The organism is Streptomyces sp. ISL-96 (genome assembly GCF_018614035.1).
Lineage (GTDB): Bacteria > Actinomycetota > Actinomycetes > Streptomycetales > Streptomycetaceae > Streptomyces.
On sequence record NZ_JAGGPA010000006.1, the window covers coordinates 1 to 57,671 of the forward strand.

Annotated in this window: 38 protein-coding genes, 1 tRNA gene and 4 pseudogenes (1 of these 43 running past the window's edge); 15 read left to right on the forward strand and 28 right to left on the reverse strand. The window is 68.7% G+C overall.

Translation table 11 applies throughout. The features are described 5' to 3' along the window. Positions 1-169: 169 nt before the first annotated feature. A complete protein-coding gene (locus tag J7E96_RS03985; RefSeq protein ID WP_215127497.1) occupies positions 170-997 on the reverse strand; it encodes a DeoR/GlpR family DNA-binding transcription regulator in 828 nt (275 codons plus the stop codon). A 132-nt stretch (positions 998-1,129) separates the two neighbouring features. Here J7E96_RS03985 and J7E96_RS03990 point away from each other — a divergent pair, with 132 nt between their 5' ends. Beyond that, positions 1,130-2,089, forward strand: coding sequence for an SIS domain-containing protein (locus J7E96_RS03990; protein ID WP_215127499.1), 960 nt, complete (start codon positions 1,130-1,132; stop codon positions 2,087-2,089). Here J7E96_RS03990 and J7E96_RS03995 read toward each other — a convergent pair. Both J7E96_RS03995 and J7E96_RS04000 read right to left on the reverse strand, forming a co-directional pair. Beyond that, on the reverse strand, positions 2,052-2,639 hold the full coding sequence (locus tag J7E96_RS03995; RefSeq protein ID WP_215127501.1) for a 2'-5' RNA ligase family protein: 588 nt from the start codon (positions 2,637-2,639) through the stop codon (positions 2,052-2,054). The two genes, J7E96_RS03990 and J7E96_RS03995, sit on opposite strands and share 38 nt — an antisense overlap. Positions 2,640-2,726: 87 nt before the next feature. Continuing rightward, a complete protein-coding gene (locus J7E96_RS04000) occupies positions 2,727-5,009 on the reverse strand; it encodes a catalase (RefSeq protein WP_215127502.1) in 2,283 nt (760 codons plus the stop codon). A gap of 769 nt (positions 5,010-5,778) precedes the next feature. On the opposite strand from J7E96_RS04000, the gene J7E96_RS04005 reads away from it, so the two are divergent. Next, positions 5,779-6,330, forward strand: coding sequence for a Uma2 family endonuclease (locus J7E96_RS04005; RefSeq protein WP_215127504.1), 552 nt, complete (start codon positions 5,779-5,781; stop codon positions 6,328-6,330). A gap of 138 nt (positions 6,331-6,468) precedes the next feature. On the opposite strand, the gene J7E96_RS04010 is transcribed toward J7E96_RS04005, so the two are convergent. The 5 genes from J7E96_RS04010 to J7E96_RS04030 all read right to left on the reverse strand — a co-directional run bounded on the left by J7E96_RS04010 (position 6,469) and on the right by J7E96_RS04030 (position 18,195). Beyond that, on the reverse strand, positions 6,469-7,755 hold the full coding sequence (locus J7E96_RS04010; protein ID WP_215127506.1) for a TIGR02679 family protein: 1,287 nt from the start codon (positions 7,753-7,755) through the stop codon (positions 6,469-6,471). Continuing rightward, complete coding sequence (locus J7E96_RS04015) at positions 7,745-11,869, reverse strand: TIGR02680 family protein (protein ID WP_215127508.1); 4,125 nt, start codon at positions 11,867-11,869, stop codon at positions 7,745-7,747. Before J7E96_RS04015 ends, J7E96_RS04010 begins: the two co-directional genes overlap by 11 nt. After that, a complete protein-coding gene (locus tag J7E96_RS04020; RefSeq protein WP_215127510.1) occupies positions 11,866-13,281 on the reverse strand; it encodes a TIGR02678 family protein in 1,416 nt (471 codons plus the stop codon). The genes J7E96_RS04015 and J7E96_RS04020 overlap by 4 nt, the downstream gene beginning before the upstream one ends. A 13-nt stretch (positions 13,282-13,294) precedes the next feature. Continuing rightward, entirely contained in the window at positions 13,295-14,842 is a 1,548-nt protein-coding gene (locus J7E96_RS04025; protein WP_215127512.1) for a TIGR02677 family protein, read from the reverse strand. 188 nt (positions 14,843-15,030) lie between these two features. Further along, positions 15,031-18,195 carry a DEAD/DEAH box helicase gene (locus J7E96_RS04030; protein ID WP_251069384.1) on the reverse strand — a complete coding sequence of 1,055 codons (3,165 nt, stop codon included), beginning with the start codon at positions 18,193-18,195 and terminating at the stop codon, positions 15,031-15,033. A gap of 1,418 nt (positions 18,196-19,613) precedes the next feature. Here J7E96_RS04030 and J7E96_RS04035 point away from each other — a divergent pair. Continuing rightward, positions 19,614-20,176, forward strand: a pseudogene (locus tag J7E96_RS04035) (transposase); the annotation flags it as partial. Positions 20,177-20,746: 570 nt separating this feature from the next. Here J7E96_RS04035 and J7E96_RS04040 read toward each other — a convergent pair. The 14 genes from J7E96_RS04040 to J7E96_RS04105 form a co-directional block, all read right to left on the reverse strand. Continuing rightward, the gene (locus J7E96_RS04040) at positions 20,747-23,203 is read right to left on the reverse strand and encodes a condensation domain-containing protein (RefSeq protein ID WP_215127513.1); all 2,457 of its coding nucleotides are present in this window, start codon (positions 23,201-23,203) and stop codon (positions 20,747-20,749) included. Positions 23,204-23,224: 21 nt separating this feature from the next. After that, positions 23,225-24,385, reverse strand: a complete 1,161-nt coding sequence (locus J7E96_RS04045; RefSeq protein ID WP_215127515.1) for a 3-deoxy-7-phosphoheptulonate synthase — start codon at positions 24,383-24,385, stop codon at positions 23,225-23,227. Further along, positions 24,382-25,611 (reverse strand): MFS transporter, encoded by a 1,230-nt coding sequence (locus J7E96_RS04050; RefSeq protein WP_215127517.1) that lies wholly within the window; start codon positions 25,609-25,611, stop codon positions 24,382-24,384. The genes J7E96_RS04045 and J7E96_RS04050 overlap by 4 nt, the downstream gene beginning before the upstream one ends. A 4-nt stretch (positions 25,612-25,615) precedes the next feature. After that, entirely contained in the window at positions 25,616-26,530 is a 915-nt protein-coding gene (locus J7E96_RS04055; RefSeq protein WP_215127519.1) for a prephenate dehydrogenase dimerization domain-containing protein, read from the reverse strand. Positions 26,531-26,603: 73 nt separating this feature from the next. Then, positions 26,604-28,679: an aminodeoxychorismate synthase component I gene (pabB, locus tag J7E96_RS04060; RefSeq protein WP_215127521.1), complete on the reverse strand. Its 2,076-nt coding sequence runs from the start codon at positions 28,677-28,679 to the stop codon at positions 26,604-26,606. Further along, positions 28,676-29,014, reverse strand: coding sequence for a chorismate mutase family protein (locus J7E96_RS04065; RefSeq protein WP_215127523.1), 339 nt, complete (start codon positions 29,012-29,014; stop codon positions 28,676-28,678). Before J7E96_RS04065 ends, pabB begins: the two co-directional genes overlap by 4 nt. A gap of 2 nt (positions 29,015-29,016) precedes the next feature. Then, positions 29,017-31,356 (reverse strand): FAD-dependent oxidoreductase, encoded by a 2,340-nt coding sequence (locus J7E96_RS04070; RefSeq protein WP_215127525.1) that lies wholly within the window; start codon positions 31,354-31,356, stop codon positions 29,017-29,019. A gap of 54 nt (positions 31,357-31,410) precedes the next feature. Continuing rightward, positions 31,411-32,955 (reverse strand): amino acid adenylation domain-containing protein, encoded by a 1,545-nt coding sequence (locus tag J7E96_RS04075; RefSeq protein ID WP_215127527.1) that lies wholly within the window; start codon positions 32,953-32,955, stop codon positions 31,411-31,413. 25 nt (positions 32,956-32,980) lie between these two features. Further along, entirely contained in the window at positions 32,981-34,141 is a 1,161-nt protein-coding gene (locus J7E96_RS04080) for a pyridoxal-phosphate dependent enzyme (RefSeq protein WP_215127529.1), read from the reverse strand. Positions 34,142-34,164: 23 nt separating this feature from the next. After that, entirely contained in the window at positions 34,165-34,857 is a 693-nt protein-coding gene (locus J7E96_RS04085) for a hypothetical protein (RefSeq protein WP_215127531.1), read from the reverse strand. Then, positions 34,848-39,743 (reverse strand): non-ribosomal peptide synthetase, encoded by a 4,896-nt coding sequence (locus tag J7E96_RS04090; protein WP_215127533.1) that lies wholly within the window; start codon positions 39,741-39,743, stop codon positions 34,848-34,850. The genes J7E96_RS04085 and J7E96_RS04090 overlap by 10 nt, the downstream gene beginning before the upstream one ends. 152 nt (positions 39,744-39,895) lie before the next feature. Further along, positions 39,896-40,129 (reverse strand): MbtH family NRPS accessory protein, encoded by a 234-nt coding sequence (locus J7E96_RS04095; RefSeq protein WP_215127535.1) that lies wholly within the window; start codon positions 40,127-40,129, stop codon positions 39,896-39,898. Between the two features lie 11 nt (positions 40,130-40,140). Then, positions 40,141-41,271 (reverse strand): saccharopine dehydrogenase NADP-binding domain-containing protein, encoded by a 1,131-nt coding sequence (locus tag J7E96_RS04100; protein ID WP_215127537.1) that lies wholly within the window; start codon positions 41,269-41,271, stop codon positions 40,141-40,143. A gap of 3 nt (positions 41,272-41,274) precedes the next feature. Next, positions 41,275-42,096 (reverse strand): HAD-IIA family hydrolase, encoded by an 822-nt coding sequence (locus J7E96_RS04105; RefSeq protein WP_215127539.1) that lies wholly within the window; start codon positions 42,094-42,096, stop codon positions 41,275-41,277. Positions 42,097-42,856: 760 nt separating this feature from the next. Between J7E96_RS04105 and J7E96_RS04110 the strand changes: the two genes are divergently transcribed. From J7E96_RS04110 to J7E96_RS04120, 3 genes and pseudogenes are all read left to right on the forward strand, one after another. Beyond that, positions 42,857-42,930 (forward strand) — tRNA-Phe (locus J7E96_RS04110). 72 nt (positions 42,931-43,002) lie between these two features. Next, positions 43,003-43,377 (forward strand): hypothetical protein, encoded by a 375-nt coding sequence (locus tag J7E96_RS04115; RefSeq protein WP_215127541.1) that lies wholly within the window; start codon positions 43,003-43,005, stop codon positions 43,375-43,377. 221 nt (positions 43,378-43,598) lie between these two features. Continuing rightward, positions 43,599-44,132: pseudogene (locus J7E96_RS04120) on the forward strand (IS110 family transposase); the annotation flags it as partial. An 84-nt stretch (positions 44,133-44,216) separates the two neighbouring features. Here J7E96_RS04120 and ltrA read toward each other — a convergent pair. Next, positions 44,217-45,383, reverse strand: a complete 1,167-nt coding sequence (gene ltrA / locus J7E96_RS04125) for a group II intron reverse transcriptase/maturase (RefSeq protein WP_215127543.1) — start codon at positions 45,381-45,383, stop codon at positions 44,217-44,219. Between the two features lie 679 nt (positions 45,384-46,062). Here ltrA and J7E96_RS04130 point away from each other — a divergent pair. From J7E96_RS04130 to J7E96_RS04140, 3 genes and pseudogenes are all read left to right on the forward strand, one after another. Next, a pseudogene (locus J7E96_RS04130) lies at positions 46,063-46,719 on the forward strand (transposase); the annotation flags it as partial. Between the two features lie 825 nt (positions 46,720-47,544). Beyond that, positions 47,545-47,799, forward strand: a complete 255-nt coding sequence (locus J7E96_RS04135) for a type II toxin-antitoxin system VapB family antitoxin (RefSeq protein ID WP_215127545.1) — start codon at positions 47,545-47,547, stop codon at positions 47,797-47,799. Continuing rightward, positions 47,799-48,218 carry a PIN domain nuclease gene (locus J7E96_RS04140; protein ID WP_215127547.1) on the forward strand — a complete coding sequence of 140 codons (420 nt, stop codon included), beginning with the start codon at positions 47,799-47,801 and terminating at the stop codon, positions 48,216-48,218. Before J7E96_RS04135 ends, J7E96_RS04140 begins: the two co-directional genes overlap by 1 nt. Before the next feature lie 186 nt (positions 48,219-48,404). Here the strand turns inward: J7E96_RS04140 and J7E96_RS04145 are convergent. Together J7E96_RS04145 and J7E96_RS04150 are read right to left on the reverse strand one after the other, a co-directional pair. Beyond that, a pseudogene (locus tag J7E96_RS04145) lies at positions 48,405-48,752 on the reverse strand (DNA-binding response regulator); the annotation flags it as partial. A 65-nt stretch (positions 48,753-48,817) separates the two neighbouring features. Further along, a complete protein-coding gene (locus J7E96_RS04150; protein WP_308295831.1) occupies positions 48,818-51,094 on the reverse strand; it encodes a 2OG-Fe(II) oxygenase in 2,277 nt (758 codons plus the stop codon). 160 nt (positions 51,095-51,254) lie between these two features. On the opposite strand from J7E96_RS04150, the gene J7E96_RS04155 reads away from it, so the two are divergent. Then, entirely contained in the window at positions 51,255-51,815 is a 561-nt protein-coding gene (locus tag J7E96_RS04155; protein WP_215127551.1) for a hypothetical protein, read from the forward strand. A gap of 3 nt (positions 51,816-51,818) precedes the next feature. Beyond that, positions 51,819-52,424 carry a hypothetical protein gene (locus J7E96_RS04160; protein WP_215127553.1) on the forward strand — a complete coding sequence of 202 codons (606 nt, stop codon included), beginning with the start codon at positions 51,819-51,821 and terminating at the stop codon, positions 52,422-52,424. Positions 52,425-52,431: 7 nt separating this feature from the next. Here the strand turns inward: J7E96_RS04160 and J7E96_RS04165 are convergent, their stop codons facing one another. The 3 genes from J7E96_RS04165 to J7E96_RS04175 all read right to left on the reverse strand — a co-directional run bounded on the left by J7E96_RS04165 (position 52,432) and on the right by J7E96_RS04175 (position 55,582). Next, entirely contained in the window at positions 52,432-53,718 is a 1,287-nt protein-coding gene (locus J7E96_RS04165) for a hypothetical protein (RefSeq protein WP_215127555.1), read from the reverse strand. Positions 53,719-54,380: 662 nt separating this feature from the next. Continuing rightward, entirely contained in the window at positions 54,381-55,301 is a 921-nt protein-coding gene (locus J7E96_RS04170) for a ubiquitin-like protein Pup (protein ID WP_215127556.1), read from the reverse strand. Then, complete coding sequence (locus J7E96_RS04175) at positions 55,301-55,582, reverse strand: hypothetical protein (RefSeq protein WP_215127558.1); 282 nt, start codon at positions 55,580-55,582, stop codon at positions 55,301-55,303. The genes J7E96_RS04170 and J7E96_RS04175 overlap by 1 nt, the downstream gene beginning before the upstream one ends. A gap of 334 nt (positions 55,583-55,916) precedes the next feature. Here J7E96_RS04175 and J7E96_RS04180 point away from each other — a divergent pair, with 334 nt between their 5' ends. From J7E96_RS04180 to J7E96_RS04195, 4 genes are all read left to right on the forward strand, one after another. After that, a complete protein-coding gene (locus J7E96_RS04180; RefSeq protein ID WP_215127559.1) occupies positions 55,917-56,357 on the forward strand; it encodes a GntR family transcriptional regulator in 441 nt (146 codons plus the stop codon). Positions 56,358-56,609: 252 nt separating this feature from the next. Further along, positions 56,610-56,789 carry a Sec23/Sec24 zinc finger-containing protein gene (locus J7E96_RS04185; protein WP_215127561.1) on the forward strand — a complete coding sequence of 60 codons (180 nt, stop codon included), beginning with the start codon at positions 56,610-56,612 and terminating at the stop codon, positions 56,787-56,789. 43 nt (positions 56,790-56,832) lie between these two features. Beyond that, positions 56,833-57,177 (forward strand): hypothetical protein, encoded by a 345-nt coding sequence (locus J7E96_RS04190; protein ID WP_215127563.1) that lies wholly within the window; start codon positions 56,833-56,835, stop codon positions 57,175-57,177. 409 nt (positions 57,178-57,586) lie between these two features. After that, positions 57,587-57,671: the beginning of an ATP-dependent endonuclease gene (locus J7E96_RS04195; protein WP_251069386.1), read on the forward strand. It continues 1,748 nt past the right edge of the window; the window shows 85 of its 1,833 coding nt (coding positions 1-85); its start codon is at positions 57,587-57,589; its stop codon lies off the right edge, out of view.

Sequence of the window (57,671 nt, forward strand, 5' to 3'; positions counted from 1 at the left end):
CCTAGACCCGTACTTCGCAGGTCACCCGATCGTGAAGATCAACTGGTCACGACCGATCGCCGCTCAGTCCGGTCCGCAACGGCGATCGCAATGCCGGTCCGATCCGGTCGGGTTCGGACGCCGAAGAGCCGCTGCGGCGAACCTTTTCAGCGACCCGCGAAGTCCGGGCCTAGACGGTGATCACCTTGATCCCGGCGTCGCGGAGCCGACCGGCCGCCTCCCCCGAGATCGCCGAGTCCGTCACCACCACATCGATACGGTCCAGCCCACAGATCCGCGCAAACGCCCGCTTCCCCATCTTCGACGAATCAGTCACAACGATCACCCGGTGCGCCCTCTCCGCAAACAGCCGGCTGACACTCGCCTCGTCCTCCTGATGCGCCATGATCCCCAGGTCCGGATCCACCCCGTCGACGCCGAGTATGACGACGTCCAGCACGACCTCGTGGAGTACGCCCGTGGTCAGCGGCCCGACCAGCTCGTACGTCTGCGGCCGCGCCACCCCACCCGTAACCACGATCTTGATCTGCGGCCGCACCGCCAACTCACCCGCGATGTTTAGCGCATTGGTGACCACGGTCAAAACGGGCCCGGCAGCGAAACCCGCACCGGAATCACGCCGACCGCCACCACCGCCGCCGCCACCACCACCACCGGCCCGCAGCGCCAGCGCCCGCGCCACCTCAGTCGTGGTCGTGCCCCCGTTGAGCCCCACCACGTCCCCGTCGGCGACCAGTTCGGCCACCGCCGCCGCGATCCGCTGCTTCTCGGACGCGTGGCGCGAGGACTTGTACCGCAGCGGCAGCTCGTACGACACCCCGTGCGCGATCGCCCCGCCCCTGGTCCGCACGAGCATCTGCTGCTCCGCGAGTTCGTCGAGATCGCGCCGGATCGTCGCGGCGGAGACCTCCAACGTACCGGCGGCCTCCTCGACCTCCAGTCTCCCCTCGGCGGCCAGCAGCTCCAGCAACGCGCTCCACCGCTCATGTTTCGACATGCGGTCGGACTCCTTCACAACGTGGACTGCGAGTTCAGCATCGTGGATACTTCGCCACACGCCGGGCTGACGCTCGAAGCTGCTCGGAACAGCGGTATTTCAAGCACGTTCAATCATATGGGGGTACGTCCAATGTCCACCGCAGATTCTTCCGCCTCCCACACCTCGGCCGAGATCGCCACTCAGCCTGCCACATGGGCCCGGGCGGCCAAGTCGCTCCCGCTCCACACGGACGCCCTGCCCCGCCGCGGCGAGCGCGTCGCCGTGATCGGCTGCGGCACCTCCTGGTTCATGGCCCAGGCGTACGCCGTACTGCGCGAGAGCGGCGGCCACGGCGAGACCGACGCCTTCGCCGCCTCGGAGTTCCCGTACCGCGACGGCTACGACCGCGTCCTGGCGATCACTCGTTCCGGCACCACCACGGAGGTCCTGGACGTACTCCGCCGCGTGAAGGGAACCATCCCCACCGGCGCGATCACAGCCGACCCCGAAACGCCCGTAATGGACGCGGCGGACGCCATCGCCGTACTGGACTTCGCCGACGAGGAGTCGGTGGTGCAGACCCGCTTCGCCACCACCGTCCTCGCCCTGCTGCGCGCCCACCTGGAAGCGGAGGACGCGCTTCCGACCGGCGTACGCCCGCTCGCGGAGGCGATCCAGGACGCCGAGCGCGCCGTCACCGTGCCGTTGGCCGCCGAGGTGCTCGGCGCCGAGCAGTTCACCTTCCTCGGCACCGGCTGGACGTACGGTCTCGCACTGGAGGCGGGGCTCAAGATGCGCGAGGCGGCGGGCGCCTGGACCGAGGCGTACCCCGCCATGGAGTACCGGCACGGGCCGATCAGCATCACCGGCCCCGGCCGCGTGGCCTGGATCTTCGGCGCGCTGCCGGACGGCCTGGCGGAGGACATCCGCAGCGTCGGCGGCACGATGACCGCCGAATCCGGGGGCAGCTCCGACGGCGGCCTGGACCCGCTGGCCGACCTGATCCGCGCTCAGCGCCTGGCGGTCGCGCTCGCCGAGTCCCGCGGCTACGACCCGGACAAGCCCCGCAACCTCACCCGGTCCGTGGTCCTGGAGAACAGCCCGGCGTAACACCGTCGTTCCCTCCCAGCGGGTACGCCGTACGGTCGCGCCAGCCGTCACCGTCCCGGACGATCAGGTGGACCGCCCCCACCCGGGCGGTCACCGGCAGGGCGGGCGCGCACTCCGCCTCCAGGGCGTCGTACGCGCGCTCCCAGGTCTCCGGGCCCTCATGGTTGGCGATCGTCAGATGGGGGTCGAGCCCCTCACCGAACAGGCCCCGGTACGGCACCGCTTCGGGCCAGCGCCCGGTCAGCTCCTTCGTGAGCGCCCGCACCGGATCGGCCGGCTGAGGATCGAGGAACAGAACACCGGGGTACCGCCCGAACTCGGCGAACGTCAGCTCGAAGGCGTCGTACGAGCCGAAAAGGTCGAGCAGTTCACCGTGAACCCGCCCGTCTATCCGGCTCTCGTGCAAGAAGGGGTAGAGCACGGTGACATGAGCGGGAAAGCCGGCCTTCACCAGCGGATCGGCCTCGGGAACCTTGATGGTCAGCGCCGTGTCCCCGGCAACATCCGCCCACCCCACTGCCCCGCCCCCCACTCTCCCCGTGAGACCCATGAGCCCCAAGAGAACCACGTCACCGGGGCGACCGCCGTCGGTCGCCCCGGTGACGCGTCTCACGAAACGGGATGTCCGCCCGGCCGGTCAGACGCCGATGGGGAAGCGATCCCACACCCGGTGCCGCCCCAGAAGCTGCGTGATCTGCTCCAGCGTCCCGGTGCCGCTGTCGCCGGTCACCACACCCGGCGCCCCGACGGGAACGCCCGCGGATTCCAGGACCCGTTCGGCGCCCGCCCAGCCACCGATGGCCTTGCCGTGCCGGAACGCCTCCAGCAGCATCAGCTGCACGCGCGGATCGGTAGCCGCGCCGGCCGGCGCCACCGCCTCGGCGGCCTTGGCGTCCCGTACGCCGGACGCGTCACTGCCGATCCCGGGCACTCCCACCACCAGAAGGGCGTCGTACTCGACGGACCGGGCCGTGACATAGCTGCGCTGGACCGCGACCGGCTCGCCGCCGCCACCCTCCAGCTTGCCGCCCGCCGGGGCGATCACCAGCGGGACCATCCCGGCGTCCAGCACCGCCTGCCGCACCGACCGCACTCCGTCCAGGTCGCCGTCGGCGTCGGCGATGATGCCGATGATGCGTCCGTCGAGCGGCCAGGTCTGCCCGAGCTGGGACAGGGCCGGGCTCGGCTCGGGGCTCGTCAGCGTCACAGTGGCGGCCGGCGCGGGCAGACCGAGTCCCATCGCCACCTGCTCACACAGCTCAGGGTCGATGTTGGCGAGCACCTTCAGCCCGCGCTCCTTGATGGCCGGTTCGTAACACTTGCCCAGCTCGAAGGTGTAAGCCGCGATGATGTGCTCGCGCTCGACGGGCGTCATGCTGAGCCAGAACAGCCGGGGCTGGCTGAAATGGTCCGCGAAGGACGCGGGCGCCTCGCGGACCTTCTTCGCCGCCGGCACCTCGCGGGGCACCTCGATGTACGCCCCGGTGTCCGCGCCCGCGAGGAACGGACAGCCGCCGTCGAGCGAATTGGGCCGGTAGGGAGCGGCGCCGGTGTGTACGGCCGTCTGGTGCATGCCGTCGCGCAGCATGTCGTTGACGGGCGCGTGGGTGCGATTGATGGGAATCTGGGCGAAGTTGGGTCCGCCGAGACGGGTGATCTGCGTATCCAGGTACGAGAAGAGCCGGCCGCTGAGCAGCGGGTCGTCGGTGATGTCGATGCCGGGCACGAGATGCCCGGGATGGAAGGCGACCTGCTCGGTCTCGGCGAAGAAGTTCGACGGGTTGGCGTTGAGCGTCAGCAGACCGATCGGCTGTACGGGCGCCAGCTCCTCCGGGACGATGTTCGTCGGGTCGAGCAGGTCGATGCCCTGGAACATCTGCTCCGGGGTGTCGGGGAAGGCTTGGACGGCGAGCTCCCACTGCGGATGGGCGCCGGCCTCGATCGCGTCGGCGAGGTCCCGGCGGTGGAAGTCGGGATCCATACCGTTGATGAGCTGCGCTTCCTCCCACACCAGCGAATGCACGCCCAGTTTCGGCTTCCAATGGAACTTCACCAGCGTCGTCGCGCCTTCGGCGTTGACGAGCCGGAAGGTATGAACACCGAAGCCCTCCATCATGCGGAAGGAACGCGGGATGCCACGGTCCGACATGTTCCACAGGGTGTGGTGGGTCGCCTCGGTGTGCAGGGTGACGAAGTCCCAGAACGTGTCGTGCGCGCTCTGCGCCTGCGGAATCTCCCGGTCCGGATGGGGCTTCCCGGCGTGGATGATGTCGGGGAACTTGATCGCGTCCTGAATGAAGAAGACGGGAATGTTGTTGGCGACGAGGTCGAACGTTCCCTCGTCCGTATAGAACTTCGTCGCGAAACCACGCGTGTCCCGCACGGTGTCCGAAGAACCACGCGACCCGAGGACGGTCGAGAACCGCGTGAACACCGGCGTCTCGACACCCTTCCCGAGGAAGGCCGCCTTGGTGATCTGCGCGGCGGTCCCATACCCCTGGAAGACACCGTGCGCAGCGGCGCCGCGCGCGTGCACGACCCGCTCCGGGATGCGCTCGTGATCAAAATGGGTGATCTTCTCGCGCAGGTGATGGTCCTGAAGCAGCACAGGCCCACGGTTGCCGGCCTTCAGGGAGTGATCGGTGTCGTACAGGCGAGCGCCCTGAGCCGTGGTCAGGTACGCGTCACCCTGGGCCATGTCGGCTTGAGCGGCTCCCGTGGGCCTGCCCGTCGGGCTGACCGTCTCCGGGCCACTCTGGTCGGGCTTGGGCGGCAGCGGAGCCCGCGGATCGGTCGGTTCGTCGACAGGCGGCGGCTCGGCACCGGGCCAACCGGGAATCCCGTCCCGCGGCCCACCACCCCCGCGCAGCACCTCGGCGGCCTTCACCGCGGCCGATTTCAGCGGATTCTTCTCGCTCATCTGGTCTCCAACCGTGTGGGGGCAACGTCACACCTATGACCCGAACCACAAAGGAGGAAACGACACCGCGACCCCGCGTGACGGCACGCACCCACACCTTGGCCGAAAGCTGGCGTGTGCGGAATTCGCGGCAGAAAAAGCAAAAGCCCCAGGTCACGGCGAGTGAGTCCTGAGGCTTCTACAGAGCCGCCTTCGGGATTCGAACCCGAGACCTACGCATTACGAGACCGTGAGCGTTCATGTTGCCGGATACCGCTTGATGCCGCCGAGTGATGTCGTGCCTGATCAGAGTACTTACGACAGGTTGCCCCCTGCTACCTCATGGTGCCCCGTCCAAAGGCGTCCGGCCACCGAGCGGCCACCGGATCGGGCACTCCCGAAGCAACAGGTCTCGAATCGTTGAGTTGTCGGACTCGGACAAAGCCCCCCGCCCATTGAACATCCAGGCCACCGCCACTTACTACTCCAGCCGTAGATCGTGATCTTCATGTCCGGGATGCGGCTTGCCGCCGGTAGTGACTGGTGCGTGATCGCGCCTGGTGGCGGCCGCCCCGTGGCCACCCCGGAAGGTGCTCGCCGCCCCTGGCAGTCACCCAACGCCGCCTGTTGGGTCCGAACACTTACGGGACGGGCCCGGCTCACGCCCATCGTCACAGCGCCCGCTCGTGCGGACGGTTCCCCCCTGTGGTGCGCGCACGCCACGCGAGTCCGCGGGCCTGGGGACAGTACTGTCCGCCGTATCATGACGGCACACGGGAAGGAGCCCTCCATGAGTGTGGACTCGATCATGCACACCGAGTTCCCCAAGGGGTACACGGTCCTGTTCGGGGCCGACGGAAAGGTGATCATGACCCCGCAGAGCGAAGAGCACTCCAGCACCATCAGGTCGATGCAGATCGACTCTCTCGCTCTCGGCCGTCACGCGAAGGTCACCTCCGACGTCTACATCGACTTCCCCGCCGACGAGAACTCCGCCCCCGACCTGGCCATCCTGCGCGAGGACGCGCGCAAGGAGGGCAAGCGCTACAGCTTCGAGGACGTCCTGCTGATCTCCGAGGTCGTCTCGACCTCCTCCGCGCGCAAGGACTACGACGACTGCACCGCCAAGTACGGGCGCTACGGCATCCCGATCTACCTGATCGTGGACCCGTACGCCCAGGAAGTCGTCCTGCACACCCAGCCCACCGGGTCCGGCTACATCGCGGCACACACCCACGCATACGGCTCCGGCAAACTCCCCATCCCCCTGGCCGACGGCCGCACCTTCACTCTCGACCTCGACGAGCTCCCCCGACCGGAGCCGGAAACCGGCACTCACTGAGAAGACGCACGCGATCACGAAGAGACGCGGGCGAGGTCGCCCAGGAACCAGAATCCGCGGTCCTCACGGCTGGTCCTGCTCGCGACGCCGGCAGCGGCTCTACGGAATCGTCGTTGACGACGGCCACCGGACTCCGGGTCAGGCACGGTTGAGGTCGGACAGGAGGGCGGGCAGGAGGCGTTCCTCCATGACCGTGCTGCCCGACGCCTCCATCGCGAGGGCCAGTCCGGGGTCCCAGGGGCTGGCCGCGGGCGGTCCCGCGAGCGGTGTGGACTCGCCCTCGTCGAGTGCCGCCGTGTAGTCGGCGGCCGTCATCCGCCAGAGGCGGGCGCCGTGGCGGGCCACGGCGTCCGCGGTGATGCGCAGGCCGGCCCAGTCGAAGTCGGCGCGCCAGTGCAGCCGGGCTCCCGCGCGTACGGCGTCGCCGAGCAGTTTGTGGCAGGCGGCGGACGGGACGCCCTCGGTGCACACGAGGGCCGCGCCGGCGTCCTGGAGTTCGCCGGCGGCGGCGCGCAGTACGGCCGGGTTCTCGCAGACGTAGATGGTGCGGGCTGCGGGGACGACGGGGTCGGTGGCCAGCTGCTGGAGGGTGAGCCGAAAGGGGATGCCGAAGTCGGCGGCGTCGCGCAGCCAGTCGCAGACGACGGTGTCGCCCTCGGCGCCGATGTTGAGGACGAGTACCTGGCTGGCGAGGTCGTCCGCGATGGCGCCGGCGCTCTCCCACAGGGCGCGCCGCCCGGCCCGGTCACGCGGTACGACGAAACCGCCGCCGGTGCGCTGGGCGAGGGCACGCAGGACGAGCTGTTCGAGCGGCGTGCCGGGAACAAGAGCCTTGGTGTCGCCGGTGGCCCACTCCGCGAGAACCGGAAGCGGCAGGCCAGCGGGGGATCGTTCCGGGGAGCCTGCAACGCGGTCCCCGTCACCGGGGAGCCTCTCCAGGACGCGCACCGCCGCGTCGAGAAGCGGCGCGTTGCCCCGGCGTACGAGACGGGTGAGGGTGCCGTCGGCGGCGATCCGGTCCAGCCATGCGGCGAACCACCCCTGCCCGGCGAGCCGACTGGAATGGGCGGACTCCAGGGCCTGTTCGCGGCGTGCTTCCTCGTCGGCCCGTTCGGCCGGACGGTCACGCAGGGGGCCGTGGAGCCGGCCGAGGGTCCGGAGGAGACCGGTGCCGTAACGGTCATACAGATACCCGTCCAGGTCACGCAGGGGTACGGCGAGGCGCTTGGCGGTCTCGGGCCGGTAGCGGCCGGTGATGCCGATGACGATACGGCGCTCGGCCTCGCCGGGCCCCGTGAGCCCGATGTCGCCGTCGAGCGCGCCCCCCGTGCGCTCCAGTCTGCGGCGGGCGGCGGCGAGCAGCCGGGCCCATCCCTCGCCGCGCAACTCGTCGTACCCGTGATCTTCACGCCGCTCAGTCGGCAACCGGGGCCTCCTCGGGGGTCGGGACGCGGCGGGTGCCGGGCGAGCCGAGGGCGGCGGTGAGGTCGCCGGTGTCGTCGGCGAGGAGCCGGGCGCCGTCCCAGACGAGCAGCAGCGCGGAGACGGTGTGGTCGACGGCGGTGTGCGCGAGGTCGTAGTGGGCGGCGGCGGACACGGAGGCGTGGGCGGCCCACAGGTCGTAGCCGGTCATGAACAGGTCGAGGTCGAACTGCGCGGCCAGTGACATGAGTTCGCCGCGCCCGGTGTCGTCCACCCCGGCGAAGGCCTCATCCAGGGCGAGCAGACGCGGGGCGTGCGGATCGGCGGAGTTGAGCATGGCGTGCGCGGCGGCGAACAGCGGCAGGTGCAGCGACACGGACTGCTCACCGCCGGACAGGCGGCTGTGCCGGGCGCGGGTGAGTCGCTCTTCGCTCTTGTCCGGGCGTACGAGCTGGAACGCGAACTGCCGCCAGCGCCGGTAGTCGAGGGTCTCGGCGAGCAGCTCGCGGTAGGGCTGGTCACGGTGACGGGCGCGGGCGGTCTTGATCTGCGCGGCGAAGTGGACGCGCACCCGGGCCAGCCCCTCCGGGCCGAGGCGGGCGGCGTCTGCGTCGAGGAGGGCGCAGACGGCGCGCTGTTCGTCGTCGAGGTGGTCGGCGAGCAGCCAGCTCACCCCGACCGTCGTCCCCGAGGACATCGTGCGCCGTCGCATGTCGGTGTTCATCCGCCGGATCAGGTCGCGGGCGTCGACCGTGCGGTCGTGGATCTGCTGGGCAAGCCGGGTGAGCAGGGCGTCCTCCAGGATGCGCTGCTCGGACTCGGAGAGCAGTTCGGCCTGGTCACGGCGGTGGGAGGAGATCTTCTGGGCGAAGGCGGCGACCGGCAGCGGGCCCTCCTCGTCGGCCACGCGGACGAGGATGACGCCGTCGGAGCCGTCCCATTCGGGCCGGTAGTCCTGTCCGGCCGCGGCAAGCTGCGCCTGGAGGTCGTCCAGGGCCTTGGTGAGCCGGGTGACGGACTGCTTGAGGCTGGTCTCGGTGGGGGCGAGGTCGCGGGTCGCGGAGAGGATCGCCTCGTGTACGGCGGCCACGGCCGGCGGGAGTGCCTCACCGGTCCAGTCGGCCTCCTGGGCGGGCCAGGCGAGGCCGGGCGGGCAGCGCAGGATGTCGAGGAGTTCGCGGGCGGCGTACGGGCGCAGGGAGCGGGCGGTGTCCTTCTCCTCCGCCGCGGCGACCGACCGGGCCTCGGCGGCGGCCGTACGGCGGGCCTCGGCCGCGGCGGTGCCCGCGATCGCGCCGTGCTGAGCGGTGCGGGCCGCCTCGGCCTCCCCCACCAGGGCGTCGATGCCGTCCTCGGTCTCCTGGACCTGGCGCATCACCTCCTGCGCCTCGGCCCCGACGGCTTCCTGGAGGGCCTCAAGTCCCGCGGCCTCCTCGGCGTGCCGGCGGCGCGCGGCGCGCTCGGTGTCCAGCGCCGCCTCCTCGTCCTCGGCGGCGGCGGTGAGCCGTTCGGCGGCTGCCTGTGAGGCCTCGGTCTGGCGGGCGTGTTCGCGGCGGCGGGCGGCCAGTTCGCGGACCGCCGTCTCGAAGGCGCGGGTGGCGGTCTCGACGGCGTCGACGCGGTCGGTCTCGATGGCGTGCTCGGCGGCGGTACGACGCAGGGCGCGCTCGGCGACCGAGCAGGCGGCCACCGACTCGTCGTACGCGGCCCGGGCGGCGTCGGCGGCGTCGCGGGTGGCGCGCAGCCTCGCCGCGGCCCGGTCGAGCCCGCGCAGCGCCTGTGTGATGCCGGTGGTGCGGGGCAGGGCGGCGCGGGCGGCGGCATACGCGTCGAGGGCGGCGTCAGTACGGGCCTGCGCGCGCGCCAACTCGTCGAGCTGGGCGGAGAGTTCGGCCAGCAGCGTCTCGCAGGCGGCGATCCGGGCAGCGCGCCGACGGGCGCGGGCGGTGGCGCCGACGTACTCGGCGTGCTCCTTGGTGTGGGCACCGACCAGGACCCCGGCCGCGTACCGGCCGTCGGGGCTGATCTGCGGGATGCCCGAGTCGAGGTCTCCGGTGACGGCGACGGAGCGCAGTACGGCGGTGATCCGGGCGGCGGTCGGGATCGCGTCGCCGGTGTCGGGGGCCTCGGGGGCCTCGGGGCGCAGGAGGTCGGCGAGACTCGGTCCGCTCACCGGGGCGCCGGCACGGAGGTAGCCCTCGCTGTGCCCGGCCGTCACGGGGGTGTCCTCGGCGGTAACAAGGGCGTCGAGGAGGCCCGATGCCTCCAGGGCCGCTTCCAGGTCGGCTCGTTGACGGTCCGTCAGGTCATCGTCGAAGTCGACGAGCCGCCACAGCGGAACGCCCTCGCCGGGCGCCCGGTCGGCGGTGCGGCCGCGGGCCGGGGGCGGGGCGTCGTCGTGTTCGGCGGCGATCCGGTCGCGTTCGGCCTCCGTATCGGCGCGGCGGCGCTCCGCGTCGGTGCGCTGGGCGCGCAGGGCGGCGAGGGTGTCGCGCACTTCCTGCACGGCGGGCGCGGTGGCCTCGGCGAAGGCGTCGACGAGCGTGAACGCCTCAGCCTCGCCGGTGAGTTCGAGGGCTTCGGCGAGTCGGCCGGTCCCCTCCTCGGTCAGGAGTTCGCCATGTGTGCCCATCCACTGGCCGAGGGCCGTACGGGCCTGTTCGCGGGCGGCGTGAAGGACCGACTCGGCGGCGGTCTCCGCGGTTTCGGCCGCGGTGACGGCCTCCTCGGCGCGGTCGAGGGAGACCCGGGCGAGGCCGCGGGTCTGCTCGGCGCCGCGTGCCGTCTGCTGAGCGGCGCGCACGGCCCGTACGCCCTCGTGGCGGGCGGCGGCGAGGGCGGCGGAGCGTTCGGCGAGGCGGGCGGGTTCGGCGTCGGCCGGTGTCCAGAGCAGGCCGGCGGTGTGCGCGTCGTCGCCGACGTCGGCGGCGGCCCGGGAGACTGCGGCGTCGAGTTCGGCGGCGAGCCGCGCGGCGTGTTCGGCCTCGGCGCGGGCGCGGCCGGTGGCGGCGCTGCGGCGTTCGCGTTCGGCGCTCGCCTGCCGGGCGGTCTGCTCGCAGGTGCGCACCAGGCGTTCCAGGTCGGCCAGTTGCTCGACGGCCTGGTAGGCGGCGGAGGAGCGCAGTTGTTCGAGGCGGGCGCGCTGGGCGGCGAGCGAGGCGTCGGCCGACTCGGCGCGCGCCTCGGCGGCGGCCTGCTGCTCGCGGGCCGCCGCCAGGTCCGCGACAGCGGTGCGCAGCGCGGCGGCGCGCTCGGCGGTCTCGGTGCGGCGGGCAGTGAGCCGGTCCGCGGCGGCACGGGCGTGCACCCGCAGATAGGTGGAGTAGCTCGCGAGGAAGGCACGGGTGGCGTCGTCGGCGGCGGCCAGCCCCTCCAGCGTGCGCTGCACGGACTCCATGTCGTCGAAGGAGCGGGCCGCCTCGGCGATCAGGTCGTCGTCGAGGGGGCGCAGACCGGCGGTGAGGGTGTCGGAGAGCTTGGCCGGGTCGAGGTTCTTGGCCAGCTGCGGGCGGCGCAACGTGAGGATCAGGGTGAGCAGTTGCTCGTACCGCTCCGGGCCGAGGCCGAACAGGCGCTGGTCGACGGCGGCGCGGTAGTCGGCGGTGGAGGCGATCAGTTCGCGGCCGAGTTCGGCGGCGAGCTGTTTCCTCGTCATCGGCCGGTCGTCGTGGGTGAGGAGGGAGAAGTCCTCGCCGACCCGGCCCTCGGCGACGAAGTGCCAGCGAGCGGGCGTGTCGCGGTGCCGCTGGGCGTGCAGCCCGATGCCGCAGGTGACGGCCTGGCCGGTCTCCCGGTGGGTGAACTCGATCCAGACGTAGCCCAGCGCGCTGTCCTGCCCGCGGAAGAGCAGGTTGGACTTCATCGTGCGGTCCTCGGCGGCGAACGGGTTGAGCCGCTTGGGGTCGATACGGCCGTCGAGGACGAACGGGAAGAGGACTTCCAGGGCCTTGGTCTTGCCCGATCCGTTGGGTCCGCGCAACACCAGCCAGCCACCGGCGAAGGAGAACTCCTCGTCCCGGTAGTCCCACAGATTGATGATCCCGGCACGGGTGGGGACGAACCGGGCGGCGGAGGCCGTGAGTGAGGGGGCAACCGGAGTGGGAGCGGGGGTGCTCACGGAGTCGGGTCCTTGGTGGTGTCGTCGACGGACAGGGCGGTCTGGGAGGGCGGCCCGGCCGCTGTACGGGTTCTCACGCGGGCCGTGACCCCCCGGTAGCGGGCGAGCAGCGGAAGCGCGAGGGCTCCGCCGTCGACCCGGACGATCAGCGACATGGCGGCCAGCAGGTCGAGGGCCTGGCCGAGCAGCCGGTCCGGGTCGCCGCGCAGATCGGCGGCGAAGCCCGCTCCGTACTCGGCGGTGATCTCCCTGAGCCTGCCCCGGAGCCAGGAATCCGTGACGAAGGGATAACGGGCCTCCGTCGGCCCCTGACCCTCGCCGCCGGGTGCCTCGTACGCCGACTCCTCGTCCGGTTCGGCGAGTTCGGTGATCAGCCCGCGCGACGGCAGGGCCGCGTCGATACGCCGGGCGCGGGCCGCGAGGCGTTCGGCGGCGGTGGGCGCGGGCAGCAGTTCGAGGGCGTGCCGTCCGGACCGCTGCACGGCGGCGCTGATCCGGGCGGCGAGCAGCAGCGCGGCCTGCGCGACCGTACCGCCGCCGGGGAAGCGGAGGTCGGACAGCCTGCCGGAGGTGTCGATGAGCGCCACGCCCTCGGCCCGTCGCTCCACCGTCAGCCCGGTCAGCCGCTCCAGGTCCTCGGCGAGGGCGGGGGCCCGCAACTGGCCCAGAAGTTCGGTGTCGGCGTCGGCGTAGTACGCGACCGGGTTCTCCAGTACCAGGCGGCGGGCGCGGCGCGCCTGGTCGCGACGCTGGGCGGCGCGGCCGACGGACAGGCCCATCGCGCCGGAGGAGTCCAGCAGCGCGGTGACCGAGGCCAGATGCTGCAGGACGCGGGTCGGGTGGTGGACGGCGAGGAGAATCTCGCGGTCGATGTCGTACAGGGCCTCGGCGCGTTCGGGGTCGCCGGCCCAGGCGGTGGCGGAGCCGTCGGCGAGGGTCAGCGCACCGCGCTCGGTGAGCCAGGTGACGGCGTCGACGAAGGCGTCCCGGTCGGGTTTGCGCGCGGTGTCCAGGCCGAGTCCGTCGATGCGTACGGCGTCGGCGGCGACCGCGTCGGCCAGTTCCCCCAGCGCCACCTGCGCGCCGTGGCGGCCCAGCGCCGCGAGGGTGAGGACGAGGTAGGCGTAGCGGCGCCGGTCGAAGGGCCGTCCCGCGCGGGTGAGGGCCGGGCGGGTGGCGTCCAGGCCGTCCTGGGCGCGCTGGAGCCGGGCGGTGTCGGCGGTGGTCACGAGCCGGTACCCGAGCACGTCCATCAGATCGGTGCGCAGATGGTCGGCCCAGCGGCGCACGGTCGCCAGCGCCGCCCTGTCCGGGTACCCGGGCGTGACCAGCGGATGCCGCAGGACGAGCCGTACCGCTTTCTGGTAGTCGGCGAGTTCGAGCGGGGAGACGCCCTCGGCGACACGGCTCATGCGGTGACCTCGCTCATGCGGTGACCTCCAGGCGCAGCCCGTCGAGATGGAGGCGGCCACGCACGGTGTCCACGGTGGTGGAGCCCTCGGCGGGGGTGAGGGTGAGCCGTACCCCGTGGGCGGCGCCGGAGGCCGCGGTGACCCGGCGGCTGGCGGGGACTCGGGCGGCGAGGGCCACGTCCAGGAGGGCGAGCAGCGCCCGCGTCTCGGGCTCGTCGAGCGTCCGGCCGTACACCCCGTCCGACGCGAGGGAGTTCGCGGCACTGCGCCGCTCGGCCTGTTCCTTGAGCTGCTCGGCGCGGAGCAGCGCCCGCCGGTCGTCGTCGCGGTCGATGCGGCCGGGGCCGTACAGGGCGGGGGTGCGGCCGGACTGGACCAGGGTGCGGGCGAGTTCGACCGGTTCGGCCTCCCACCAGGACGTACGCCCCGGGATCCGCTCGGGGTCGGCGTACGGGACGGCGATGTGGCGGGGCGCGCCGAGCCCGAAGACCGCCTGGAACAAGGCGTGCGCGTCCTCGTCACTCTCGCAGGAGGTGAACCACTGGGCGAGATGGCGCAGTTGGCTCTCCCGGCTCACCCCGCCCCGGCGCGCCTCGGTGACCCGGCGCAGCAGGGCGAGGACGGAGCGGATCGCGGTGACGGTGGCGTCCTGCAGCCGCTCGGTCTCGCTGTGCTCGCGCTCGGCGAACCAGTGGACGATGCCGTCCCACCGGTGCCGCCAGTCGGCCAGCCGCTCGGCGGGGCTGCGGAAGAGCCGTTCGTCGGCTTCGGCCGCGTACTCGATCATGCGGTCCACACCGGTGGCCGCGGCCTTCTCGACCGCTTCGGCGAGCAGCGGGGCGTAGCGGCCGAGCTCGGCGGTGAACTCCCGCATGTGCGCGAGGAGCGTGTCCTTGTGGGCGAGGAACACCTCGGGCCGGGTGTCGTTGGTGCGCGCCAGGTCGCCCAGCATGAGGTAGAAGCGGGCGGCGCGCTGCGCCATCTCGTTCAGCACGGAGTCGAGGCGGCCGAGCTTGCGGTACACCTCCTCGCCGTCGCCCGCGGTGTTGGCCTCGGCCAGCGCGCGCAGGTCGCCGAGGATGTCGGGGAAGACGAGGCGGGAGAGCTGGGCGTCCTCCAGGCTCGCGCCGAGCACGTCCTCCACGGCCCGGTACGCCCGGTACCCGGCCTGGGTGAACTGGTACACGTAGTGGCGGTTGCGGTACTCGGCGAGGTTCGCGGCGCGCGTCCCGTCGTACGACCGGTCCAGCACCTGCCACTCCGCGAGCGCGTCGAGCAACGGCTGAACGCCGGCCGAGCCACCCACGGCGCCCGCGGCGGGATGGTCGACGGCGAGCCGCTCCAGCAGCCCCACCGCGTCCGAAGCGTGCAGCAGCACCTGGTAGTTGGCACGTCCGCGGTCGAAGGCCCGCAGCAGCCACAGGTACTCGTGACGCTTCTCGGCGGCGGCGAAGTGGAACAGCCGCAGCCGGTCGTCGAGGGAGAACGCGTCGATACCGAACGCGCCCTCGTCGACGGGGTCCGGAGCGTGCGGCTCCGGAGCTTCGGATTCGTCACTCACGGATCTTTCGGCTTCCCTTGCTTCCGCTGGTACTCGTCCGACTGGAGACCATCGGATCCGCACCAGTGTGCCGTACCCCGACCGGTGCGTGTAAGCCGCTCCCCGGCCCGTGCCACCTGTGCTACCTTGCGCCCGCTTCACGCCGCTACCGGGCGGTGGCCGCCGTGGAGACCCGCCCTGCGGCCGGCTCAGAGGCGGATCGCCGCGTACGCCCCGAGCCATCCCGTCCCCAGCCGGTCCCCGCGTGTGAAGACGGCCGCTCCGGTGCGCCCCGCCGACAGATCGGACGGGTCGTCGGGCGGCAGAAGCAGAGTGTTCTCCTCACCGTCGCCGCTGTGCAGGGTGGTGGTCGTACCGTTCCACAGCCGGATCACGGAACCGGGCGGAGCCGTCACCCGGACACGGTCCTCCCGAAGGTCCAGGCGGACGCCGGTGGCGCGCTCCGCGAGCAGTTCGCGGTAACGGTCCGGGGGCAGGGCGCAGTCGTTCGGCGGTGTCGTACCGTTCCAGTCGGGGGCTTCGACGCCGCGGGCGCGGGCCGCGCGCCACATCCGGGGCACGAGATCGGCTGCGAGCGGGGCGGTGGCCATCCGCTCGCACATCCACAGCAGCCGTCCCGCCCCTCGGCCGGTCCCCAGTGTCCGCCACCGGATGCGCTGGGCCAGGTCACCGGCGACGACGGCCGCCCAGGGGTGCACAGTGCCGAGGGGGCCCTGCGCGCCGAGCCAGGCCAGGTAGCGCTGGGCCTCGTCCAGGATGCCGGTCATCGAGTCGACGGGGATGCCGAGGACGTAGCCGGGCCGACCGCGGAAGAGGCGCGGTCGGTCGGCGACGAGGTGGAGGACCGCGCGGGCGAGGTCGCCGGCCACAGCCTTCGGCTCGTCCTCCGCCGGCTCGCCTCTCTCCTCCGGCTCCTCGTGCTGCTGCTCCGCCTCGCGCAGTACGCGGCGCAGCGCAGTACGGGCCCGGTCGGTGAACGGTGCCTGTTCCAGCACCGGGAGGCGGGTGCTGAGAAGGGCCGCCAGCAACCGCTCGGCGGTGAAGGCGCCCTCGGGCACGGGGGCCTCCCGCACCGCGGTGGCCAGTTCGTCGGCGAGGGCGGCGTCCACCATGAAGCGGCTGGTCAGCCTGCCCAGCGGGCTCGTCTCCCAATGGTCCTCGTCGGCGACGGTGCGCAGACAGCCCGCCGTAGTGAGGAACCTCTCCGCCTCGCGCAGGGGTTCGACGCCGGCGTTTCCCTGGTGCGCGGCCAGCGTCCCCGCCCACCACCGCTGCGCCTCCTCGACGCCGCACACCCGTTCCTGGACGGCCTCGGCCAGGAGGTGGTCGGGCAGGTGGTCGCCCAGCCGGGACCGCACCGTGTATCCGGCGGCCAACCGGGCCTGCCAGTGCACCCGTTCCGCCGGGTCGGCGAGCAGGAACGCCCAGCCCTCCCGCTCCCCGGCACCGATCCGGCCCGCCCGCCCGAACATCTGCTGGACCATGGACACCTCGACGCGGTCCAGGCCGATGGTGGTGTCGGCGACGATCACGGCCCGGGCGGGGAGGTTGACGCCCGCGGCGACGGTGGAGGTGGCGACCAGGATGTCCGCCTCACGAGTACGGAAGGCCTGCTCGGCCTCCCGCTTGTAGGGCCAGTCCCGGTAGTGCAGCCGCACCCCGGCCTTGGTGCACAGCCGCTGGACGACTTCGGCGTCGTCCGCGTCCACACCGCCGGTCGGCACACCCCGGTCGGCGGCGAGCGCCAGCGCGGTGGCCCGCACCCGGCGCTTGCTGCCGCAGAAGACCAGCACACTGCCGCCGTCCGCACCGACCCCGCGGGCGATCCGTACGGCGGCCTCGGTGCGGACGGCGGCCCGCGCCGCCCAGTCCGCCTCGTCCACCGACGGCAGGACGGGCAGCTGCCAGGTCAGCCGGGTCGGCCGCCAGGCGGTGCGGACCAGGCGGGCACCCAGCCACTCGGCGACCTCGTCCGCGTTGGCGACCGTCGCCGACAGCCCGACGATCCGCGCGCCCGTACCGTCCTCCCGTACCCGCGCGAGCAGCGCTTCCAGGACGGCCCCACGCGCCGGATCACCGAGCAGGTGGATCTCGTCGACGACCAGGCAGCCGACCTCGGCGAGCGCGTCGCGCAGCGATCCCGCGCGGCAGATCGCCTCGAACTTTTCCGTGGTCGCCACCCACACATCGGCCGCCCGGATCAGCTCGGTGTCCACGGCGGCCTCACCGGTCAGCCGCACCACGCGCAGGCCCCGGCGCCGCCACAGCTGAAGCTCCCGGTCGAGTTCGTCGGTGAGCGAGCGCTGCGGCACCAGCCAGGCGGCCTTCTTGCCCCGGGCATGCGCGTCCAGCGCCGCCACCATGCCGATCGGGGTCTTGCCCGCGCCGGTGGGCGCCACCACGACCAGGTGCCCGGTGCCCTCCCGTACGACGGGAACGGCAGCCGCCTGGGCCGGGTTGAACGCCGGATGCGGCAGCAGCGCGGCCCACTCGGCGGGCACCAGCTTCTCCACCGGTACGTAGGTTGCCCCGTCGTCCTCCGGCAACTCCTCCAACGCGTCCCACTGCGCTGCGAAGGCGTCCCGGGCCGCCACCGCCCAGGGACCCGCGGCCGGGACAGCGCCACGCGGACCGACCACGACCAGATCCGTACGGCCGCCCAACTCATTGACCGTGCCGACCTGTTCGGCCTCTTCCCAGTAGCGGCTGACCCGGTACGGGACGCCGCGCCCGGCGAGCAGGCTCCGCAGCACGTCGTAGCCCGGGCCCTCCGGCAGGATCACCCGCACGTCCTCGGCCGCCGCGACCGCCTCCTCGGTGGGGCACCAGTCCGGATCGGTCACCTTGCACCACAACAGGGCCCGCTTCTCGGCCTGCTCCGGCACGGCCAGGTCCTCCGGCCACGCCGGACGGTGTCCCCCGCGCACTGCCCCAGGGAACTGCCCGGGAACACGGATCGCGGTCACGGCGACCCCGAGACCACTCGGGCAGGGCCCCAACGTCACAGGCGCGGACCCCGAAGGTGCCGCCGTGAGCTGGTCGTACGTCTTCACTCCCAGGTCCGCGAGGCTGAACGCGGTGGGGCAGGCAGGGCAGACGAGAGCGGCGTACCGGTACACGCGCCCCTGCGACTCGTACGGCCTGCGGAGCGCATGCAACTCCCCCTCACAGACGGGACAACGTCGCCCCACCCGTTCCTCGTAGGCCCAGCCGGGCTCGACGAACCGCGCCGGGAGCACCCCGCCCAGGGCGACACCCCACCGCCGCCACACCACCTCGGCGACGGACCCCTCCGCGCCCGCCCCCGACTGTGCCGGGACGCCCCCGTCCATCACTCCGTCCGCGCTGCGCATACCGCGACTGTGGCATGTCGTGATCTACACCCGCAGGCGGTTCATCCGTCTTCCACCACTACGGGTTCCACCACTATGAGCGAGGCTTGTGCTCAACCGGCCAAGGGAGTCACGGTCTCGCCGCGCGACGCCTACGGATGGCGCGTTGTCGAGCGGCCACAACAGCACGGCACCCTGACCAGTATCCGCCGAGCCCACGTCATCCCGCACCGTGCACCAACGCCGCACAGACGGGCCCCGGCTGGATCGGCCGTCACGGCTGTTGTCGTAGGTCGCGAGGTCCAGGGCCGACGCAGCCAAGGCCGAGGCCGCCAAGGCGGTCGCCGACGCGGCCGATCACGCATACACGACCGCGCAGGCGGCCAAGGGCGTCGGCGCCTCCACGCAGCAGATCACCGCGCCGGCCGACGACGCGATGCAGCTCGGCTCGCCCTACTGGGACGGCCGATAGTGAAGCAGCGCGTCGTCGCCCGCGCCTCAGGAAAACCCGGCCGACCGCGCGATTGTCCGGATGGCACAACTCCCATGCGAAATCCGCGAGGCTGACCGAGGAACCATCTGCACGCCCTCTGCACGCCTGGCCACCAAATGGCCACCAGCTCGAACCGGACGGGGCCGGGGAGATCGACAGCCATGAACAAATGCCGAGGTCACAGCCCCGCAATCCGCAACCGCCACTGGCCGTCAACTCCACACCTACGCATTGCGATGCACAGACTGCACGTGCCCGATTGGCCCGAATTCCAAAGTCAACCAAAACAAGAAACCCCAGGTCAGAGGCCTAACCTGGGGTTCACTATGGAGCCGCCTTCGGGATTCGAACCCGAGACCTACGCATTACGAGACCGTGAGCAATTGTGCTGCGTGGTGCCTGGCCGTGCTGCTGAGTAACGTTCTGCCTGATCAGAGCACGTGCGGCTGGTTGGTCTGTGCCCGCTGACATTACGTCGTCCAAAGGCGTCCGGCCACCGGCTGGCCACCGGAGGGAACGCCGATGACTACAGCAGGAGGTGCCACGCGGGTTGTAGATCTTCCACAGTGCTACCCGCGGCCGATCCCACTCCCTGGGGAAGCACTCCCAGGGGCCTTCAACCGTAGGCCGTACGGCCCGCCGCGCCGGGAAGTGGCCACCTCCCGCAGGTTCTCGTCCGTCAGCTGATCGCTCCACCGCCGGGTTCCGGCGACGCCTGCCTGAGAGGGCGTTTACATAGGTACGTTCCGGAAAGCGGCTTTGGCCGCCGTCCTTCTTTGCCCAGGTTCGGGAAGTACACGAACTTCGTCGCCTCCTGCCGCGCAGACCCTGCGGTCCGTTTCACACGCTTCTGCCACAGGGATTCCGTCTGGTTTGATGATGCATCAGAACCTCCCGATGAACAGCGGAACGGTACCTTCCGGCCTTCCCGTGGCAACGCTACGGCGTGAGCCAGCGCAAGCCGTACCCGAGCGACCTGTCCGACGCCCGATGGGCCCTGATCGAGCTGACCCTGACGGCGTGGCGGAAAAGCCCGGCTCGACCGTCGCCCCACCGGACAGCCGGCGAAAGTCGAACTCCGCGACGTGTTCAACGCGATCCTCTACGTAAACCGCACCGGAATTCCCTGGAAATACGTCCCGCTCGGCTTCCCGAGCCACGGCACCGTGTACGCCTACTATTTATACGCCGCGTGGCGCGACGAGGGAATCTTCACCCAGCTCAATTACGACCTCACCGCGCTGGCTCGCGTGAAGGAAGGCCGCAAGGCCGAACCCACAGGATCCGTCATCGGTACCCAGAGCATCAAAACCTCCACCAACGTGCCCGTGACCAGTCAGGGGACGGACGCCGCCAAGAAAACCGTCGGCCGGAAGCGAGGCATCCTCACCGATACGATCGGCCTGATCCTCACCGTTGCCGTCACCGCCGCCAGCCTCTCCGAAAACGCCCTGGGGATACCAGGCCAAAAGCACCTACCCGACCATCGCCAAGAGCTGGGTCGACACCGTGCCGCCGGCGCACGCACGGCCGTCGTCACCACCACCTGGGCGGCCGACAGTCACCGGGTACACGAGCTCACCGAGGCCCTGGGCATCCGCGGCGCGGGCACCCCACAACTGCTCGGCTACGCGGATGCCCCCAACCCTGCCTCGGCCCCGGGCGCGCAGCGGCTCGTCGACGCGTCCATCGACGAGGCGGTCGGCCGCCTCGTCGGCCACCCCCGCCGGCCAGCGGCCCGGCAACGCCGAGGGACGGCTGACGCACAGGAGGGATCGGCCACCCTTCAGTGATGATGCCCACCCATGAGACGCCACGCGGTGCTGGTGTCCGGGCAGCATTGGGTGCCACACGGTTGCATCCCGGCCACGCCCCGTCACGTAGATGGGGCGTCCTCAACGGCATGGCCTGTCCGCTTCGAACGATCATGCCGTGCAGGGTTCTCGGACGGAGGTGTGGACGGTCCAGTATGCGGGTGGCCAGCGGGTTTCAGCCCCCTGGAGAGAATGATGACGCACTCGGGACAGCACACGTCGGCCACCAGAGCGGTGCGCCACCTCTGCAGCAGATCACATAGCTTCATGGTCTCGGCCGCCCTTCCGTAGCCGGGGTATGCGCATCAACTCTGCCTTTCAGCAACGCCACGACCGCCTCAGCAATCCGCGCCGCGGAGGGATCCTTGACCGCCGCGAAGTGGTCGGCATCCACCTCGACCAGCACCATGCCGGGGCCGAGTAGGGATTTCCAGTGGGCGACAGCCTCTTCGGGCAGCTCGGCGGCCACCAAGACCGACGGAACGTCGACCGGTTCGTCGGAGGCGTACTCACCCACAGCCGTCCAGTGCCTGCGGATCGCGTCGAAGCGCTCCCGCAGAACGTCGATCGACATCGCGGAACCCGAGGCATTCACCAGTGCCTCCAGCACGCTCAGGCCGTGCTCGGTGTCGCCGGGCGACAGCAGCAACTCGGTCGGGATCAGCGCTGGCGCGTCCACGGCACGCAGGATGGTGTAAATGAACGCGTCCAGCTCGGTGTGCGCTTCGTTCGCCGCACTGCCGTCCGGGGCGGGCGGGTCGATCAGCAACAGCGGGGGCGGCGTGACGCCGTCCGCGCGCATCCGTACGGCCATGACGTAGCTGATCAGGCCACCAAGCGACCAACCGCCCAGCACGTCCGGCATCCGGCCGGCGTCCACATTCTCCCGGTGGTGGTCCGCCAGTTCCTCAAGGGTTTCCTGATCCCCGTCAGGAGACACGGTCACCCGCCATCCCTCCGGCAGCGCACTCGTCAGATCCTTGTAGGTGGTCTGGTCGGCACCGCCTGCCGGATGAATGAGGTGCAGGTGCGGCCCGCTCCGCTCGCCCTGTCTCAGCAGCACGCTGTGCTCAATCGGCTGCTCGGTGGCGACTGACCGCTCTGTGAGTTGGATCAGCTTGCCCAGAGTGGGGGTGTCGAGCCAGTCCATCATGTCTATCTGGCTGCCTGCGGCCTCCTGGACCTTCGCGAAGAGGACGAACACTCGCAGGGAATGCCCGCCGTCCGCGAAGAAGTCACTCTCCGGCTGCGCCTGAGTCAGCCCCAACGTCTCGCACCAGATGTCGCGTACCGTCTCTCGCAGACCTTCGCCGCCCCCCGCCTCTGCCTCTGCGATCGAAGAACTCCGCACCGTGTCCACGGCATCGGCTCGCGTGGCCAACTGGGCCGTAGTGGAGCGCGTTCGGACGTGCAGGGTACTGATCGGCACCTCGGCTCGTACTCCCGCCTCCAGTACCTGTTCGAGATCCGAAAGCAGGGCGCGCACAGTGGGTTCATCGAAACGGCTGGTGTCGTACCCCGCCTCGATCACCGTCGCTTCGGGTTCTTCGAAGATGCCCAGCGTGATGTGGTTGACAGCACTTGAATTGGGGCTCGCCTTCAGTTCGGTCTCCCGCTCGCCGAGCAGGACACCGGCACCGATTTTCCCGTGATACGTCAGCAGCACACTCGGAGTCGCACCCAGGCGGTTCCTGTCCTCGACGGACAGCGCATTGTGCACCAACGAGAACGGGACCTGCTGATGGGGCAGGCTGTCCCAGAAATCGTCGCGCGCCCTTGCGACCACATCATCCAGAGTGTCGCCCTCGAACAACTCCCCCATGGCGACAACGACATTGGTCAGATATCCGACACAAGCGGCGTCGCGCTCAGTGAGTCGATTGGCCACCCCGACCCCTACGGCCAACCGCCCGTGGACGCCGCCGAGTCCGAGCACGGTGTACAAGGCGGCCAGATAGGAGGCGAACGGGGTCATGCCGCCGCGGTCGGTCAACGCGGCCACGCCCTCGGACGCCTTGGAGCTGAGCGAGTGACGCACCACGGCGCCCGGCGTGCCGGGAACCTGCTGCGGCCGCACACGGTCAGGTTTCACCGTGGCGCTCTCGACACCGGACAGAGTGCGCACCCAGTAGTCGGTACCCTCCTGCCAACTACCGTCGGATTCGGCCTTTCTGGCCCTCACCGCATAGTCGGTGAACTGCACCGAAGGTTCGGCGATATGCGCGCTTCCGGGGTGAGCCAGTTCGGCGTGATAAACCTCGGCCAGTTCACGCACCACTCGCTGCATCGACCAGCCGTCCAGCACCGAGTGGTGCGCGGTCAACAACAACTCGTCGCACTGCCCTACGGTGACCAGAGAGAGGCGGGCGAGCGGGGGTACGCTCAATTCAAACGGCGTTTTGTGCAGGTGTTTAGCTAATTCTTCCAGCAGATCACGCCCGGGCGACACCGCATCCTGGACTTCTTGTGGCCATTTCAGCACGTTGAGGGCGGTCGGCACCTGTGCGTGAATGTCCTGCCAGACCGCACCATCCTCATGAACAAGCGCTGTTCGAAGGACCTCGTACCGGTCCACCATGGCCTGCCAGGCTCGTTCGAGTGCCGGCACGTCCAGACGGCCGACGGACATCCGCCACGTCAGGTTGTAAAGATCCTTGTGAGATGACCGCTGCTGGATCCACCACAGCGCTTCCTGCTGCGGTGCTGAGACCTGGCGGATCATGACATTCCTCCGTTGATGGTGCTATTGATGCCGCTGGCTGACCGCACACCTTGCCCACTCGGATACCACCAACAGCGCTTGGCCGGGATTCAGCCGAGGGTCGCAGTATGTCGTGTACCGCTCTCCCACCAGATCAAATTGCTCCGAATCGTAGACGCACTCGGTGATCTGATCCGGAGTGGTTTCTATATGCAGACCACCGACCACTCCACCGGCGTCGCGGATGGCCTCCGTGGCCTGCCACACTTCCGAAATGACATGTTGTATCAACCGGGTCTTCAAGGCGCCGGGGGTATTCACCGTGTTTCCGTGCAGAGGGTCTATCAACCAAATCACCGGGTGCTCGGCGACACGAACCGACTTGGCCAGGCCCGTCAGCTTCTCCGTGGCTCTGCCTGCGCCCATACGCGCGATGAGGGTCAGTCGGCCGGGCACGCGATCAGGATCCAGACGCTCGCACAGGGACAGCAGTTCGTTCTCGGCGATCCCAGGGCCGATCTTGCATGCCACCGGATTGACAACCTGCGCGAGCAGCGCGACATGAGGGCCCTCAAGGCTGCGGGTCCGGTTGCCGATCCACGGCCAGCGGGTCGAGCTAAGGAACTGATGGCCCAGCTCATCGCGCCGTACCAGCGGTAGTTCGTAATCGAGCAACAACGCTTCATGGCTCGTCCACACCTGAGTGTCCCGGTTCAGATGGGTCATGATTTCGCGCGCTGCGTGGTAACCCTCCAGCATGCGTCGCGGCTGCGGTCGTCGAAGCAGCGGATCCGGTACGGGACTGTTCACCATGTGCCCGCGGAACGCGGGCAGTTCCCGGCCATCGATCACCTCGGTCGGCCGGGATCGCGGCTTGGCGAACTGTCCGGCTATGCGCCCCACACGGGTGACGGGAAGTCCCGTGATGTCCGTGGCTCGATCGGCGAGTTGAGTGAGCAGCTCCACCTTGCTGCGCACATGTGCGACTGTCCGCTCCGCCGGGTCCTCGGCGCAGTCGCCGGCCTGTATCACCAGGGCGTTGCCCAAGGCTACGTTCGCGAGGGAAGCCCGTAATTCTCGTACGTCTTTCGCCTGCACCAGAGGAGGACTGACCGCCAGCCGGGCGGTCACCTGGGCCAGGGCCGCCCGATCGGACCACTTCGGCTGCTGAGAGTCGGCTCCATGGCTCACTCCATGGCTCACTGAGCTTCTCCTGCCGCAACCTTCGCGGCATCCATCCGGAGCACTCCCCACCGCACGGCCGGAACCATGAGAAGACTGGCCGCGACGAAGAGTGCGCCGAGCAGAATCCAGCCGAACGATCCCCAGTAGACGAGCAGGCCGGTCAGCGCCAGCGGGCCGATGAGCTCCGCCACGGTGTGGCCGGATCCGAAGAACGCCTGATACTGACCGTGCCGGCCCTCGGGCGTGAGACCGAAGCTGATCTCCCACGTAGCGGGCGACTGCATCATCTCACCGAGGGTCTGAATCGCGGTGGCGGTCAGGAGCAGAGCCACCGCCGACCATGTCGAGCCGCCGCTCCCGGAATAGGCGAAGACCACACAGCTCGCGCCGAGCAGCAGGCCGCCCCTCACCACGTACCGCCCCGCACTCGCCATGTCGGTGACCTTGCGCGCGACGCGTACCTGGAAGAAGACGACCGCCAAGGTATTGAGGACGAACATGGCCGCCACAATCCACTTGGGAGACTCGGTGTGCATGACGATCCACAAGGGCAGGGCCACGTCGATCAGCGGGCCGTGCAGTACCAGGATCGCGTTCAGCAGGCTGATGACGACGTAAGGGCGGTCCTTCAGCACCGTTTGAGATTTCTCGCCCTTTTCCTTGGCCGGAGTCTGGGCGACGCGCGGCACTTTCAGCAGCACCAGTGATGCTGCCAGGAATCCACACGCGTCAAGGGCGAACGCGATGAGGTACGCCTCTCGCGTGTCGAAGAACAGCACCATTCCGCCCAGCGCGGCCCCGATCGCCAGCCCGGCGTTGAACCCGGCCTGAAGAAAGGCGCGGACCGTGGTGATCTGGTCCTTGGGCACGACCCCGGCCAGCAGCGCCTGTTGAGCCGCGGAACCGCTGCGCTGCCCGACGGCGTAGAGCGTGGCCGCCAACAGGAACAGCGGGAAGGAGCGAATGAAGACGTAGGAGCCTACGGCAAGGCCGGCGCAGGCGTAGAAGAAGATCGCGGTTTCCCGCGCGCCGAGGCGGTCCGTGACGTGTCCGAGCGGTATGCCGAACGCCAGCGCCACGGACCAGGCGATGGTCAGGCCGAGACCGAGCTGGGCCGGTGACAGCCCGACGATTTGCGTGAAGAACAGTGCCGACGTCACGTAGTACGCGCCGTCACCGGTTCTGCTGATCAGCTGAACCACGGCGAGGGTGCGGGCCGGACCACGCAGGTCGGTCGCTTTCATTGTTCTACTCCCCTGATTTTGCATTGCCTTCTCGTCCGTCACTGAACGGCGCCAGGCTTATGGGTGGACTCGCGCTCTGCTCGGCGAAGACGAACGAGACGCTTGCGAACAGTTGGGCGCACATGTCTTCCAAGGGCCGGCGTCGCTCGCCGAGAACACCGGCGACATCACTCAACAGCCCTTCGAAATCGGCGGCGTGGCCGCTTTTCACGACGCCTCGCAGGTGCTCCACCCCGCGGGCGAGCGCCTCATGAACGTCCGCTGTCAGCGGGTTTCCGGACTGGACGTCCCAGTACACCTCGGGGGCACCGGAGCTGATACGGGCCAGCAGGGCCAGCAGGGTGGCATGAGGTGGTGGCGCGACGGCGATCAGCTCCTCGACGTTCGCGTCGAGGGTATGCAGTGCGTGCCCGAAGGCCAGTACCGTCGCGTGCGTCAGCGCCTGCGAAACAGCAGCCAGCCGGTCGTGCCGCGCTGCGTCCATGCGCACGACCCGTCCGCCGTACGCCTCGACCAGGGCCAACAACTCATCGACCAGAGGCCCGTCATGGAACGCCACGGAGGCCACCGGCCGCCCCCGCATCCCCAGTGCCGGAGCGAACATCGGGTTGAGCGACACGGCTTGACGACCGTGATAGCCGCGTACCGCGGTTGCCATTCGCTCCTTCACGGAAAGGGTGTCGGCCAGCAACGCTCGTGCGGGGAGCACGTCCATCAAGGCCGACACCGCCGCGACAGCCACCGGCTCCGGCACCGCGAGGAGCAGCAGATCCACGCGTGATATCTCAGCGCCCACGTCGTCGCCGGGTGCGCGGATGTCCCCGGCGATCCAGCGCACACCCGGCTGCGTCGACGCCGGAGGCTGGGGATCCACCACGCACACCGAGACGCCGGATCGGACGAGCAGCGCGGTGAACATCTGGCCGATCGCGCCGGACCCGCCGGCCACGACAGCGCGCCGGATGCCTCCCGGGGGCGTCGCGGTTTCGGCATTACTCATGCTGGCCCTCGCCTTCTTCGGCCGGTCGCACCGAGCCGGTGAGCGCCAGCACCATCGCGCGGGACTTCACCAAGGTCTCCTCGAACTCCGCGACAGGGTCGGAAAGGCTGATCACCGCGCCGCCGACTCCGAAGGAGGCTCGCTCAGGCGTCGCCACGATCGTACGGATGACGATGCTGAGATCCGCGGCGTTGCTCAACGAGAACCAGCCGAGCGAACCCGAGTACACCCCGCGCGGCCCCCCTTCCAACCGATCGATGATCTCCATGGTGCGGAGTTTCGGCGCACCGGTCATGGAGCCGCCGGGAAAACAGGCCCGGACACATTCCACTGCCGACACCCCTGGACGCAGACGGCCACGGACGGTGCTCACCAGTTGGTGCACCGGAGCGTACGTCTCGACGTCGAACAGCTTCGGCACATGAACGGAACCCACGGTGCAGACGGTGTTCAGGTCATTGCGAAGCAGGTCGACGATCATGAGGTTCTCGGCGCGGTCCTTCTCGCTGTTCAGCAGGTCCTCGCGCAGGGCCAGATCCTCTGCGGGTGTCGCCCCACGCGGCCGCGTGCCTTTGATCGGCTTGCTTTCCGCCACTCCGTTCGCGTCGATGGCGAGGAAGCGTTCCGGGGACGCGCTGAGCACGGCGACATCCGGAAACTCGAACAGGGCGCCGTACGGGACGGGGCTGATGTCCCGGAACAGCCTGTAGGTAGACGATGGGTCAGGAATCGCGTCGGTGCTGAACATGTTGGTGAGGCATATCTCGTACGACTCTCCGTTCTTGATCTCCTCAAGGCATTCGTGTATCCGCGCCAGGTACTGTGCGCGGTCGTGGCGCGGAACGAAGGCGTCCCCGAGCGTCGCGGAGGTGACCGGTGGACGCCGCGGGTGGGTGTCGGGCGAGGGCAGCAATTCGAGGCGGGTCGCGGTTCTGTCGAGCCACTTCACGGCGTCGGGGTCGTGGGCAGTCGTGCCCAGAGCCAGCAGGTACGTGCAGTGATCGGCGTGGTCTACGATGACCGCCCGGTCGGTGAACAGCAGTGCGGCGTCGGGCGTGGGCGAGGTGTGTGCGGCGTGCGCCCCGATCTCGGCCTTGAGTTCGTATCCCAGATAGCCCACGTAGCCGAGGTTGAAGTCGAAGGGGAGATCACCCGAAGCGGGTGAACGTCGGGAGCGGAGTTGCGCGTCCAGGTACTCGAAGATGTTCTGATCGTGGTGCTCGATCAGCCCGTCGGCCTTTTCCACCCGTACCGTGCGCGTGGCCACCCGGTAGGTCACGTACTCGGCAAGCGGGCCCGTTCCGTCGCCCAGTATCGAGAAGCGGGAGTTTCCGTCGGCGTGCGAGCTGCTGTCCAGCCAGAAGCCGCACCGCTTCCCGGCGAAGAGTTCGGCGTGCACGGTGGCGGTGTCGGGGTAGCAGGCCAGGCGGCGAACGTGCAGCGGCGGGGGGGAGGACGGTCGGGTGACGCGGGCACGGTCGCGCTGGCGCAGGGTAAGTGCCCGGAAGTTCCCGAGCAGTTCGCGGCCGTACTCACTGGAGATGGACTCCGGATGGAACTGCACTCCCCAGACCGGCTTGCTGCGGTGTCGCAGCCCCATCAGGACTCCGTCCTGCGTCCATGCGGTGCGGCTCAGCTCGTCGGGAAGTTCGGTGACCGCGAGCGAGTGGTAGCGAACCGCGGAGAACGGTGACGGCAGTCCGGCGAAGAGTTCTTCGCCGGTGTGGTGTATGTGCGAGATTCTTCCGTGCATCGGCTCGGGCGCGTGCTGGACAGAGCCGCCGAACAGTTCCGCCATGCCCTGGTGTCCCAGACAGATGCCGAGCACCGGTAGGCGCGAGTCCAGGATCGCGGCGGCGCTGACGCCGAAGTCCCGCTGCCGGCCGGGGCGCCCGGGCCCCGGCGAGATCACTATGTTGTCGTAGTCCCGAGGGCTGAGCGCGGACCAGTCGACGTCGTTGCGCACCACCGTAGGCGGTTGCCCGTTCACCTCGCCGAGCAGCTGGTAGAGGTTGTACGTGAAGGAGTCGTAGTTGTCGATGAGGAGTGTGCGGACCGGTTCGTTCACCGCGGGCCCTCCGCGACGGTCTCCGCGCCCCGGCGCCCCTCGTCGATCACTAAGGTCTCGACCCGGCAGGTCTCCCCGATGATCAAATCGTAGAGCTGGGACAGGAAGGCTTGGCTGACCCCGTTCTCGGCGCCGTAGTTCGCGGCACGCTGCTGGACCGCGTCTATGCGGTGCGGCTGCATCATCGGCACCGCGTGCTCCCGCTTGTGGTGTGCGATCCGCACGCAGACCTCGATACGGTCGCGCACGGCGTCCAGCAACCGGTTGTCGATAAGGTCGAGTTCGGCACGCATGTGGGTCAGGCCGTTCTGGTCGTCGTTTTCCGTTGCAGCCATGGTCACTTCCTGAAGGAGGTGGTGTAGCGGGGACGGTCCTCCTGATCGCGGTGGCCCTCACCATCGCCGAAGAGGCCGGACGCCGCCAGCAGGCCCGGCACGACCTCGATCTGCGGGTCGTCATGCTCGATCGCCAGTGCGCCACCCGGCCGCAGCAGCCGCCCGGCGCGGGAGATCACATGGCGAATCACGTCGAGCCCGTCGGTGCCGGCGAAGATGGCTCGTTCCGGGTGGTACTTCCCGAACTCCGGCGAGATCTCGGTGCCGACAGGAACATAGGGAGGGTTGGCCAGCACCAGATCGACCTTGCCGTCAAGGAACGTCAGCAGCTCCCCGTCGGCGACATCACCCGCGTGCACGGTGATCGTCGTGTCACCCGCCGCCGCCCGCGCAGCCGCGTTTCCGCGTGCGCACTCCAGCGCCGCCTCGTCCAGGTCGACCGCGTGAACCTGGGCATCCGGGCGGGCGTGGGCCACGGCCAGCGCCACCGCAGCGGAGCCCGTGCAGAGGTCGACCACCACGGGATTCTGGATGTCGGAGATGGCCGACAGACCCCATTCCAGGAGTCGTTCGGTCGGGAACAGAGGCGCGAACACGCTCTCGGTGACCGCTACCTCCACACCACCCAACCGAGCGCGCCCAAGGATGTGGCCAAGGGGTATCAGTTCGGCTCGCCTGGCCGCGAGCGCACGCACCTCGTGTGCGGCCTCCTCGGACACCTGGTCCTTGGGCCCGGGCGAGCCCAGGACGTGGGCCAGTAGCGCGTCGGCGTCCTGTCGCGGGCGCGGCACGCCGCCGCTCGTCAGCGTGCGAACAATTTCCCCAGCGAGATCGTCGACCGTCAGCTGCCCGCGGCTCGGGCTCTGGGCCGCCGGGGAGGAGCCGCCGGCCTGCGGCACGCCGCCTCGGCTGGCCGCGTAGTAGTCGAGCAGGGATTGCGTGAGTACCGGGTTCAGGCGCGAGGCCGCGAGCAGCTCCGGCGGCGGCGTGAACGTCGGATCCAGCTGCTGCGCCCGCTGCGTGTAGGCGACGTGCAGGTAGTGCTCCATGGTGGCGGGCCAGTAGATGGGGACGGTCCAGTCGGACTCGTAGCCGGTCGCCAGCATGTGGGTGACGGTGGCGTCCACCACCTCCTCGCGGCTTGCGGGCTGGATGGGGGAACGGACCGGCCTGAAGGGTTCCAGGTCGATGGAGGACGCCTCTTCGAGCAGGAGCGCAGTCATCTCCCGGGCCAGCAGTGGCGACAGGGTCAGACCGTCCCTGTAGGTACCGGTCATCATCCACAGGCCGCTGAGCCCCGTCTCACCCAACAGCGGCATCCCGTCGAGCGACACGGGCCGGTTTCCGACCTGGATCCTGCGCAGTCCGCTGTCGGCCAGGTCCTTGCGGACCTGGCGATGGGCGCAGTTGAGCAGAAAGAGGACATCCGAGATGAGCGCGGTCTCGCGCGGCTCGACCGAGACGATGTTCGTCGCCCCCACATAGACCTGGCCGCCGGGGCGCGGGACGACGTGCAGACCGCAGGCGAAGGCGCGATTGGGCGTGCGTATCACGCTGGGCGGGCAGGTGCCGTCCGCGGTGTCCACCACGGCGGAGACGCCGTAGCCGCTGATGAGCCGGGGGATCTGGACGGCCTGTTCGGGCACGCTGTCCAGGACGACTTGGGAGTAGGCCCCGGCGGCCAGCACGGTCTTGCCGGTCCGCAGTATCGTGCCCGACTCCAGCGCGATGCCGCGCACTCGTCCATGGGCATGGTCGACGCGCGTCGCGCGCTCCGCGATCAGCATTCCACCGGCGGCCAGGAACGCCTTCTCCAGGCGCATCAACAACTCGGTGGCGTTCACCGCGTGTTCGTTCGGCAGGAACATCGCCTGGAGCGGACGTGCCGTGGGCTCGGCGTCCAGCCAGTCGATGTCCTCGGGATCCACGTCCTCGAACTTCTCGCCGTACGTGATGAGCGATTCACGGATGGCTTTGTAGTTCCGGGTGTCGATCCCGGGCACGCCGACGGTGTTCAGCATGACGACGGTTCCCTTGGCCGTCAGCAGATCCGTGTCGGTGGAGTCGAGGCGAAGCCGGCTCAGCCACTCGGGCCACAGTTTGCTCGCCTGGTGGGCCCAGTCGAGCTTGATCCGACCGTGTTCGCTGGTCAGATGGTCGGCTGTCACCTCCCCGAAGGCACCGAGCATCGCTCCCGCGGCCGCGGACGCGGCGCCCGGTCGGTGCGGTTGACCCAGCACGGCCACCCGGACCTTGCGCCGGGCGAGTTCCAGGCCGAGCGAGAGTCCCAACGCGCCATTGCCGACCACCACGACGTCGTACGAGTGATTTCCCTCAGACATCCCTATGTTCCCTTTCCGAGCCGGATCTTCCAACTGGCTTCCAACTGGGGTGAATCAACTCGACAGTTCCTCGGCCAACCGTCGCCGGTCGACCTTTCCGTTGGCATTGAGCGGAAAAGCTTCGAACGCTGTCAGCGAGGCGGGAACCATGTAGGAGGGGAGCCTTTCCCGGAGCGTTTGGAGCACGACTTCGGTGCTGCCGATCCGGCCCGTGTACGCAGCGGCCAGTACGGCGTCGCCGCCGGGTGCCGATCGGGCGACCACGATGGCGTCCCGTACCCCGGGCTGTTCCCGCAGTGCTGCTTCGACCTCGCCCAGTTCGATGCGGTATCCGCGCACCTTGACCTGATGGTCCAGACGCTCGCAGTAGATGTAGCCGTCGGCACTGACGCGAACCCGGTCACCGGTTCGGTACCAATGCCGGTCGGTCAACGGGGTCCCCGGGTCGTACGGCGTTGCTCTGTCTCCTTCGTAGGTCAGGAATCGGTTCTCGTTGTTCGCCGGGTCGAGGTATCCGGCGAAGCGCTGCGAACCCCTGACGCACAGCTCACCCTCCTCGGCCTCCCTTCCGTCGGCGTCCAGGACAACGCATTCCAGTGAGCTGAGGCCGTGTCCGATGGGTACGGTTCCGTTGGCTGTACGCGGCCATCGCGCCACCTCCTTGGGCAACACGTACTCCGTGCTGATGATGGTGAGTTCGGTCGGCCCGTAGGCGTTCTCCACCACCCCGTTCGGTGCTGCCGCGTGCCAGGCCTCGGCCTGTTGGAGGGTGAGCGGCTCGCCGGCGAACACGCTGTGCCGCAGCGTGGGCATCGACCCCGGCCGCAGGGGTTCCACCCGCTGCGTCAAGGAGATCACCGAGGGGACCGAGAACCAGTGCGTCAGCTCGCGGCGCCGCACGAACCGGGCCGCCGCCAGCAGATCGTTGCGACCGGGGACCACCACCGTGGCGCCGGAGCCGAATGCCGCGAACATCGCCAGTACCGACAGATCGAAGGTCAGGTCGAACGGTTGAAGCACGCGGCACCCGGGGGCAAGCTCGTAATGCGCGATGCAGTGGCTCAGATACGCCGAAATATTGCGGTGCGCGATAGGCACCCCTTTGGGCTCACCGGTGGAGCCCGAGGTGAACAATATATAGGCCAGGTCTTCCGGCCGGACGACGGTTTCAGGAAGGTCACCCGCACCCGCATGCTCGCCGCAGTCCACGGCGAGCATGCGGGCGGGCAGGCCGGCGCCGGCCCCTCCCTGGTCGACTTCCGGGTCGACCAGCACCAGGTCAAGCCCGGCGGCTCGACCGATGACCGCGTTACGAGCGGCGGGGGACGACGGGTTGAGCGGCACGACCGCGCCGCCGAGCCGCTGGACGGCGAGGTAACCGGCGTACGCGGAAAGCGTGTCCGCTGCCGCCAGCAGGCCGACACGCCTGGGCACGACGTGGTCATGTGCTTCGAGCAGCCGGACGGCAATGTTCTGCGCCATGCCTTCAAGTTCCGCGTAGCTGACGACCTGACCGGCTGTCTGCAGCGCGGGCTGATGCGGGCAGCGCTTCGCCGAGGCGGCGAACCACTCATACAGAGGTGTGGTTTTCGAGTTCATTCCAGTCTGGCCCGCTCCGTCGCGACTACGGCAGGTGGTCGAGCGGCGTCGATCCGCTGACCACCATGACGATCCGGTCGTCGGGTGCCAGCCGGCCGGCCTGCGCGGCCTGCCGCAGCCCGCCCCAGCAGATGAAGGCGGACTTCTCCGTCTCGTACGCCAGCGGAATGTCCAGCTCGGCGCAGGCGTCGATCAGCAGCGGGGCCTCCGCCTCCACCCTTGACGGCTCCACGGGGTCGACGTGCGCGCCGGTTTCCGCCACCAGCTGACGGACCAACGGCAGCGTGCGGTTCGGGTTCGTCGACTGGAGCGTGGGTTCGAAGGCCTTCTCCGGCGCCACCATGTCACCCAGGTCGATCTCGTCACGGCCGTCCCGCAGCGCCTCGCCCAGCACTCCGGCGTCCGATGCCTGGAACAGGCGGTAGGTGTGCTCGCCCACTGTCGGCAGTCCCGCCGCCCCGGCGCGGCGGATGCCGCGCTCGATGCCGAGCGGGCCGTAGCCGCTGGCGATCGTCACCGCGATGATCGTGGCGTCGGCGCACCGCTCCGCGATCGCCAGCCCCAGCGGTACCTTGCCCTCGATCTTCCACTGGCTCGGTGTCAGCCGCAGTGCGCCGTGTTCCTTGCTGAACGCGATGGCCGCCTCGGCCGCGTCGGCCATGTTGCCCGGCACGGCCACCACGCGCGACTTGCCCATCGACCTGGTCGGGCACTTGTAGGCGGAGGCCTGCGGCACGAACGCCGTGCACGTAACGCCCAGCCTGTCCGTGTAGTACTGGTAGGACCGCGCGGTGTTGCCGGAGCTGTGCATCGACACCGACGACAGCCCCCACTCAAGGCACTTGGCCGCTATGAGCACTCCCTCGTTGTCCTTGAACGTGCCGGTGTCGTTCCAGGTCTGCGGCAGCAGGCGCACGGACGCGACACCGAGCGCCTCGGCCAGCCGCGGGCTCTCCACGGGGACCAGAGCCTTCTCGTTGCTGCGCAGGTTGTCCGGCTCGGACACCGGGAGGAGCGCGGCGTAGCGGCCGACCCCCGGGACGTCGGTGACCGCGTCCGCCCAGCTCCCGACGTCGGGGAGGGACGGCGTCAGTGCTTCGCCGCAGCGGGTGCACAGCCATTCGTTGGGACCGTCCACCGTGCCGACACCGGGCACGCTGGAGCATGTGTTGCAGATCAGCTTCATTCTCTCGCTCCCTCGGAGGAAATTCAGGACGCGTCGGGCGACGCTTGCCGGGAAAGCCGCATGATCTCGGAGACGCGCTGGGTCACCGAGGCCGGATCGTCGTGCCTCTGCGCGAGCGCGGCGCCGCCCATGGTGAAGCCCCAGGCGCCCGCGGCGGCGATGTCGGTGATCTGCGCCGCGTCGCGCACGCCTCCCGCGATCAGCAAGGGCACGTTCGCCGCGGACGCGGTGCGCTTCATCAGCAGCACAGGGTCGTAGGAGGTCTGCCGGTACGGCATGAGGACCACGCCCGCCACGCCGTCCGTCGCGCTCAGCCGCTGCGCCTGAGTGGCCAGCTCATCGGGCGAGCTGTCCAGCACCAGCGGGCTTCCGGACATGGCTCCGGCGAACGGCCAGTACTCGATCGAGTCGTTGCCCGCGAAGGCCGCTGCCGCGCTCGGCCGCCACGTTCCGACCACCCGGTCGACGCCGAGGTCCAGCGCCAGTTGGCATCCGGCCTCCTGGCCGGCGTCGCTCGTGTCGGCCAGCTCCAGCAGGACCGACCGGCCGTCCGTGTGCGCGGCCTCGGTCAGGTCTTTGGCCATGTGCGGATCGGTGCCTACGTCCTTGAAGGCTATGAGCCGGAGTTCATCGACCGACAGCTTTTCGTACACGTCGATCGCGTCCGGAATGGTCCGGTCCTGTTCGGTCAGCATGAGGACGAAGTTCAACGCCACGTGCGCAGCTCCTTTGCCATGTCGTGGGGTGTCGGGTTGCGGAACAGCACCTGCAGGGGCAGGTCGACCGCGCATGCCTTGTTGATCCGCGCGATCAGCTGTATGGCCAGCAGTGAGTGGCCGCCGCTCTTGAAGAAGTGGCTGTGGACGCCCAGGCTGCGGTCGTCCAGCAGTTCCGACCACAGGCCGGTCAGCAGGGTTTCCGTTTCGTCGCCCGGGGGTGTGGCATCCCCTTCGCCGGCGGCGACGGACGTCGCCTCTGGCATCGCGGACCGGTCGACCTTCCCGTTCCTGGTCATCGGGAAGCTGTCGAGCCGCAGGAGTGCCGACGGGATCATGTACTCCGGCAGCCGGGTCTCCAGGGCCCGCAGGATGTGCGCCTCCGTCGTCGTCGACGGGGCCACGAAGTACGCGATGATGCGCGTGTCCCCGGCGGGCCCGTCCCGCAGCATCACCGCGCTGGCGGTGACGCCCGGCTCGCGCAGGATCGCCGCCTCGATCTCACCGAGCTCGATCCGGTAGCCCCGGACCTTGACCTGGTTGTCGCGTCGGCCGATGAACTCCAGGTCCCCGGTCGAGGTCAACCGCACGATGTCGCCGGTCCGGTACAGCCGGCGCCCGGCGCGACCGGTGAACGAGTCGGGCACGAAACGCTCGGCGGTGAGGGCCGGCCGGTTGTGGTAGCCGCGCGCCATGCGACCGCCGCCGACGAGCAGTTCCCCGGCCACACCCTGGGGCACGAGCTCGCCGGACGCGTCGACGACGAAGGCGTCGTACCCCGGGAGCGGGACACCGATGCTCAGCGGCTCGTCCGGTTCGATGACCGTCATCGTGGCGGCATGGGTCTCGGTCGGGCCGTACAGGTTGTACGCCTGCCAGGGGCCCGCACCCAGCGTGCGCCAGAGCTTCTCGCTGACCGCCTCTCCGATGACGAGCATCTTCGTCGTGCCCGGGATGTCGCCCAGCACGCCGAAGCTCGTCGCCATGTCCAGTTGGGACGGCGTGCAGTCCATGAGCTCGATCTCGTGGCGGATCAGGAGATCCACCAGCCGATGAGGATCGCGCCTGACGTCCTCGGGGACGATCACCATCGTCGATCCGCCGGCCATCCAGGAGAACTGGATGACGTGGCCGTCGAAGAAGACCGGGGAGTTGAGCGCCACCGCCTTCGGATGCGGTCCGTCGCCGAGGATCTCGCCCGCCAGGGATACGGCCAGCCAGTGGATGCCCCGATGGCTCATCGTCACGGCCTTGGGCAGACCGGTGGAACCGGAGGTGTAGATGAGGTAGGCGAGATGGTCGTGGTGCACGCTGACAGCCGGACGGTCCGTCGGGTACGGGGTCCAGGTGTCCTCGTCGTCGAGGAGGAGCACCTCCCCCCGGTCTTCGAGGCGCGGGAGTGTGTCGTGGTCGGTCAGTACCGTGGTGCTGGCGGCGTCGTCGAGCATGTAGTGGATGCGAGCGGGCGGAAGCGCGGGGTCGATGGGCAGGTAGGCGGCGCCCGCCTTGAGGATGCCGAGTACCCCGGCGACCATGTGCGGGGACCGCTGGGTGCACAGCGCCACCACGTCCTCGCAGCCGATGCCCTGGCTGCGCAGTCGCCAGGCGATGCGGTTGGCCCGTTCGTCCAGTTGACGGTATGTCCACGCCTGCTCGGCGCAGCGGACCGCGATGGCGTCCGGGGTCCGGTCCGCCTGCCGGGCGAACTCTTCGTGCAGGCCGACGTGGTCCGGCCACGTGATCCGGGGTGCGGTGCCGGCCGCGATGAGCTCGGCTCGCTCGGCGGCCGGCAACAGCTCCACCCGTGACGTCCGCAGCGAAGCCGGATCGTGTCGCGTCATCGAGTCGAGGACGGTGAGGTAGTGGCCGGCCATGCGGCGGACGGTCGTGGCGTCGAAGAGGTCCGTCGCGTAGGTGAAGCCACCGGTCACTCCGTGGGGTCCGTCCACGAGGTCGAGGATCACGTCGCAGACGGCGAAGCCGTTCTCGAGCCTGGTGAAGTCCAGGCTCAGGCCGTCCCGCAGCGAGTCCTGCCGCGCTGCCGCGACGTCGAATCCGAACATGACCTGGACCACCGGCGACCTGCTCAGGTCCCGCGCGGGCCGCAGGGCTTCCACAACCTGCTCGAAGGGCACGTCCTGATGGGCGTACGCGTCGAGGCACGTCTCCCGGACACGGCCCAGCAGCTCGGAGAGGGTGGGATCGCCGCTCAGGTCGGTGCGCAACGGCAGGGTGTTGACGAGGAACCCGATCAGCTGCTCCAGCTCGATCCTGTTGCGGTTCGCGATGGGGGTGCCCACGACGATGTCCGTGCCGGCGGTGTGGCGAGCGAGAAGGATCTTGAACCCGGCCAGCAGGGTCATGAAGAGGGTGACGCCTTCGCGCTTGCCGAGGTCCCGGAGCCGCTCCACCAGCTCCGGCGGGATCAGCACCGGCTCGAACGCACCTCGGTGCGACTGGACGGCCGGGCGAGGCCGGTCCGTCGGCAGGTTCAGCGCGGTCGGCGCGTCCGCCAGGTGGTCCCGCCAGTACTCGAGCTGTTCGGCGGCCGGTCCGCCGGCCAGCCATTCCCGTTGCCAGTTGGCGAAGTCGATGTACTGCAGCGACATCTGCGGCAGGTCCGGGGCGGTCCGGTCCACCCGGGCCCGGTAGCAGTGCGCGAGTTCGCGGGTCAGAACGTTGAAGGACCAGCCGTCGAAGGTGATGTGGTGGACGGTCAGCACCAACAGGTGCTCCTGCGCGCCGATGCCCAGGAGGTGGGCCCGGAGCAGCGGGCCCACGGTCAGGTCGAACGGTTCGCGCACGATGCCGTTCACGCGTGCCCGTACGGCGTCCGCGTCCCGCCCTCGAAGGTCGTGGAATTCCCACGGCAGGTCGATCTGCTCCAGGACGACCTGTTCCGGCCGCTCGGCGCCGGAGGGGAAGACGGTCCGCAGGGCATCGTGGCGGTCGACCACGTCCGACAGGGCCGCCCGCAGTGCCGCCGCGTCCAGCACGCCGAGGAGGCGGTACTCCACGGCGGCCGTGTACGTGGTGGTTCCCGGTTGCAGCTGCTCCAGGAACCACAGCCGTTCCTGAGCCGGTGACAGGGGTGCGCGGCCGTCGCGTCCGGCGGGGCGGATCGGTTGGACCTCTGCTGTGCTCCGGGCCCCGCGCAGTCGCCCGGCCAGCTTCGTGACGGTCCGGTCCTGGAAGACGTCCCGCGCTGACAGCGAGACGGCGAAGACGGACCCGACCCGCGCGATCAGCCGGGTGACCAGGAGCGAGTGCCCGCCCAGCTCGAAGAAGTCGTCGTGGACGCCGACGCGGGCCGGGTCGATGCCCAGGACTTCGGCGACGAGGTCCGTGAGGAGCTGTTCCACGGGGTCCCGCGGGCTGACGTGATCCTCACCGGAGCCGACGGGGTCCGGCTCGGGAAGGGCGGCTCGGTCGAGCTTGCCGCTGGACGTCAGGGGGAGCGCGTCCAGGCGGGTGAGCGTGGACGGCACCATGTAGTCCGGCAGCCGGGCACTCAGCTCGGCGCGCAGCTCCCTGGTGTCCGCGCTCCCGGTGACGTAGCCGGCCAGCCGGGTCCCGTGCGCCGGGTGGTGGATCGCGGTCACCACGGCGTCCTTGACACCTTCGAGCCCCGCCAGGGTCGCTTCGATCTCGCCCAGTTCGATGCGGAAGCCGCGCAGCTTGACCTGCTGGTCGATCCGGCCGAGGAACTCCAGTTGTCCCGTCGTTCCCCAGCGGACGAGGTCGCCCGTGCGGTAGAGGCGGGCGCCCGGGGGGCCGAAGGGGTCCGGGATGAAACGTTCCGCGGTCAGGCTCGGGCGGCCGTGGTAGCCGCGCGTGACTCCGGCGCCGCCGATCAGCAGCTCTCCGGCCTCGCCGTCCGGGACCGGGCTCAATATCTCGTCCACGACGTACACGCTGGTGTCGCGGATCGGCGAACCGATGGGCAACGGCCCCGGGCCCTGGTGCAGGCGGGCGGGCAGGTAGGTCGAGTTGACGCAGGTTTCGGTCGGCCCGTAGAAGTTGACCACCTCGATGCCGGGGACCTGCGCCGCGCACTCGGCGACCAGCTCGGGCTCCAGCGCCTCTCCGCCGCACATCAGCCAGCGCAGGCCCGTCCCGGCCAGGGCACGCACGGCGAGGGCTTCGCGCAGCACGGGCGGCGTCACCCCGAGTACGTCGATGCGCCCGCCGGTGACCAGCTCCCGCAGTTCGTCCATGTCGATCCCCGTCTGGCTCGGGGTGAGCACGACCGTGCCGCCGGAGGTCAGCGGACCGTATATCTCCAGGTTCGAGGCGTCGAAGCTGAGGGACATGCGGTGCAGGAATCGCAGCGGCTTGCCGCGCCAGAGGTCCGAGACGACCCAGACGGTGTGGTTGACGATGGCGCTGTGCGGGACCATGACGGCCTTGGGCCGGCCCGTGGAGCCCGAGGTGTAGATGAGGTAGGCGAGATCGCCGGGGCCAACCGTGACGTTCGGGCGGCTGCGGGAGTGCCGCGTCCAGGTCTCCGCGTCGTCCAGGACGAGGGTGTCCAGGTGGCTGCCCGTCCGGGCGGTGGCACGGTCGGCGAGCAGGAGCGTGGCGCCGGAGTCCTCGAGCATGTAGGCGATGCGGGCGGCGGGAAGCGCCGGGTCGACGGGCAGGTAGCCGGCACCGGCCTTCAGAACACCGAGCAGACCGGCGATCGTCGAGAAGGAACGGCGGGTGTGCAGGGCGACGATGTGCCCCGGTCCGACACCCTGTGCGAGCAGGCCCCAGGCGATCTGGTTGGCTCGCTCGTCGAGCTGTCGGTAGGTCCACTCCTGGTCCTCGAAGACCAGGGCGGTGCCTTCGGGGGTGCGGCCCACCTGGGCTTCGAACAGTTCGTGGAGAGAAGTCTGATCCACTGGAGTCTGGATTAACTCATGGTGGGTGGAATCCTCAATGCTGCTCAAGTCTGCTCCTGCCGGATAACGGTACTAGACGTCTGAACGGCTGACTTTTGACGGTCTGGCAGAGTGGACATCAAGGCGGCAGATCCCTGCACGCCGAATATCGATCAGCGTGCGCCAGGTGCGGGCTCCGACGGGGCCGCTCTGCGGCGCAGACTCGACGGGCGCATATCAGTCCAGACTTCTTCTATGTACGCGAGGCAGTCGGCTTTGGGGGCGGCTTCCCGTACTACTCGCCAGCCCGCGGGGACCTCCCTGCCCGCGGGCCATATGCTGTATTGGTCCTCGTCATTGACGACCACGCGGTAGGGCATGGTCAGGTCGGCGTCCTCATCCGCCATGGCGATTCCTTTCACGCGAGTAATGCGTCGAGGTGCCTGGCCCGTTGCTCCAGATCGGCGACCGGAAGCGGATCGGCAAGGCTGGGGGCGAAATCGGCGACCGCGTTGCGAGCCTCCGAGGTGAAATGAACGGTGCCTTCGTTGTCGATGTGCTCCACGCCGTCGCCGCGCGCCTGCTTTTCGTTGAACGCGATCGATTCCGCTCGATCGACCCCGGGCGGCAGGTCAAGGCTGACGGCGCCACCGTCGATCCGTACGGGATAGCCGCCCGGAAGTCCGCCGGGTGCGGCAGCCGAACAGCGCAGGGGCGCCGCGCCGGGCAGGAGAGCGTGCAGCGCGGGGATCGTCGCTGCTGCCGTGACCTCGTTGTAGCGCTGGGTCCGCATGATCGATGGCGCCTGGTAGGCGAGCTTGTCGTCGCGTCGTCCGTCCTCGCCCAGGAAGACCCTGCAACGGTCGGCGGGATCGGCTGGTTCACGGGACAGCATGGTGCCGAGCAGCTGAGAGTGGTGACCGATGACGCGGATGCGCGGCACCCCGGCATCCGGCCGGGCGGCGCGCAGCGCGGCGCGACAGCGCAGCTGGATCATCGCGGCGTTGCCGAGTCCGAGGGTGGGGGCCAGTCCGAGCTGGGCGAGGATCGGTCCGGTCACGTCAGGAAACGAGAGATTCGCGACCGGCCCGGTGTAACCGGCGTCCCGGGTTGCTCGCATGACGGCCAGCAACACCGGGAGCTGGTACGGAAGTTGCAATGCCAGACCGGCGCCGAGCAGGGCCGAAGCCGCCGCGTCCTCGCGCCCCGCCAGCGACCAGGGCCCCCGCACAGCCGCGCATTGCACCACCAAGTCGGGACGCGTACGGGTGAGCAGGTCGGCGACTTCGTCCTGCCGGGTCGCGTTCACCGTAACCGGTTCGACCACGCCGTCAGAGATGCTTGCGGCGGTGCCGGCGATAGCCTCGACGGTCTCGGTGGACCGTCCGGCCAGCACCAGGCGCCGCACGCGCCCGCCCTCCGCCAAGCGGTAGGCGAGCCGCTCTCCCATGTCGCCCATGCCGATGACCAGCACGGTGCTCGTACGCGTAGGGCTCGGGAGTCCCGACGATGCCGTGGGGTACTCATCGTTCTCCGCACGGGGATGCATGCCTCACCTCCTCACTGCGTCGGTGGAAGCCGCGGGACCGGCGAGAAGGTGGGTGATGCTCTCACCGATGTAGGTGGGACGGACGTCGGAGTCGGCCAGCATGTCGGGGGTCGTCACGCCGGTCAGAACCAGCAGTGTGTCGAACCCGGCCCGGCGCCCGCCTTCGATGTCGGTGTCGAGCCGGTCACCTGCCACCAGCGGACGTCGGGCGTCGAGGGCCTTGGCCTGCTGCTGGAACAGGGTGGGCTCGGGTTTGCCGACGGAGAGGTCCGGCTCACGGCCCGTGGCGGCGGTGAGGGCTGCGATGAGGGCCCCGTTGCCGGGGACTGGACCGCGCTCGGAGGGCCAGGTCTCGTCCAAGTTCGTCGCCAACCACACTGTTTCTGGACGCTGCAGGGTGAGGGCGGCTTCCGCGAGGATGGGCCAGCTGGTGGTGGGGTCGAAGCCCTGCACCACGGCTTGTGGCCTGTCGTCGGCGGAGCTGACGGGCTTGAGCCCGACGGCCGCCACCTCGTCACGCAACGCGTTGGGGCCGACGACAAGGACTGCCGCGCCGGATGGAAGGCGCTGAGCCAGGGCAGCGGCGGCGATGCTGGTAGGCGTAACCACTTCGTCGGCAGTGGCGCCGATGCCGGCCTTGCGTAACATCTCCGCCGCCTCGCCCGGGCGGCGGCGGGGGCTGTTGGTGACGAAGCGCACCGGCACGCCCTTGGCACGGATGGCCGCGACTGTCTCCGCCGCGCCCGGGATGGGCTGTTGGCCGAGTACGAGGACGCCGTCGACGTCCAGCAGAATCAGATCGTAATGGTCGATGAGGGGGCTCAATTCGGCCAACCTAACGTACGTCGACAGCTTCCCACCAGAGAAAGTGAAATCCTTGGAACGCGCTTCATGTCACCCTCTTCAGGTTCGCAGCCTCGAACGCGTTGACCCGGACGGGCCGAGCGCATTCATCAGCCTGCTGTCGGTTGTTCACGTAGTGTCGGACTAGACCTGCGAATTATCCATACTGTACGAGTGATGCATCGAATTACCGAAAGACGGGAGAAGCTCTTATCGAAGTTCACTGAACCGGTCACACGACCCGGACCCACCGGAGCAGAAATCAACGAACGCGTCGATTCAAACTACCGCTCAATTAAACCATCGGCCATTCATGTGACAACGACTGGGCCGGCAAATAATACGGACCCTATTTCTCCTTGCTTTTGGGGCGATCCGTACGTCCCGCTGTGTACCGCCGGAAGGCTAACACTAGGTTTGGTGAGCATGTCAAGATCCGGTTGGAGCGCAAGCGCCGGGCGTGCGTTGACCGTTCGACCCGGCGCCGCCCCGCCCCGGTCCGGTGCGGCCGCATCCGCGAACAGGGGTTTCTTCGTGTGCGGGGCATGATTGCGACGGGGCGGGGGTAGGAAGCGGTGCCTGTCGTTGATCGAGAAGGGCGCGCTGCCGTCGGTGCTGAGGAGGAGGGTCCGGTGACCAGCGGTTACCTCAGTCTCCCGGTGTCATCGCGGGTCAGCGGGGGAGTCATGTCGGGTTCAAATCCCGTCAGGACCGCGGCGTTTCCCCGCGAAGCGAACCGCGTGGCTGGGTAGCTCAGTTGGTACGAGCGATCGCCTGAAAAGCGATAGGTCGCCGGTTCGATCCCGGCCCCAGCCACACAATGAGAGTACGGAACGTGAGGCAATGCCCCGTTTCAGGCTTGGAGTTGGGTGAGGGGCCCTGGTCGGCATGGTGGCCCGACGGTTGGGCGTGGAGCTGAGCGAACAGGCCGGGTTCGGGTTCGGCGAGGACACTCCTGGTGGCCAGGCGTTTCAGCTTGGACCGGATGCCTTCCGTGTTCTTCGGCAGGATCGGCAGGGCGAGGGCCGCGCGCAGGTCGCGGGCCCGCATCGGGCGGCCGGTGTCGGCGAGGGCGGCGAGGATCTGCTGGTAGGCCGGATGGTCGGGCACGTCGGGGTGGGCCGGCTCGTCGGCGGGTCCGGGGCCGGGATGGCGAGGAGGGTCTTGCAGGTGATCTGCAGATTCTCGCTCTCGGCGTCGAGTTCGTCCGAGACCCAGCTCCAGACGGCCGCCGACCGCATTCAGTCGGTCCTACGTTGTTGATGGGTCGGATGGGCCAGTCGTAAGGTCCGGAGATCCAGAGACACCGGGTATGGCTTTCAGTCGGTTGCCCTCGATGGTTGCCCTCACCTGGCCGCCCGGTGTCTCACGGCGACTCGACCGCTGATTAGGAGTGCGGGCCCCTTGCGGGTGCATCGCTGAGTAGGACCACGCTGGCGAGGTCGTCCGGACGAACAGCACGTATCGAGCGGCTGGAGGAACAGGTGGCCCAGATCTGGGCGGGCACGGACATCGGCAAGACCCACCACCACTGCGTGGTCCTGGACGCCGAGGGCAAGAAGCGGCTCTCGCGCCGCGTGCTGAATGACGAACCGGAACTGCTGGTATTGCTCGCCGACGTTCTGGCCCTGGACGAGGACGTGGTCTGGGCGGTCGACGTCGCTGACGGCATGGCCACCCTGCTGATCAACCTGCTGCTCAATCACGGGCAGCAGCTGGTCTACATACCCGGGCTGGCGGTCAACCGTGCCTCGGCCGGCTACCGGGGCATGGGCAAGACCGACGCGAAGGACGCGACCGTGATCGCGGACCAGGCCCGGATGCGCCGGGACCTGACCGTCCTGCGGCCGGACGACGAACACGCCGTCGAGCTGAGGATCCTCACCAACCGCCGGGCCGACCTGAACGCGGACCGCACCCGCCGGATCAACCGCCTGCGCGGCCAACTCGCCAGCATCTTCCCCGCGTTGGAGAGGGTCCTGGACCTGGGTAACGTTGGCCCGCTGATCCTGCTGAGTCGGGTCGCCCGGGGGAATCTCACCCCCGGGCTCCCACAGAACGGAGCGTGACAATCTCTCGTCACTCCGCTCTTGTCATCCTGATCACCAGGCCAATGCGGCAAGTGTCGTGTCCGGCCAGTGCGCGAACATCCGCGGGTACCGCTTAGCGATCTCCTGGAGCTTCGCGATGGCCTTCCGCAACGGCGCCAACCGCCGATACTTCCTGCGGATCCAGCGCACCAGGTAGGCGTTGATGCGCTGAAGGAACGGGATCAGTACCCAACGGCCGTAGCGACCGTAGTAGTTGATCCACCCTGCAACGACGGGATTGATCCGCCGTGCGAGGTCGGTGAGGGTCGAACCGGTGCGGTGTGGCAGCCGCCATGAGCGGACTTCCGCACTGATCCTCTTCAGGGCGTCCTTGCTGATCGCCGGGGAGAAGGACAGGAATGTCTGTCCGCTCTGAGTTGTCCGGCTTGCTCTGGCGCGGAAGGTGTAGCCGAGGAACGTGAACTCCATGTGCTCGTAGGAGCCTCGGCGTTTCGCGTCCCGGCAGTACACGATCCGGGTCTTGGCCGGGTGAAGTTCCAGCCCGACCTCTTCCATCCTGTTCTGGAGCGCGGCCAGCACCTGGCGGGCCTGACGCTCGGTGACGCAGTGCAGCACCGCATCGTCCGCATAGCGTTCGAAGAGGACGGTCGGGAACTCCCGACTCATCCACATGTCGAACGCGTAGTGGAGGAACAGGTTCGCCAGCACGGGAGACACCGGGGCGCCCTGGGGCGTCCCGCGTTCCCGCTCCAGCAGGCTGCCGTCAGGCCGTTGCGAAGGTGCGGCGAGCCATCGCCGCACATACAAATTCACCCAGACGGCGTCGGTGTGCGCTCCCATCGCCTTGACCAACAGGTCCCACCGGACGCTGTCGAAGAACTTCCGGATGTCGAACTCGACCACCCAGTCGCGCTTCCAGCAGCGTTCCCGGCAGGCTCCGACCGCGTCCAGCGCGGACCGTCCGGGCCGGTATCCGTAGCTGTCCGGGTGGAAGATGGGATCCACTCGTCGCATCAGATGCCGTGCTACTACGGTCTGCGCCACCCGGTCGGCGACACAGGGAATGCCGAGCATCCTCGTGCCACCACCGTGGGGCTTGGGAATTTCCACCGCGCGCACCGGAGAGGGAAAGTACGAGCCCGACGACATCCGGTTCCAGATTTTATAGAGGTTGTTCCTCAAATCCTTCTCGAACTCGTCGATGGACTCACCATCCACGCCCGCCCTTGTTCGCCCTGACTTCCTCCCACGCCTCCTTCATTTCCCACTTCGAGATTTCGAACGGCTTGGCCTGTGATTTCAACCGGCCCATCGAATTCCTCCCAGATAATCCTGGTTGATACGACACACTCGGTCACGGACGACCCGGCCCCTTCGCTCCACCCCCATTACAGAGGCTTCACCACTACTACGAGCCGGTCCGCCGGCGCACCCCGCATCGGTACTCAACCCCTTGCGGTTTCTGCCGCTTGGGGCACTCCCTCTCGCCACCCGCAGTGGGTGGACAGTGTCGGAGCACGCCTTCTCCTGTTCCGTGCGAGAGCAGCAGACCGGGATCACGTCGCCTTCATGCCGGACACCGCCTGGCCAATAGGTGGGTTCCCGCCAGGCTCATCCCGAGACAAACCGGAGCGCCTCGGTTTCGATGTCTTCTGTTCTGTTTTCGACACGTCAGCAGCGATTCGCTTGCGCTCGTCTTCCCAGTCCCTACCTGACACCTCTTGGATGCCTTTTCCTCATCGCTCACCACGACAGTCTTCAGCTAACGCGGCATGAGGTGGTTTGAAGCCTTCCCCCACAGGACGACTCCGAAGGGCCGCAATCCTTCATCTCTCGCACAGCATCATTTCCAGAAGCTGCCCTACTACCAACTCCTATCTATGTTCAGGACACACCCGGCTACCAGACTCCCGCCGCCCTGCGCCGAACCGGTCGCGGCCGGTTGGAGACCTGACTGCGCAACCGCAAGGTCCGCAGCCCCCAGGCTCTGGCCGAGGCAGCCCTCGAAGCGGCTGAGCGGCAGCACACGACTGTCACCGGGGAGAAGGCCACCGCGCAGGTGATCCACACCCTGGCGAAGGAGGTGATGGGCCTCAACGAGCAGATCGCCGAGATCGACAAGCTCATTGCGGCCCGGTTTCGCGACCACGAGCTCGCCGAAGTGATCGCCAGCATGCCCGGCATTGGCCCGCTTCTGGGGGCGGAGTTCCTGGCCGCCACCGTCGGCGACATGAGCCGATACGGCAGTTCCGACCGCCTGGCCAGCTTCGCCGGAGTGGCCCCGGTGCCCCGGGACTCCGGCAACGTCAGCGGCAACCTGCACCGGCCCCGGCGCTACCACCGCGGGCTGCAACGCGTCTTCTACACCTCCGCACTCATCAGCATCCGCAACTGCGACGAGTCCCGCCGCTACTACGAACGCAAGCGCGCCGAAGGCAAGCGACACACCCAGGCCGTCCTCGCCCTGGCCCGCCGACGCGTCAACGTCCTGTGGGCCCTCATCCGCGACGGAAAGTGCTTCCAACGTGAACTCCCTGTCACTGCCGCTGCTTGACAACAGCATTAGGAGGTGACGGGACACCGTCCCCCTTCCGACACTCACCAGCCGGCGCCTCGCCGATTCTGCGTCCGCCAGAGAGACCCGACCCGCGCAGGGCCTGATTGTTCGGATCGCGCAACTCTCACATCCGTCGCGCCCCTCAGGCCGCAGGGCTCACGGGGAGGCCTCTGCACGCTTGGCCACCACATGGCCACCACACCGAACCGGACAGATAGGGACGGACCGCCGAATGATGCAAAAGAGCAGGTCAAAGTCACGTAGGCCATTTCGGCCACTCCCGGTTAAGTTCCGACCTACGCATTGCGATGCGTAGACGGCACGTGCCCGATTAGCCCGAATTCCAAGGTCGCCAGAAACAAGAAACCCCAGGTCACGGCGAGTGAGTCCTGGGGTTCCTCAGAGCCGCCTTCGGGATTCGAACCCGAGACCTACGCATTACGAGACCAACAGCGATCAGGTTGCGTAGTGCCGCCCCATGCCACCGAGTGACGTTTTGCCTGATCAGAGCACGTGCAACAGGTTGAGCAGTGCCACCCCGTGATGCACCGTCCAAAGGCGTCTGTCCACCGGCTGTCCACCGGCAGGGCCGCCCGTTCGGCTGCCCATCGCCCGCCCCATCACTTCTGGCGAGACCCCGACACAGGCAGAGCCTGCCATGAGGACGACTGTCCGCCTCCCACAAGGGGCAACAGCGCGACACCGCGCAACCGGGTGCCGAAGTCCCCATCCACAACGACAGCCTCAGTCAAAACGATATCTACTGCCGTCGGTCGATGCTATCGTTTTCATGGCAGGAGCATTCGCGAAGGGACCATCCGCATGGCCAGAACCGTCATCGACCTCGACGAAGACATGGTCACCGAGGCCATGCGCATCTTCGGCACCAAGACCAAGGCCAAAGCTGTCCGCCTCGCCATAGAGGACGCCGTCAAGAGACACCTTCGACAGGAGGGCTTCGACGCCATCGAGGCCGGTGAACTCGACTTCAGCGAGATCGTAGAGAACACCGGCCCCCGCAACGCCGACGGCTCCCTCAAGCACACCGGCGACTGCGACGGAGGCCGGGCTGCCTGATGCAGGACCGCTACCTGATCGACAAGTCCGCCCTGGCCCGCTGGGCGAAACCGAACGTCAAGGAGGTACTCAGGCCCCTGCACGAGCGCTACCTCCTCGCCGTGTGCCAGCCCACCGAGTACGAGATGATCCACTCCGCACGGGACAGCTCAGAGGCGACCCGGATCAGCACCTGGCTCCACGCCTTCGACTACCTCCACGCCGACGACCACACCTTCGCCCGCGCCCTGGAAGTCCAGCGCCACGCTCTCAACGCAGGCTTCCACCGCGCACTGTCCCTCCCCGACCTGCTGATCGCCGCCACGGCAGAACTGCACCGGCGGACAGTCCTCCACTACGACGGCGACTTCGACATGATCGCCTCCCTCACCGGCCAACCCACCGAATGGGTCGTACCGCCCGGCAGCGCCGACCGTTGAGCAGGTCGAGGTCTTCCGCCTCCCAGCCGCTCTCGCGGGGCGGGTACATCCATTGCGGCAGCGCGGTACTCACAGTGACGCTGCCTCCTCGGTGCCAAACGCGTCCGGTTCACCGTCAAGGCTGCCATGTGCTCCTGCCCCGGGCGGGACGTCCTGAGGCTGTGCCCCGCCCGGCCCGGTCCCCGATCATGGTCTGGCTCTGACCAGCCCGGCGTCGTAGGCAATGATCACCGCCTGAATGCGGTCGCTGAGCGTCTGCAGCCTGGGGCCTTCGGGCGCGGGGGTACCGGACGGGGCGAGGACCTGGTGGGCGTAGGCGTCCAGCAGGCGGCGGGTCAGGCTCGGGGCGACGACGGCCTCGCCGATGGCGACTGCCTGGATGCCGGCCACCAGTTCCTCGAGGCGTGCGCCCTTGAGCAGGAAACCGCTGGCACCGGCGCGCAGGCCCTCGTAGGCCTACTCGTCCAGGTCGAAGGTGGTCACGATGAGGACGCGGGTGCGGCCGCCGATGGCGACGATCTGGCGGGTCGCCTCGGCCGATGAACCGGTTCCGGCCGGGGCGCTTCTGCGCGACGTGGCCGCCGAGCCGGAAGCCGCAGTCATCCGTTCCGCAGCGACCTCAGCCATGCCAGGTCCGCCGCGGCCTGGCGCCGGACTGTCTGCTCACGGGTGAACAGCTCCTGGGTCTTCGTCAGTACCAGCGTGTACGGGCGCCCCTGTCGCCTGGTCTGGTGGCGCACCGGCAGCTCGGCCGAGTCGATCCTGGAGTGCACGTGGCGTCGGCCCTCCTTCGCCAGCGGCCATTCGAGCACCTTCCGCGACCGGGAGCCGAGGAACTCACCAAGGACATCGCACAGTCCGCAGCCACACCCGGCCCAGGCCACCGACCAGTCGTCGGTGGCGCGCGGCGGCCCCTCGCACACCGTGCGGAGCCGGTCCGCGCAGTCCCGCGCGATCGCGTCGAGCCCCACCCCACCCCACTCGGCCGACGTGCTCGCCTCCGCGGCGCGGCGCAGCATCGGCATCAGGCACTCGAGCACCGTGTCCCCGCGTTCGCGCAGGGCAGCCAGGATGGCGTCCCGCAGCTCTTCGTCGGCCGCCGCCAAGAGGTGTCGCAGCGGCAGGGCCAGCTGCTCCAGCTGTGCACGGCGGATCTCGGCCGGACCGGTCGTGGTCCACAGCCGCAGACCACTGTCGACCGCTGCCCAGACCCCGGCGGGCAGCAGCCGCACCACCGTCGCCTCCCCATGGGCGCGCAGCGCCACACACAGCTGGGGCAGTCGCTCGGTCCACTGGTACTGCTGCGGTGGGTGGCGGCGCTCCGATGCGAACCAGCCGTCGACGACCCGCCGCATCCACCCTGTTCCGTACCGCTCGGCCGCCGCGGCAAGTGGACCCGCGTGCTCCGGGGCGAGCGCGCCCACCTGGAACGGCTCAAGCAGCATGGCCGCGGTCTCGGCCGCGTCCAGGCCCGCCGCCACCTGCAACGCGCACTCCAACAGCTCGGGTTGCGGGCTGGTGTGCTGCCAGAATGGTGCGAGGGACCGGGCGAGGTCGCGCGCCCGGTCCAGGTCGCCCCGCGCAATGCTTGTGCGCAGTTCCTCCAGAGCCCACCCCGATCCGGCCTCGCCACGGGCCGCGAAGGCCCGCTCACGCGGCCACACGACGACCGCGGCCCGCCGGTACCACCGGTCCAGCGTGTTGCCGTAGTTCCCCATGTAGCCCTCGTACCGGGAGTCGTAAGGCGTCAGATCCGCGCTCGCGGTACTCGCACACACCTCATAGTCGTGAACCTGCAACGAGATCGGCTCGCCGCCGGTGCCGTCCGGACCGGTCCACCAGCCCAGGGTGATCTCGTCGTCGACCAGCTCCTGGAGGACGTAGTCCGCGTCCGCGTCCGTGTCGCCGCTCGCCTCCTCATCATCCTCGTCGTACCCGTAGTCGTCCCAGGGATCGTCCCCCTCGGGATAGGCATCCCAGGTCTCCTTCACCTCGGCCAGCGCGAGCACCGACTCACACCCGGCCTGCCCGGCGGCGGCGCGCAGCAGAGCAGCACGTCCCGCATCCGCGCCCTTGAGCCGCTCCCAGCTCAGGCCCCGCTGGGTGTACTCGTGATCGAGCAGGTACACGAGCCGGGTCGGGGGATCCAGCTCGCGGCTGCTGTAACGCGGCCTGGCAGGCGAGCCGAAGTGCCGGCCCAGACTGTGTGCCAGCTCTGCCGGCGGCCCGGACGCCTGCTCCGAAGTCCCCTGTTCGGCGAGCAGGTTGAAGGTGAGCGTCACCCGGTAACCGGACCGGACCGGGGTGACCTCGTGCCGGCAGTCGGCATAGAAGGCGATGAGGGTCAGATCCGTCTTCGAGGCGCGGTACGCGCACTTGTGCCCGGCGTGCTCGACGACCAGTTCTCCCCCCGTGTGCACCGACGGCAGGGAGAGCACCAGCGTGCCCACCATGGCGTCGTCCTTCTCCGAATCCTGATGCGGAAGGAAGAACTGGCCCTTGCCGTACACCAGCATCGCGTGCGGCTCGGCCCGCAGCCGACTCGCCGCCGGGAGCCCGAGAGCGTCCCGGAAGTACTCCAGCGCACCGCTCAGCAGCGACGGCCAGGAAGGACCGGCAAGGCTGAACTGATCCGGCGAGATCTGCCAGGTGTCACGCACCCCGGTGTCGCTCAGCGTCTCCTCGCCCCGTCCGAACAACGCCGGCCGTGCCACCGAGATCAGCCGCTTCACCTGGGGCGCCCGCAGCGGAAGGCTCACCGGCCCGACCCCGGCCACCTCAAGGTCCAGGCCGGCCGCAGGCGCCTCCAGCCGGGCGCTGAAAGCCCCCGCCTTCGCCCCGGCGAGCAGCCCGGCCAGCCGTTCCCTCGCTGTCACCACCACTGCCCTCCGACCCTTGCGGGCCTGTCGTCCTCCGCCCGATTCTACGAACGTGACGTCACCTCCGGGACCATGACCGCGTACAGGGCCCGAACGAGGGATCAGACCCCCGGTCCCGTGATATGGACCGCAGCGCGTGACGGTAGTCTGCACGGCCGTGAGCGAGTACCAGTACTACGAGTTCCAAGCCATCGACCGGCCGTTGACCAAGGACGAACTCGAGCGGGTACGAACCCTGTCGAGCCGGGCCCGGATCAGCGCGACGCACTTCGTCAACGAGTACCACTACGGCAACTTCCGCGGCGACGAGCGCAAACTGATGGAGCAGCTCTACGACGCCCACTTGCACTTCGCCAACTGGGGCTCGCGGCGACTGATGCTGCGCCTGCCCACCACGCTGCTGCCCGCCCGCAGCGCCGAACCGTACTGCGCGGAAGACGCCTTGACCTGCTGGACCAGGAAAGGGCACCTGCTGCTCGACTTCGCCTACGAGGCCGAGGACGGCGGCGAGTGGGACTTCGAGACCTCCTTCACCCTCGCCTCCTTCACCACCCTGCGCACCGAGCTCGCCGCAGGCGACCTGCGTCCCCTCTATCTGGCCTGGCTTTCCGCGCTCACCCGCTGGGAGCTGGAGGAGGACGTCGACGAGGACGAGTACACCTCTGCCATCGAGCCACCCGTTCCCGCAGGCCTTGCCCAACTCACCGTTCCTCAGTAGGACTTGGCGGACTTCCTGCGCATCGACCCGCACCTGCTCACCGCTGCCGCCCACACCAGCGGTGCCGCCCCTTCCCAGGCAATCGACAAGGACGCGCTCGCCTCCTGGATCCGCGCCCTGCCGCAACGTGAGAAGGACACCCTGCTACTGGACGCCGCCCTGGGCGCCGCCCCACAGCCGGGCCCCGCGCTGCTGGCCCGCCACCGCGCCGCGTCCCACGGCGCAGCCGAACCGTCCACCGCCACCCGGCGCCGCTCAGCCGCAGAGCTCCTCGACGCCGCCCACGAGGTGCGCAGCGAGCACACCCGACAGCAGGAGCAGGCCCACGCCCAGACCCGCCGAGCCGAACAGCGCGCTCGCGAGAGCCACCTGGACCGCCTGACCGAGAACACCGGGCAAGCCTGGCAGGACATCGCCCACCTGATCGGGCAGAAGCAGCCCGGCCCCTACGACGCCGCCGTCACCCTCCTGAAAGATCTCCGCGAGGTCCACGACCGGTCGGGCACCCCCGAGGAGTTCGCCCGGCGCCTGCACGACCTGCGCGAGGAGCACCGAGGCAAGTCCTCGCTGATGCGGCGCTTCACCGACGCCGGCCTGACGGCCCGCTGAGGCGCGCTCAGATGTGGTCGCGTGGACCCTCCGCCAGGAGGCGGAGGGCGGCGAGGGCAGCCGGGCGGCCGGTGGCGGACAGGGAGATCGGGGCGTCGATGGACCGTTCCCGCTCGTCCAGGTAGCCGAGTTCGCGGCCGGTGTGCCAGAACCTCCACAGCAGCCGCTCGGTGTCCTTCTCCTCCATCGCGGTCCCGTCGCCGTGGCTGAAGCCCGCAGCAAGCACCGGATGGACAGCATCGCGCAGTTCCTCGCGGGGCCGGGGCTCCGCCCACAGCGCGCACAGGGCGGACTCGGCCACCTGCCGCTCAGCTGCGGTGGTGCCGAGCCAGGCCAGCGCGGCCGTGTGCTGGCGCAGCTGGTGGTCCGCCAGCTGAGCACGGCCGGCAGCCGAGAGCTTGAGCGTACGATGGCGCTTGGTCACCAGCCGGTGGGTGCGGGCGAGTTCGTGCAGGCCGGCCAGCTGGAACAGGTCCGCCTCCGAGCGCGGCCCCTTGCCGATCGGGTACCAGTGTGGGTAGCGGGCGAACGCGGCTGCCACCAGTTCCCGCGGCAGATAGCCGGCCTGGGTCAGGGTGACGCCGTCACCGATCTGCTCCAGCAGCCACCGCAGCGGCTCAGCCGTGTCCACGGGTGCCGCGGCCGACTCCTCCAGGGCAGGCAGGACGCCGGCGAGCAGGCCGCGGCGTTCAGTCGGGGGCGCCGCGGCCCACAACTCGCGCCGTTCGCGGCGGACGGCCTCCAGCGGGGCGCGGCCCTCGAACACGGGCTGCGCAGTGGTGAGCCAGTGCTGGACGAGCCGTCGGCGCGCGGCCGGGAACGCACGCGCGTCCGGCTCGAGCTCGCCCTCGTCCAGGGCCTGCTCCAGTCGACGTTCGAGGTTGGCACGGGCCAGCGCTTCCTGGATGCCCATGACCTGACCCCAGCTCAGCTCGGGTACGTCCGGCGGGGTCGTGGGCGAGGCGGCCGCGGCCTTGCGGTAGGCCGCGAAGCCCGCCTTCTCGGAGCGCTGCCAGGCCGCCAGCACCTGGGCGGTGGTCGCGCTCGTGCACACCGCGGCGGACCGAACGCGGCCGACTCCGGTCAGCAGGTCGGCCAGGACGGCGACGGCCCGCTGCTGCTCAGGGGTGTCCGCGTGCCACTTGCGGGGCAGCTCGTACCAGCAGAAGCGTTCGACCTCGGACGCCGAGAGCGCGACGAGCGGGTCGCCGTCGGGCACCAGCCAGCCCAGCAGGCGCTGTGCCATCGCCTTGTCCGCCACCAACGCCGTCACCTCCGCCGCACTCTGGTCCACCTGCCGATCCTCCCACGGACGGGGGTTCCCGTCTGGGCGCGACGCTGCGGCGGGAACCTCACCGGTGACATCGCCCTCGGTAGCCAGGATCGCCCCCAGCCTGTCGGAACAGCACAAGCCCTACGTCGCTGACCAACCTTCCCAAGGCACCCGAAACCCTCGCCTCCCCCAGGGGCGGCGAAGCGACTCTGACGAGCCGTCACGCACGCTTGTCCACCGACTGTCCACCGGAGCGTTTGCCTACATGGCCAGCCGAAGGGCTCAATGCATCAAAACCGCAGGTCAAAGCCTCTTCACGGCTCGCTGGCGGCAGACAGCGAACCCGCGACCGACGCATTGCGATGCATAGACCACAAGTGTCCGATCTGCCCGAATACCAAGGCCAATCAAAGGAAAAACCCCAGGTCAGAGGCCTGACCTGGGGTTCGCCATGGAGCCGCCTTCGGGATTCGAACCCGAGACCTACGCATTACGAGTTGTCCGATCTTGGTCCGAGGCCGTCCATAGGCGTCCACGAAACAGGCCGCACCCCTGGCCAGAGGGCTTTTGGGCCCCGGCGGACAACGGTGGACGAGGCTGGAAATAGCGCTGATTGAGACCACGATTGAGACCGGGACAGTGCATCGCCCCCGCCGACGGCGGCGTACCACGGCGGGCGTTGTTTACAACCCGTTACTACGTTGCTCAGAAATCCATCGGTCGATGATTCGCTGGACGAGCTCCGATGGCCCCCAGCCCTCAACCGATGAAGCAGCCTCTAGCTCAATCACGGAGTATTGTTCGACGGATAGCCTTACAAGGCACTGAGACTTAAGAAAATCTCTAGCGAACATAACCCAATGGAAGGCAATGGAATCTTCGGCAGAGTGATCGAACGGCATCCCTCGGGAGATCACTTCAGCCCGAAACCATTCTTCGTGGAGCATTTCAACGAAATCTGCTTTAATTTCTCCATCTTCATCCAGGAAGACTTCCGTATTGGCGGGCCCGGGGACGCCACTCAATGCGATTAGAAATCTCCTAACCGCATGCATGAAATCCCGCCAAGACATACCACTGGCCACCCCGAAGGAAGCCATCCCAATGAAAAACGATGGCTCAAGAAATCCTGACCACCCCTGCCCACCCTGTTGAACGAATTCCCTAACGAACTGTTCTTCGTCCTCGTGAAGGATGCTTTCGATTTCCTCGAATACGCGATCCAAATCGACCGCTGACGCGCGCAACGAAGTTGGGCTCAGGAGCGGCGGCCCAAGTGTTACCGCTTTGGCAATTCTTTCTGATTGGCTATCGCGCCCCGACGCTCTAAGATATCCGAACTTGAAAATCCCCCACCATGCAAAGAAATTCACGACCACCATCAAAAAGAAGACGCCCCCTGCGCCGGCGGAGCCCGAAATACTGGAGACTCCCCCAGCTACGACTGCGGCAAGCAGCCCACTGGCCCAAATGGCCAGTGCGAACACCCACAACCGCCGCTCGTATACTCGAAGGATCTCGCTCGGCGAGCCTGACGGAAGTCGGAAGCTCTCAACAAAAAGAGTCCGAAGTTGCTCCCCCAAAGGAAGGAAGGTATTCGCCATTACGCAGTCTTCCAGATTCGAAGCGCCAATCCCACGACATCCCTAATTACGTATGCGACGAGCACCACTAGCGTTGCAATGGTGAAGATCCACTTAAGGACTTTAACGACCACTCCCTCCATGCCGGGCAAGTCGCCAATCCATTCAAACCCAGCCTCGGCCAATTGATGCACCCAGACCCACGCCAAAATGAAAATAAAGTCAATTACGACACACATTAGAGCGAACCCGAAGAAGCTCAGCCTCTTCTGCAAGTCAGCCCTTGGGCTCCATTTCTTCATGGATTGACTCAGTCGCTCTAGGCGTTTACTCACCGAAAGATCCTTATTGCCACTTTCATTTGCAACTACTTTGCTATGCAGTGCATATCGGCGCGACACGAGTAGGGCTGATTGGCTCAGCAAGCGAACGCCTTCTCACCTCTACGGGTTCCTGCTGTAGGCCAACAGTGTTCACGTGAGTACGGGCCTTGCACCGGCCTTAGCGGGTGTCACCCAGCGGGCGGGGATGGCCGCAAGGACCGGATCTCCGGCGGGTGGGGCCCGCGCCGGCGTGGCCCAACCCTGAGAGTGGGGAAGCTAGATCCGGTGACGGGCGAACGGAGAGGGAGAGCGAGTGTCGCAGCAGGCCAACCCTCGGGGAACCTTCCTGAAGATTGCCGACTCAGTGAAACGGCAGATCGAGGACGACCCAGACATGACGGAGCTTCCGTCTCTGACCGAGGTCATGCGCGACCACAAGGTCTCACGCGGGGTCGCCCTCCGCGCGTTCGGTGTGCTGCGGCAAGAAGGCTTGGCCGAACCAGCACCAGGCGAGCGGTGGCGCGTCGTGCGCTCGGGTGCACGAGTCGACCGGCGGCCGCTGGATGAACGGATCGCCGACATCATCACGGCTGAGGGGCTCCAAGTAGGGGAAGCCTTCCCAAGCGCTTCCGCGCTGGCCGACCGGTTCGGGGTCTCACGCCCCACGGTGACCAAGGCACTGGAGAAGCTGGAGACCGCCGGCTTGCTGGCGCGGCGGGCATGGGGCCCAGGCGGTGCTGGCCCCGGCACGTGAACGATCCAGGGAAAGTTCTCCCTCGCCGAGCTGGCGGCAGCCTCCGACCCAAGCGGCGCAGATCCCACCGACGAGGAAAGGTTCTGTCAGTAGAGTTGGCTTCCGATCTCGGCGACAAACCCTGTGCACCCAGGGCTACGGTTCTGTTCGGCGTAGTACCTGTTCGCCGGCCCCAGTTGCGGCACGATCGTCAAGAAGGATCGAGTCTCCCGAACCGGAGGCCGACGACACCACCGGGGAACTGAGGACTGCATGAGCGAACGCTTCCCAGACGTCGACTGGTACTGCGACAGGTGCGGAGAGCACCTCAACGGTCAAGCTGGCTTCGATGACCACCGGTACACGTGGAAGTGCGAAGAGTGCGGACACAAGAACAGCATTTCAAGGGACAACATCTACGACTCCCACGAGGACTTCCACGCATCGGCATGACCCGATGTCGTTCACTGCTCACGAATAGCGCACGGAGGACTTGATGGCGTTCGACACGAGTGATTATGACGAGATTCGCTCGATGAAGCGTGACGACTGCTATTACTTCACTTACCCAATCGAGTACATCATCGATCGAATAGGCGACGAGAACTCGGACGAGTACGTGATCGGAAACACGACGATCGACGTTCAATTTGACTGGTATGACGGCGACGACAGTCAGGCGCCCGGCTATCGACTCAGTTACAAGGTCAACAACTACAACCAGATCCCGGTCGGCTTCAACGGATCAGAATCTGATCTGCTTGACCAGATCTACTCGGACATCCAAGGCGACTTGCGCGCTTCCGGGATCGAGGTCGGCGCGGTCGAATCCTGGTTCTAGGCGATTCCTGTCTGTTTGACGTCCGCCAAGCGGAGCCAGATCGTCGGCATCAAGGGGGCGGGCGGACGCGTACGACGTGGCTCGGCCGGCGGCGGACTTTACTGAGTCGGGCCGGCCCCGCCGAGTAGCACGTCACAACGCTGAGACTAGCTGCCGATCGATGAGACAGAGCGTCGCAGACCCCCGAGCACCCCACGGGACTTTCGGCCCTTCGACGAGAAGGGCACCGCTTGGGCGACACGGTTGCCGCGGGTTGCAGTATTACAATCTGATCCCACGGCCTTTCGTCTGGCTGGCACGTCCCTGCTCTCTTCGCGAGTGGTCACTGTCTGCGTGGCGTTCGAGCATTCGCTCAGTGGCTGCGGCCTGAAGTGCGGCGATGAGGGGCGGCACGGTGAAGGTACGACGGTTGACCTTGCAGAACTTCCGTGGAGTGCGCGCGGGCACGGTCTATCTGACGGGTCACTCGCTGCTGGTCGGGTCGAACAGCGTCG

What these genes read in the sequence shown, in the direction of transcription:
- J7E96_RS03985 (WP_215127497.1), bottom strand. Translation starts at nt 997, where the DNA reads ATGTCGAAACATGAGCGGTGGAGCGCGTTGCTGGAGCTGCTGGCCGCC.
- J7E96_RS03990 (WP_215127499.1), top strand. Translation starts at nt 1,130, where the DNA reads ATGTCCACCGCAGATTCTTCCGCCTCCCACACCTCGGCCGAGATCGCC.
- J7E96_RS03995 (WP_215127501.1), bottom strand. Translation starts at nt 2,639, where the DNA reads ATGGGTCTCACGGGGAGAGTGGGGGGCGGGGCAGTGGGGTGGGCGGAT.
- J7E96_RS04000 (WP_215127502.1), bottom strand. Translation starts at nt 5,009, where the DNA reads ATGAGCGAGAAGAATCCGCTGAAATCGGCCGCGGTGAAGGCCGCCGAG.
- J7E96_RS04005 (WP_215127504.1), top strand. Translation starts at nt 5,779, where the DNA reads ATGAGTGTGGACTCGATCATGCACACCGAGTTCCCCAAGGGGTACACG.
- J7E96_RS04020 (WP_215127510.1), bottom strand. Translation starts at nt 13,281, where the DNA reads ATGAGCCGTGTCGCCGAGGGCGTCTCCCCGCTCGAACTCGCCGACTAC.
- J7E96_RS04030 (WP_251069384.1), bottom strand. Translation starts at nt 18,195, where the DNA reads ATGCGCAGCGCGGACGGAGTGATGGACGGGGGCGTCCCGGCACAGTCG.
- J7E96_RS04040 (WP_215127513.1), bottom strand. Translation starts at nt 23,203, where the DNA reads ATGATCCGCCAGGTCTCAGCACCGCAGCAGGAAGCGCTGTGGTGGATC.
- J7E96_RS04050 (WP_215127517.1), bottom strand. Translation starts at nt 25,611, where the DNA reads ATGAAAGCGACCGACCTGCGTGGTCCGGCCCGCACCCTCGCCGTGGTT.
- J7E96_RS04055 (WP_215127519.1), bottom strand. Translation starts at nt 26,530, where the DNA reads ATGTTCACCGCGCTGCTCGTCCGATCCGGCGTCTCGGTGTGCGTGGTG.
- J7E96_RS04065 (WP_215127523.1), bottom strand. Translation starts at nt 29,014, where the DNA reads ATGGCTGCAACGGAAAACGACGACCAGAACGGCCTGACCCACATGCGT.
- J7E96_RS04070 (WP_215127525.1), bottom strand. Translation starts at nt 31,356, where the DNA reads ATGTCTGAGGGAAATCACTCGTACGACGTCGTGGTGGTCGGCAATGGC.
- J7E96_RS04075 (WP_215127527.1), bottom strand. Translation starts at nt 32,955, where the DNA reads ATGAACTCGAAAACCACACCTCTGTATGAGTGGTTCGCCGCCTCGGCG.
- J7E96_RS04080 (WP_215127529.1), bottom strand. Translation starts at nt 34,141, where the DNA reads ATGAAGCTGATCTGCAACACATGCTCCAGCGTGCCCGGTGTCGGCACG.
- J7E96_RS04095 (WP_215127535.1), bottom strand. Translation starts at nt 40,129, where the DNA reads ATGGCGGATGAGGACGCCGACCTGACCATGCCCTACCGCGTGGTCGTC.
- J7E96_RS04100 (WP_215127537.1), bottom strand. Translation starts at nt 41,271, where the DNA reads ATGCATCCCCGTGCGGAGAACGATGAGTACCCCACGGCATCGTCGGGA.
- J7E96_RS04115 (WP_215127541.1), top strand. Translation starts at nt 43,003, where the DNA reads ATGGTGGCCCGACGGTTGGGCGTGGAGCTGAGCGAACAGGCCGGGTTC.
- J7E96_RS04135 (WP_215127545.1), top strand. Translation starts at nt 47,545, where the DNA reads ATGGCCAGAACCGTCATCGACCTCGACGAAGACATGGTCACCGAGGCC.
- J7E96_RS04140 (WP_215127547.1), top strand. Translation starts at nt 47,799, where the DNA reads ATGCAGGACCGCTACCTGATCGACAAGTCCGCCCTGGCCCGCTGGGCG.
- J7E96_RS04170 (WP_215127556.1), bottom strand. Translation starts at nt 55,301, where the DNA reads ATGGCGAATACCTTCCTTCCTTTGGGGGAGCAACTTCGGACTCTTTTT.
- J7E96_RS04175 (WP_215127558.1), bottom strand. Translation starts at nt 55,582, where the DNA reads ATGAAGAAATGGAGCCCAAGGGCTGACTTGCAGAAGAGGCTGAGCTTC.
- J7E96_RS04185 (WP_215127561.1), top strand. Translation starts at nt 56,610, where the DNA reads ATGAGCGAACGCTTCCCAGACGTCGACTGGTACTGCGACAGGTGCGGA.
- J7E96_RS04190 (WP_215127563.1), top strand. Translation starts at nt 56,833, where the DNA reads ATGGCGTTCGACACGAGTGATTATGACGAGATTCGCTCGATGAAGCGT.